At 42.4% G+C, this 56,816-nt stretch carries 67 protein-coding genes and 1 riboswitch (2 of these 68 cut by a window edge); of the genes, 56 read left to right on the forward strand and 11 right to left on the reverse strand.

All coding sequences use genetic code 11. From position 1 onward, the window contains the following. On the forward strand, positions 1 to 161 hold the 3' end of the coding sequence (locus PGH26_RS06275) for a metal ABC transporter permease (protein WP_323693139.1). It extends 703 nt beyond the left edge of the window; 161 of the gene's 864 nt are visible here — the last part of the coding sequence; its start codon lies beyond the left edge, outside the window; its stop codon occupies positions 159 to 161. Further along, positions 158 to 568 (forward strand): Fur family transcriptional regulator, encoded by a 411-nt coding sequence (locus tag PGH26_RS06280; protein ID WP_323693140.1) that lies wholly within the window; start codon positions 158 to 160, stop codon positions 566 to 568. The genes PGH26_RS06275 and PGH26_RS06280 overlap by 4 nt, the downstream gene beginning before the upstream one ends. Before the next feature lie 34 nt (positions 569 to 602). On the opposite strand, the gene PGH26_RS06285 is transcribed toward PGH26_RS06280, so the two are convergent. The 4 genes from PGH26_RS06285 to PGH26_RS06300 form a co-directional block, all read right to left on the reverse strand. Beyond that, positions 603 to 1,187 (reverse strand): 5' nucleotidase, NT5C type, encoded by a 585-nt coding sequence (locus tag PGH26_RS06285; RefSeq protein ID WP_323693141.1) that lies wholly within the window; start codon positions 1,185 to 1,187, stop codon positions 603 to 605. Further along, entirely contained in the window at positions 1,184 to 2,308 is a 1,125-nt protein-coding gene (gene ispG, locus PGH26_RS06290; protein ID WP_323693142.1) for a flavodoxin-dependent (E)-4-hydroxy-3-methylbut-2-enyl-diphosphate synthase, read from the reverse strand. Before ispG ends, PGH26_RS06285 begins: the two co-directional genes overlap by 4 nt. Before the next feature lie 102 nt (positions 2,309 to 2,410). Beyond that, positions 2,411 to 2,746 (reverse strand): hypothetical protein, encoded by a 336-nt coding sequence (locus PGH26_RS06295; protein WP_323693143.1) that lies wholly within the window; start codon positions 2,744 to 2,746, stop codon positions 2,411 to 2,413. Between the two features lie 43 nt (positions 2,747 to 2,789). After that, positions 2,790 to 3,317, reverse strand: coding sequence for a DUF1189 family protein (locus tag PGH26_RS06300; RefSeq protein WP_323693144.1), 528 nt, complete (start codon positions 3,315 to 3,317; stop codon positions 2,790 to 2,792). Positions 3,318 to 3,513: 196 nt separating this feature from the next. Here PGH26_RS06300 and PGH26_RS06305 point away from each other — a divergent pair, with 196 nt between their 5' ends. The 4 genes from PGH26_RS06305 (at position 3,514) to PGH26_RS06320 (ending at position 8,633) form a co-directional block, all read left to right on the forward strand. Next, positions 3,514 to 5,145 (forward strand): Na/Pi cotransporter family protein, encoded by a 1,632-nt coding sequence (locus PGH26_RS06305; RefSeq protein ID WP_323693145.1) that lies wholly within the window; start codon positions 3,514 to 3,516, stop codon positions 5,143 to 5,145. A gap of 16 nt (positions 5,146 to 5,161) precedes the next feature. Further along, positions 5,162 to 5,644, forward strand: a complete 483-nt coding sequence (locus PGH26_RS06310; protein ID WP_323693146.1) for a DUF456 domain-containing protein — start codon at positions 5,162 to 5,164, stop codon at positions 5,642 to 5,644. Between the two features lie 84 nt (positions 5,645 to 5,728). Then, complete coding sequence (sodA, locus tag PGH26_RS06315) at positions 5,729 to 6,337, forward strand: superoxide dismutase SodA (RefSeq protein WP_323693147.1); 609 nt, start codon at positions 5,729 to 5,731, stop codon at positions 6,335 to 6,337. Between the two features lie 106 nt (positions 6,338 to 6,443). Continuing rightward, entirely contained in the window at positions 6,444 to 8,633 is a 2,190-nt protein-coding gene (locus tag PGH26_RS06320) for a peptidoglycan D,D-transpeptidase FtsI family protein (protein ID WP_323693148.1), read from the forward strand. 39 nt (positions 8,634 to 8,672) lie between these two features. On the opposite strand, the gene PGH26_RS06325 is transcribed toward PGH26_RS06320, so the two are convergent. After that, on the reverse strand, positions 8,673 to 9,146 hold the full coding sequence (locus tag PGH26_RS06325; protein WP_323693149.1) for a hypothetical protein: 474 nt from the start codon (positions 9,144 to 9,146) through the stop codon (positions 8,673 to 8,675). Then, entirely contained in the window at positions 9,143 to 9,502 is a 360-nt protein-coding gene (locus tag PGH26_RS06330) for a hypothetical protein (RefSeq protein ID WP_323693150.1), read from the reverse strand. The genes PGH26_RS06325 and PGH26_RS06330 overlap by 4 nt, the downstream gene beginning before the upstream one ends. Positions 9,503 to 9,671: 169 nt before the next feature. On the opposite strand from PGH26_RS06330, the gene rpmG reads away from it, so the two are divergent. The 4 genes from rpmG (at position 9,672) to PGH26_RS06350 (ending at position 12,664) form a co-directional block, all read left to right on the forward strand. Beyond that, on the forward strand, positions 9,672 to 9,821 hold the full coding sequence (rpmG, locus tag PGH26_RS06335; RefSeq protein WP_025784754.1) for a 50S ribosomal protein L33: 150 nt from the start codon (positions 9,672 to 9,674) through the stop codon (positions 9,819 to 9,821). 62 nt (positions 9,822 to 9,883) lie between these two features. Further along, a complete protein-coding gene (locus PGH26_RS06340; RefSeq protein WP_323693151.1) occupies positions 9,884 to 10,456 on the forward strand; it encodes a 5-formyltetrahydrofolate cyclo-ligase in 573 nt (190 codons plus the stop codon). Beyond that, a complete protein-coding gene (locus PGH26_RS06345; protein ID WP_323693152.1) occupies positions 10,438 to 10,659 on the forward strand; it encodes a YqgQ family protein in 222 nt (73 codons plus the stop codon). Before PGH26_RS06340 ends, PGH26_RS06345 begins: the two co-directional genes overlap by 19 nt. 103 nt (positions 10,660 to 10,762) lie before the next feature. After that, the gene (locus PGH26_RS06350) at positions 10,763 to 12,664 is read left to right on the forward strand and encodes an LTA synthase family protein (RefSeq protein WP_323693153.1); all 1,902 of its coding nucleotides are present in this window, start codon (positions 10,763 to 10,765) and stop codon (positions 12,662 to 12,664) included. 103 nt (positions 12,665 to 12,767) lie between these two features. On the opposite strand, the gene PGH26_RS06355 is transcribed toward PGH26_RS06350, so the two are convergent. Continuing rightward, a complete protein-coding gene (locus tag PGH26_RS06355) occupies positions 12,768 to 12,947 on the reverse strand; it encodes a DUF2759 domain-containing protein (protein ID WP_025784750.1) in 180 nt (59 codons plus the stop codon). A 161-nt stretch (positions 12,948 to 13,108) separates the two neighbouring features. On the opposite strand from PGH26_RS06355, the gene PGH26_RS06360 reads away from it, so the two are divergent. After that, a complete protein-coding gene (locus PGH26_RS06360) occupies positions 13,109 to 13,744 on the forward strand; it encodes an MBL fold metallo-hydrolase (RefSeq protein WP_323693154.1) in 636 nt (211 codons plus the stop codon). Positions 13,745 to 13,775: 31 nt separating this feature from the next. Here PGH26_RS06360 and PGH26_RS06365 read toward each other — a convergent pair whose 3' ends face one another. Then, entirely contained in the window at positions 13,776 to 14,018 is a 243-nt protein-coding gene (locus tag PGH26_RS06365; protein ID WP_025784748.1) for a DUF2626 domain-containing protein, read from the reverse strand. 261 nt (positions 14,019 to 14,279) lie between these two features. Between PGH26_RS06365 and comGA the strand changes: the two genes are divergently transcribed. The 11 genes from comGA (at position 14,280) to gcvPB (ending at position 22,856) form a co-directional block, all read left to right on the forward strand. Then, positions 14,280 to 15,281 carry a competence type IV pilus ATPase ComGA gene (gene comGA, locus PGH26_RS06370; protein ID WP_323693155.1) on the forward strand — a complete coding sequence of 334 codons (1,002 nt, stop codon included), beginning with the start codon at positions 14,280 to 14,282 and terminating at the stop codon, positions 15,279 to 15,281. Then, on the forward strand, positions 15,244 to 16,329 hold the full coding sequence (gene comGB / locus PGH26_RS06375; protein ID WP_323693156.1) for a competence type IV pilus assembly protein ComGB: 1,086 nt from the start codon (positions 15,244 to 15,246) through the stop codon (positions 16,327 to 16,329). The genes comGA and comGB overlap by 38 nt, the downstream gene beginning before the upstream one ends. 13 nt (positions 16,330 to 16,342) lie before the next feature. Next, entirely contained in the window at positions 16,343 to 16,672 is a 330-nt protein-coding gene (gene comGC, locus PGH26_RS06380) for a competence type IV pilus major pilin ComGC (RefSeq protein ID WP_323693157.1), read from the forward strand. Beyond that, entirely contained in the window at positions 16,669 to 17,106 is a 438-nt protein-coding gene (locus PGH26_RS06385) for a hypothetical protein (RefSeq protein ID WP_323693158.1), read from the forward strand. Before comGC ends, PGH26_RS06385 begins: the two co-directional genes overlap by 4 nt. Continuing rightward, positions 17,099 to 17,395: a hypothetical protein gene (locus tag PGH26_RS06390; protein ID WP_323693159.1), complete on the forward strand. Its 297-nt coding sequence runs from the start codon at positions 17,099 to 17,101 to the stop codon at positions 17,393 to 17,395. Before PGH26_RS06385 ends, PGH26_RS06390 begins: the two co-directional genes overlap by 8 nt. Next, positions 17,392 to 17,838 (forward strand): competence type IV pilus minor pilin ComGF, encoded by a 447-nt coding sequence (gene comGF, locus PGH26_RS06395; RefSeq protein WP_323693160.1) that lies wholly within the window; start codon positions 17,392 to 17,394, stop codon positions 17,836 to 17,838. Before PGH26_RS06390 ends, comGF begins: the two co-directional genes overlap by 4 nt. Beyond that, a complete protein-coding gene (locus PGH26_RS06400) occupies positions 17,819 to 17,995 on the forward strand; it encodes a hypothetical protein (RefSeq protein WP_323693161.1) in 177 nt (58 codons plus the stop codon). The genes comGF and PGH26_RS06400 overlap by 20 nt, the downstream gene beginning before the upstream one ends. A gap of 4 nt (positions 17,996 to 17,999) precedes the next feature. After that, on the forward strand, positions 18,000 to 18,560 hold the full coding sequence (locus tag PGH26_RS06405) for a shikimate kinase (RefSeq protein ID WP_323693162.1): 561 nt from the start codon (positions 18,000 to 18,002) through the stop codon (positions 18,558 to 18,560). Positions 18,561 to 18,650: 90 nt separating this feature from the next. Then, positions 18,651 to 18,744, forward strand: a riboswitch (glycine riboswitch). A gap of 139 nt (positions 18,745 to 18,883) precedes the next feature. Then, entirely contained in the window at positions 18,884 to 19,984 is a 1,101-nt protein-coding gene (gene gcvT / locus PGH26_RS06410; protein WP_431312519.1) for a glycine cleavage system aminomethyltransferase GcvT, read from the forward strand. A 48-nt stretch (positions 19,985 to 20,032) separates the two neighbouring features. Then, complete coding sequence (gcvPA, locus tag PGH26_RS06415; protein ID WP_323693164.1) at positions 20,033 to 21,379, forward strand: aminomethyl-transferring glycine dehydrogenase subunit GcvPA; 1,347 nt, start codon at positions 20,033 to 20,035, stop codon at positions 21,377 to 21,379. Continuing rightward, positions 21,372 to 22,856 (forward strand): aminomethyl-transferring glycine dehydrogenase subunit GcvPB, encoded by a 1,485-nt coding sequence (gene gcvPB, locus PGH26_RS06420; RefSeq protein WP_323693165.1) that lies wholly within the window; start codon positions 21,372 to 21,374, stop codon positions 22,854 to 22,856. Before gcvPA ends, gcvPB begins: the two co-directional genes overlap by 8 nt. A 42-nt stretch (positions 22,857 to 22,898) precedes the next feature. On the opposite strand, the gene PGH26_RS06425 is transcribed toward gcvPB, so the two are convergent. Next, complete coding sequence (locus PGH26_RS06425; RefSeq protein WP_323693478.1) at positions 22,899 to 23,243, reverse strand: rhodanese-like domain-containing protein; 345 nt, start codon at positions 23,241 to 23,243, stop codon at positions 22,899 to 22,901. 148 nt (positions 23,244 to 23,391) lie between these two features. On the opposite strand from PGH26_RS06425, the gene PGH26_RS06430 reads away from it, so the two are divergent. After that, positions 23,392 to 24,225 carry a lipoate--protein ligase family protein gene (locus tag PGH26_RS06430; protein WP_323693166.1) on the forward strand — a complete coding sequence of 278 codons (834 nt, stop codon included), beginning with the start codon at positions 23,392 to 23,394 and terminating at the stop codon, positions 24,223 to 24,225. A 40-nt stretch (positions 24,226 to 24,265) separates the two neighbouring features. Here the strand turns inward: PGH26_RS06430 and PGH26_RS06435 are convergent, their stop codons facing one another. After that, complete coding sequence (locus PGH26_RS06435) at positions 24,266 to 25,246, reverse strand: DUF1385 domain-containing protein (protein WP_323693167.1); 981 nt, start codon at positions 25,244 to 25,246, stop codon at positions 24,266 to 24,268. A gap of 134 nt (positions 25,247 to 25,380) precedes the next feature. Between PGH26_RS06435 and PGH26_RS06440 the strand changes: the two genes are divergently transcribed. The 25 genes from PGH26_RS06440 (at position 25,381) to PGH26_RS06560 (ending at position 47,003) form a co-directional block, all read left to right on the forward strand. After that, the gene (locus PGH26_RS06440) at positions 25,381 to 25,809 is read left to right on the forward strand and encodes a hypothetical protein (protein ID WP_323693168.1); all 429 of its coding nucleotides are present in this window, start codon (positions 25,381 to 25,383) and stop codon (positions 25,807 to 25,809) included. 60 nt (positions 25,810 to 25,869) lie between these two features. After that, positions 25,870 to 26,310, forward strand: coding sequence for a type II 3-dehydroquinate dehydratase (gene aroQ / locus PGH26_RS06445; RefSeq protein ID WP_323693169.1), 441 nt, complete (start codon positions 25,870 to 25,872; stop codon positions 26,308 to 26,310). Beyond that, positions 26,307 to 27,374 carry a M24 family metallopeptidase gene (locus PGH26_RS06450; RefSeq protein ID WP_323693170.1) on the forward strand — a complete coding sequence of 356 codons (1,068 nt, stop codon included), beginning with the start codon at positions 26,307 to 26,309 and terminating at the stop codon, positions 27,372 to 27,374. Before aroQ ends, PGH26_RS06450 begins: the two co-directional genes overlap by 4 nt. A 20-nt stretch (positions 27,375 to 27,394) precedes the next feature. Further along, on the forward strand, positions 27,395 to 27,952 hold the full coding sequence (gene efp / locus PGH26_RS06455) for an elongation factor P (RefSeq protein ID WP_323693171.1): 558 nt from the start codon (positions 27,395 to 27,397) through the stop codon (positions 27,950 to 27,952). Positions 27,953 to 28,077: 125 nt separating this feature from the next. Further along, positions 28,078 to 28,287, forward strand: coding sequence for a SpoIIIAC/SpoIIIAD family protein (locus PGH26_RS06460; RefSeq protein ID WP_025784730.1), 210 nt, complete (start codon positions 28,078 to 28,080; stop codon positions 28,285 to 28,287). Beyond that, on the forward strand, positions 28,266 to 28,664 hold the full coding sequence (locus PGH26_RS06465) for a SpoIIIAC/SpoIIIAD family protein (RefSeq protein ID WP_323693172.1): 399 nt from the start codon (positions 28,266 to 28,268) through the stop codon (positions 28,662 to 28,664). The genes PGH26_RS06460 and PGH26_RS06465 overlap by 22 nt, the downstream gene beginning before the upstream one ends. A 49-nt stretch (positions 28,665 to 28,713) precedes the next feature. Further along, a complete protein-coding gene (locus tag PGH26_RS06470; protein WP_323693173.1) occupies positions 28,714 to 29,574 on the forward strand; it encodes a stage III sporulation protein AE in 861 nt (286 codons plus the stop codon). A gap of 258 nt (positions 29,575 to 29,832) precedes the next feature. Continuing rightward, entirely contained in the window at positions 29,833 to 30,264 is a 432-nt protein-coding gene (locus PGH26_RS06475) for a hypothetical protein (protein ID WP_323693174.1), read from the forward strand. Then, positions 30,251 to 30,796: a SpoIIIAH-like family protein gene (locus PGH26_RS06480; protein ID WP_323693175.1), complete on the forward strand. Its 546-nt coding sequence runs from the start codon at positions 30,251 to 30,253 to the stop codon at positions 30,794 to 30,796. Before PGH26_RS06475 ends, PGH26_RS06480 begins: the two co-directional genes overlap by 14 nt. Positions 30,797 to 30,947: 151 nt before the next feature. Continuing rightward, positions 30,948 to 31,472, forward strand: a complete 525-nt coding sequence (accB, locus tag PGH26_RS06485) for an acetyl-CoA carboxylase biotin carboxyl carrier protein (protein WP_323693176.1) — start codon at positions 30,948 to 30,950, stop codon at positions 31,470 to 31,472. A gap of 14 nt (positions 31,473 to 31,486) precedes the next feature. Further along, on the forward strand, positions 31,487 to 32,839 hold the full coding sequence (accC, locus tag PGH26_RS06490) for an acetyl-CoA carboxylase biotin carboxylase subunit (RefSeq protein WP_323693177.1): 1,353 nt from the start codon (positions 31,487 to 31,489) through the stop codon (positions 32,837 to 32,839). Positions 32,840 to 32,856: 17 nt separating this feature from the next. After that, positions 32,857 to 33,255, forward strand: coding sequence for an Asp23/Gls24 family envelope stress response protein (locus tag PGH26_RS06495; RefSeq protein ID WP_323693178.1), 399 nt, complete (start codon positions 32,857 to 32,859; stop codon positions 33,253 to 33,255). Between the two features lie 110 nt (positions 33,256 to 33,365). Next, positions 33,366 to 33,752 (forward strand): transcription antitermination factor NusB, encoded by a 387-nt coding sequence (gene nusB, locus PGH26_RS06500; RefSeq protein ID WP_323693179.1) that lies wholly within the window; start codon positions 33,366 to 33,368, stop codon positions 33,750 to 33,752. Positions 33,753 to 33,757: 5 nt separating this feature from the next. Beyond that, on the forward strand, positions 33,758 to 34,618 hold the full coding sequence (gene folD, locus PGH26_RS06505) for a bifunctional methylenetetrahydrofolate dehydrogenase/methenyltetrahydrofolate cyclohydrolase FolD (protein ID WP_323693180.1): 861 nt from the start codon (positions 33,758 to 33,760) through the stop codon (positions 34,616 to 34,618). Between the two features lie 86 nt (positions 34,619 to 34,704). Next, on the forward strand, positions 34,705 to 36,057 hold the full coding sequence (gene xseA / locus PGH26_RS06510) for an exodeoxyribonuclease VII large subunit (RefSeq protein WP_323693181.1): 1,353 nt from the start codon (positions 34,705 to 34,707) through the stop codon (positions 36,055 to 36,057). Next, complete coding sequence (locus PGH26_RS06515) at positions 36,057 to 36,299, forward strand: exodeoxyribonuclease VII small subunit (protein WP_323693182.1); 243 nt, start codon at positions 36,057 to 36,059, stop codon at positions 36,297 to 36,299. Before xseA ends, PGH26_RS06515 begins: the two co-directional genes overlap by 1 nt. Then, entirely contained in the window at positions 36,292 to 37,176 is an 885-nt protein-coding gene (locus PGH26_RS06520) for a polyprenyl synthetase family protein (protein WP_323693183.1), read from the forward strand. The genes PGH26_RS06515 and PGH26_RS06520 overlap by 8 nt, the downstream gene beginning before the upstream one ends. A 97-nt stretch (positions 37,177 to 37,273) precedes the next feature. Next, a complete protein-coding gene (gene dxs, locus PGH26_RS06525; protein ID WP_323693184.1) occupies positions 37,274 to 39,172 on the forward strand; it encodes a 1-deoxy-D-xylulose-5-phosphate synthase in 1,899 nt (632 codons plus the stop codon). After that, positions 39,169 to 39,990, forward strand: coding sequence for a TlyA family RNA methyltransferase (locus PGH26_RS06530; protein WP_323693185.1), 822 nt, complete (start codon positions 39,169 to 39,171; stop codon positions 39,988 to 39,990). Before dxs ends, PGH26_RS06530 begins: the two co-directional genes overlap by 4 nt. Positions 39,991 to 40,069: 79 nt before the next feature. Continuing rightward, the gene (ahrC, locus tag PGH26_RS06535) at positions 40,070 to 40,519 is read left to right on the forward strand and encodes a transcriptional regulator AhrC/ArgR (protein WP_323693186.1); all 450 of its coding nucleotides are present in this window, start codon (positions 40,070 to 40,072) and stop codon (positions 40,517 to 40,519) included. Positions 40,520 to 40,536: 17 nt separating this feature from the next. Further along, positions 40,537 to 42,231 carry a DNA repair protein RecN gene (gene recN / locus PGH26_RS06540; protein WP_323693187.1) on the forward strand — a complete coding sequence of 565 codons (1,695 nt, stop codon included), beginning with the start codon at positions 40,537 to 40,539 and terminating at the stop codon, positions 42,229 to 42,231. Positions 42,232 to 42,364: 133 nt separating this feature from the next. Next, a complete protein-coding gene (locus PGH26_RS06545) occupies positions 42,365 to 43,339 on the forward strand; it encodes a SpoIVB peptidase S55 domain-containing protein (protein ID WP_323693188.1) in 975 nt (324 codons plus the stop codon). 220 nt (positions 43,340 to 43,559) lie between these two features. Next, positions 43,560 to 44,357, forward strand: coding sequence for a sporulation transcription factor Spo0A (gene spo0A, locus PGH26_RS06550; protein WP_323693189.1), 798 nt, complete (start codon positions 43,560 to 43,562; stop codon positions 44,355 to 44,357). Positions 44,358 to 44,673: 316 nt separating this feature from the next. Continuing rightward, entirely contained in the window at positions 44,674 to 46,236 is a 1,563-nt protein-coding gene (locus tag PGH26_RS06555) for a flagellar assembly protein A (RefSeq protein WP_323693190.1), read from the forward strand. Between the two features lie 29 nt (positions 46,237 to 46,265). Continuing rightward, a complete protein-coding gene (locus PGH26_RS06560) occupies positions 46,266 to 47,003 on the forward strand; it encodes a glycerophosphodiester phosphodiesterase (protein ID WP_323693191.1) in 738 nt (245 codons plus the stop codon). Between the two features lie 69 nt (positions 47,004 to 47,072). Here PGH26_RS06560 and PGH26_RS06565 read toward each other — a convergent pair whose 3' ends face one another. Further along, positions 47,073 to 47,303 (reverse strand): DUF2627 domain-containing protein, encoded by a 231-nt coding sequence (locus PGH26_RS06565; protein WP_323693192.1) that lies wholly within the window; start codon positions 47,301 to 47,303, stop codon positions 47,073 to 47,075. 125 nt (positions 47,304 to 47,428) lie between these two features. Here PGH26_RS06565 and PGH26_RS06570 point away from each other — a divergent pair, with 125 nt between their 5' ends. The 8 genes in view from PGH26_RS06570 to PGH26_RS06605 are tightly spaced (at most 37 nt apart) and all read left to right on the forward strand, a layout consistent with a single transcriptional unit that may run on beyond the window. Then, the gene (locus PGH26_RS06570) at positions 47,429 to 49,417 is read left to right on the forward strand and encodes a sigma 54-interacting transcriptional regulator (protein WP_323693193.1); all 1,989 of its coding nucleotides are present in this window, start codon (positions 47,429 to 47,431) and stop codon (positions 49,415 to 49,417) included. Positions 49,418 to 49,435: 18 nt separating this feature from the next. Further along, the gene (locus PGH26_RS06575) at positions 49,436 to 50,347 is read left to right on the forward strand and encodes a bifunctional enoyl-CoA hydratase/phosphate acetyltransferase (protein ID WP_323693194.1); all 912 of its coding nucleotides are present in this window, start codon (positions 49,436 to 49,438) and stop codon (positions 50,345 to 50,347) included. A gap of 23 nt (positions 50,348 to 50,370) precedes the next feature. Further along, positions 50,371 to 51,468 (forward strand): Leu/Phe/Val dehydrogenase, encoded by a 1,098-nt coding sequence (locus tag PGH26_RS06580; RefSeq protein ID WP_323693195.1) that lies wholly within the window; start codon positions 50,371 to 50,373, stop codon positions 51,466 to 51,468. 37 nt (positions 51,469 to 51,505) lie between these two features. Then, the gene (gene buk, locus PGH26_RS06585) at positions 51,506 to 52,636 is read left to right on the forward strand and encodes a butyrate kinase (RefSeq protein WP_323693196.1); all 1,131 of its coding nucleotides are present in this window, start codon (positions 51,506 to 51,508) and stop codon (positions 52,634 to 52,636) included. Then, positions 52,620 to 54,047 carry a dihydrolipoyl dehydrogenase gene (gene lpdA, locus PGH26_RS06590; protein WP_323693197.1) on the forward strand — a complete coding sequence of 476 codons (1,428 nt, stop codon included), beginning with the start codon at positions 52,620 to 52,622 and terminating at the stop codon, positions 54,045 to 54,047. The genes buk and lpdA overlap by 17 nt, the downstream gene beginning before the upstream one ends. Positions 54,048 to 54,063: 16 nt before the next feature. After that, positions 54,064 to 55,071, forward strand: a complete 1,008-nt coding sequence (locus tag PGH26_RS06595; RefSeq protein WP_323693198.1) for a thiamine pyrophosphate-dependent dehydrogenase E1 component subunit alpha — start codon at positions 54,064 to 54,066, stop codon at positions 55,069 to 55,071. After that, positions 55,071 to 56,054, forward strand: a complete 984-nt coding sequence (locus PGH26_RS06600) for an alpha-ketoacid dehydrogenase subunit beta (RefSeq protein ID WP_323693199.1) — start codon at positions 55,071 to 55,073, stop codon at positions 56,052 to 56,054. The genes PGH26_RS06595 and PGH26_RS06600 overlap by 1 nt, the downstream gene beginning before the upstream one ends. Before the next feature lie 21 nt (positions 56,055 to 56,075). Beyond that, positions 56,076 to 56,816, forward strand: the 5' portion of a protein-coding gene (locus PGH26_RS06605; RefSeq protein ID WP_323693200.1) for a dihydrolipoamide acetyltransferase family protein. 573 nt of this gene lie beyond the right edge of the window; the window shows 741 of its 1,314 coding nt (coding positions 1-741); it begins with the start codon at positions 56,076 to 56,078; its stop codon lies beyond the right edge, outside the window.

The following is a 56,816-nucleotide window of genomic DNA, read 5'->3' on the forward strand; positions in this document are numbered from 1 at the left end:
GAGAAGTATCCGTCATTGCAGGATTATTTGCCGCGTATCATTTGGACATTGCACCTGGAGGAACGATTGTAGTTACCGCCATCCTTATCTTACTTTTTGTATTAGGCAGTAAACGGCTTACAGGAAAAAGTACTGTGAGAAGAAAGGGGGAAGTACTGTGAATGTAGAAAAAGCATGGGAGACGTTGAAGCAGCATTCATTCAAACGGACGAAAAATAGAGAAGCGATTTTAGAGTTTCTTGCAGAGCGTGATGGATATACTGCAGCAATGGATGTAGGTGAATACTTGAAGAAAGATAATCCTGGAGTCAGCTTTGATACAATTTACAGAAACTTGGCCACGTTTGCAGAACTTGAAATTCTGGAGGAAACGGATCTTAATGGCGAACGCCAATATCGGATGCACTGTGATCCGGGAGTGCATCACCATCACTTTATATGCACAGTATGTGGAAAGACGAAACATATACCTTCTTGCCCAATGGATCACATCGCGGTTAATTTACCGGGAGTGGAGATACAAGGGCACAAGTTCGAAGTGTACGGGAAATGTCCGCAATGCCAATAAAAAAGGAAAGGCTCCATTTGAGCCTTTCCTTTTTTTATTTCACTGAAGTTGTAAAAAAGTTGTGCTGTATCCATTCATTAGCTTCGTTCCAATTAGTTACTCGGATGACGCCATCCGGAATAGGATTCCGATTATATGGAGTGTCAAAGAGGATCACAGGAATGTCTAGCTCTTCGTGCAAGTCGACAGCATTATCGTGCTTGTCTTCAAAAAATACATCTGTACCAAATTTGCGGGCAGTTTCAATTTTACGATGACTGCCGATTAGTTCTACATGGTCAAAAGGAAGCTGCTCACGCTGGAACCATTCCATTGTGACATCCATTACTTCAGATCCGCGAGCAGAGATGTAATACAGCTCTGCCTGCTGTTTCTGCCACTCCGTTAAAAATTGTTTAGCCTGCTCCTGTGGAGAAGACGTTAAACAAATTTCAGGTTCAGCCTTTTTGTACCAGTTGTAAAACTCTGTCGGATCGACTTCGAATGCAGTGGTCAAATCATACTCTTTAATATCATCTAAAACGAGCTCGCATCCAAACTTCTTATTGATATGCGGAAGAAGGGAAGAAGGAGTTGTTACGGTTCCATCAATATCGATGCCGAATCGATAGTTTTTCACTTAGTTGCTCCGCTCTCTTCAAGCAGTTCTTCTTGTCTCTTCTTTTCGAAATACTCTTCCGCAAGTTTATCGATTTCAATCTTCAATTCCTCGACCATTGTTTCTTCAGGCACTTTACGTACGGTTTTACCGTGCATGAAGAGAAGGCCTTCACCACGAGCACCCGCAATTCCGATATCTGCTTCTCGTGCTTCCCCCGGGCCGTTAACTGCACAGCCAAGAACCGCGACTTTAAGCGGAGCTTTGATGTTTGAGATATACTCTTCCACTTCGTTAGCAATAGAAATTAAGTCAATTTCAATACGTCCGCAAGTCGGACAAGAAATAAGAGTAGCTGCGTTGGATGAAAGGCCGAATACTTTCAATAACTCCCGGGCAACTTTTACTTCTTGAACCGGGTCAGCACTCAGAGATACACGCATCGTGTTCCCGATACCTGCTGAAAGTAACGCCCCAAGCCCTGCGGAACTCTTAATGGAACCGGTAAATAATGTACCGGATTCTGTAATGCCGAGGTGAAGGGGGTAGTCAAATGCAGCTGCCGCTTTTTTATAAGCTTCAATTGCCAAGTTCACATCAGACGCTTTCAACGATACGATGATGTCATGGAAATCGAGATCTTCGAGAATTTTAATATGATGCAGTGCGCTTTCAACCATACCGTCAGCTGTTGGATAGCCATATTTCTCAAGGATTTTCTTTTCAAGAGATCCGGCGTTTACTCCGATACGAATAGGAATTCCTTTTGCTTTAGCTGCATTAACAACAGCCTCCACTTTTGCTTGCTTGCCGATGTTACCTGGGTTAATACGAATCTTATCCGCACCTTGTTCAATCGCAATCAGTGCCAGTTTATAGTTAAAGTGAATATCGACAACGAGTGGAATGTTAATCTGTGCTTTAATCGCGCCGATTGAGTAAGCTGCGCGCTCATCTGGACAAGCAACGCGGACAATCTGAACACCTGCTTCTTCTAAACGCTTGATTTCTGCAACAGTTGCTTCCACGTCATGTGTTTTAGTCGTCGTCATACTTTGGATGAATAGTTCATTGCTTCCTCCGATTGTAAGATTCCCGACTTTGACAGGACGCGTGTTGGATCGATGTATCATTTCAGTCATTAATCTCTCTCCTTACTTCAAATTACTGCGGTTTACTATGGATTACTAATGTACATTTTATCAATCATTGTGCTAAAAAGACAAGGAACTGCCCTCCGCAGCCTATTGTTTTGAGCAAAATGTGACGGTTTCACTGCTAAGTGGAATTTCAATCTGCTCCCCGCCAACAATGTCTTGAAGTTGCAAATGCGGGTTGAGTTGATAGAAATTTGTCAATCGATCAATGAACGGCATAGTCGGATCCGGATAGAGAGCAAACAATGTCTCAATCGTATCGCCTTGAACGGTTGTGACGACTATTGACACAGGCTTGTCCACTTCTTGACACTCAGGTTCATCAGAAGCGAATGCAGCAAGTTGGATTGTACCTTCTGTCAAATCACTTTTAAGCATATGGATAATCGCAAATACAGCGAGTGCGGTAAGTAGCAGTCTCATAGAAAAGCCTCCCTTCTCACACGATATGCGACAAGGGAGACATTTATGCGCGACTGACTTTAACTTTGGCTTTTGGTTGTTTTGGGTAATAGTTTGCTGCCATTGCTAAATACGCCATATGTATCACAGCGGTTATTATGAAATTGTAGTCATTTGCCAGATGGGCACTGTCAAGAACTAAAGAAACTAAAATAGGGACGGTAATTGAAACAGCGGAGGTGCGCCACATATGCCTGTATTCTCCCCGGCGTTTAAACAATTTAAGAAGCCCAAGCCCAACGAGACCGAAGAAACTTACTCGGATGAATAAATAAAACGTGCTGATGACAAGCTGAAGGACAAAGGCCATTGGATAGAGCAGCCCGCCAACCGTTTTCGCGTATTCAATCAATTCTGGGGAGGAACCGAACAAATCAATATCCCCCGTGAGGAATCGTATAAAGGACACCAATGTCGAAAGGATGACAAATAGAAATACGTATTGAATTACTTTTCCTATAGGAAGTAACCGGAAAGCTGCCAGCTTTTTCGGCTCATAAAAGGAAGCAAGAAACAATTGATAGTTCTTCAAAAAGGTAACTCCTTTCTAGATATAGTGTTAGTTTAGCATTGGCAGCATGTAAGTGGGTAGGAATTGTCACAAATCATTCGGGATAGCATGTCAATTGTTAAGGGATTGTAAAGATTGACCGTTGTCTATTTACATATGCGAACACGGCGACAATAATAGGAGGGTATACATATCGTTATTGGAGGTTGCACATTACATGGATATTAACTGGCAGGAAGTAGCATTTCAGTTTCTTGGCGGACTTGGTATTTTTCTTTTCGCCATTAAATACATGGGGGACGGTCTTCAGAAAGTAGCAGGAGATAGATTGCGTTCTATCCTGGACCGTTTTACAACGAACCCGTTCATGGGTGTGCTAGTCGGTATTATTGTGACAGTTCTGATTCAGTCAAGTTCAGGTACGACCGTTATTACCGTTGGACTCGTTAGTGCGGGGTTCATGAAATTGAGACAAGCAATTGGTGTTATTATGGGTGCAAACATAGGTACAACAGTTACCGCATTCATTATCGGATTGGACGTAGGTGCTTATGCACTGCCGATTATGGCAATTGGTGCGTTCATGATTTTCTTCATCCCGAAACTGACGGTTAAACATTTTGGTGAGGTGGTATTCGGGTTTGGAGGCCTGTTCCTAGGGCTTGAACTAATGAGTGAAGGAATGGTGCCTTTACGATCTCTGGAGTCGTTTACTGATTTGACCGTTTCGATGGCAGACCACCCGATGCTTGGAGTGGTAGCAGGTACGGTGTTTACGTTAATCGTTCAGAGTTCCAGTGCGACTGTAGGGATTTTGCAAGGATTATATGCGGAAAATCTTATCGATTTGAAAGCTGCTCTGCCCGTTTTGTTTGGTGACAACATCGGAACAACGATAACTGCAATTTTAGCAGCAATTGGCGCGTCTGTAGCTGCACGTCGTGCGGCAGCGACCCACGTTTTGTTCAATATTCTAGGAGCTGCTATATTCATGATTCTCCTCGTTCCTTTTACTGCTTACGTGGAATGGATGACGAGTACGTTTGGCATTGATAAGAAAATGCAAATTGCGTTCGCACACGGTTCGTTTAACGTGGTGAACACAGCAATCCAGTTTCCGTTCATCGGTGCTTGGGCATATTTTGTAACAAAACTAATTCCTGGTGAAGATGTGACAATTGAATATAAACCGAAACATTTGGATCCGCATTTTATTAGTCAGTCTCCAGCTGTTGCGATTGGACAAGCAAAAGAAGAAATCATACGTATGGGTTCGTTTGCTGTCCAAGGATTAGAAGAAACATTCGAATACTTGAAGAGCAGCAAGAAAAGTCATGCAGAAACTGCGTATCAAATTGAAGATGCCATTAATAATTTGGACCGTAAAATCACGGACTATTTAGTTGAAATTTCTGCTGTCAATATCTCGCCGGTTGAATCTGTCCGACATGTTATGCTAATGGATACGGTACGCGACATTGAGCGAATCGGTGATCACTTTGAGAATATTATTGAACTGATCGACTTCAGAGAAGTGAATAAAGTGAAGCTGTCTGAAGATGCAATGGAAGAATTATCGGAAATGTTTGCTCTTACGATAGGAACTGTACAAAAAGCAGTGGATTCCCTGGATACAAATGACTGGGAACTTGCACGTACTGTTGCGAAGCAAGAAGAATTGATTGATAAAATGGAACGGAAATGTCGAAAGAGCCATATTATTCGTTTGAATGAAGGCGGCTGTTCTGCACAAGCTGGTATCGTTTTTGTGGATATCGTATCGAACTTAGAGCGAATCGGTGATCATGCTGTCAATATTGCAGAAGCGGTTTTAGGAAAACGAGCATAAGTGAGGGGGATGCCGGATGGAGTGGATTGCATGGATTGTAGCAAGTTTGTTTTTTGCTGTTGCATTTCTGGGGCTGATTTATCCGGTCATACCTTCAGTTCTTTTTGTTATCGGCGGCTTTTTGCTTTATGGGTTAATCGATACATTCAGTTCAATGGGATGGCTGTTCTGGACCATTCAAATTCTCTTCACCATCTTATTGTTCGGAGCAGACACACTCGCCAACCTATTCGGCATTAAACGGTTCGGCGGATCGGACGCCGGCGGGTGGGGAAGTACTATTGGCCTTCTTATTGGACCTTTCGTCATACCTGTAGCAGGTATCTTGGTCGGCCCTTTCCTGGGTGCTGTTATAGCGGAGTTAGTCATAACGCGTTCGGGGTTTAAACAAGCGCTTCGTTCCGGGATAGGCTCGTTAGTCGGCTTTTTGACTTCTGTCATTGTCAAAGCGGCGGTCATGATTGTTATGATCGGAATTTTCATCTTCTTCGTCACCTAAAAGACAAGATAATTGAATGCCTGTGGGAAGTTTGATACCCTTGAAGAGTAGGAAAGAAATCAATCATTCAAGGAGGAATTGGAAATGGCTTACAAATTACCTGAATTGCCTTATGCATATGATGCACTAGAACCGCACATCGACAAAGAAACGATGGAGATTCACCATACGAAGCATCATAATACGTACGTTACCAATGTAAATAATGCATTGGAAGGACATGCTGATCTTGCTGCGAAATCTGTTGAAGAACTTATCTCAGATTTGAATGCAGTTCCTGAAGATATCCGTACTGCAGTTCGCAATAATGGCGGAGGTCATGCGAACCACTCCTTATTCTGGACACTTCTTTCACCGAACGGTGGCGGAGCGCCGACTGGTACTCTAGCTGAAGCGATTGACAAGAAGTTCGGAAGCTTAGACAAATTCAAAGAAGAGTTTGCAAACGCTGCAAAAACTCGCTTTGGTTCTGGATGGGCTTGGCTCGTTCTTGATAACGGCGAACTTTCAATCATGTCTACACCAAACCAGGACAATCCATTAATGGAAGGCAAGACTCCACTTCTTGGCTTGGACGTTTGGGAGCATGCATACTACTTAAACTATCAAAACCGCCGTCCTGATTACATTACAGCATTCTGGAATGTAGTAAATTGGGATGAAGTACAAAAGCTTTACACAGAAAATAAGTAAGCGATTGATGCAACCAAGCACACATCTTGTTCGTCAAGATGTGTGCTTTTTCATTTTTTAATGCTATAATTCATTTGATGTGCACCTAACGAAGGAGGAGGAAAACGTGAGGAAAAATCAGCGTAAAGTCGATCAGGCTAAAGTACGCCAGCGCAAATTGACTTCCTTCAGAATGAACTTTTTATTCTTTTCTATATTTGTTTTGTTTTCATTGCTAATTTTTCGTTTAGGATATTTGCAAATTGTAAAAGGCGAAGAATATAAGCGTGAACTGGAGCGGACAGAAGAAATTGCAGTAAACACGAGTGTACCAAGGGGACGAATTTTTGACCGAAGCGGACATTTACTTGTAGATAACGAACCGCGTAATGCGATTACATATACGAAGACAACATCTACAACATCTGAAGAAATGTTGAAAACGGCAAAAAAACTTGCGAAGTTGATTGAAAAACCGACTAATCGAATCACTCTTGGAGATAAAAAAGATTATTGGATTCTTTTACATCCTAACGAAGCGATGGATAAAGTAACAAAAAAAGAGCTGCTGGCAATTCAAAAGGACGAATCCATCACAAAAAAAGAAGCTCAGCGTAAAATCACGAAAATGACACGGGACCGCATAACAGACGAAGAATTGGAGTCTTTCACGGAAAATCAGTTAGAAGTTCTTGCGATTTATCGGGAAATGATGTCTGGTTATGCGTATACACCGCAAATTGTTAAAAGTGAAGACGTGACAGATACTGAATTTGCGACTGTTTCCGAACAGCTGAGTTCACTTCCGGGTGTCAATACAACGACAGACTGGGAACGTGTCAAAATGTCTGACAGTGCAATCCTGGGTACGACAACCAGTCCCCTTGAAGGAATCCCTAAATCGGATCTCGATTACTTCCTAGCACGCGGTTATTCACGTAATGACCGAGTAGGGAAGAGTTACATCGAACGGTATTACGAAGATTTGCTAAAGGGTCAGAAGACTGTGGTAAAGAATATTAAAGACCGTACAGGCAGAGTAGTTGAGACAAAAACTGTACGGGAAGGCGAGCCTGGAAAAGATCTAATGCTGACATTAGATACGGAACTGCAATCTCATTTAGAAAAAATTGTCGAGGACAATTTGTTAAAAGCAAAACGGATGGGCGGTTCACAATTTTTAGATCGTGCCTTCTTAGTAATGATGGATCCGAATACAGGTGAAGTGTTATCTATGGTAGGTAAAAGAATCGTAAAAGACAAAGAAACCGGTAAATTGTCTGTTCAGGATTACACATTCGGAGCATTCAGTACATCATACGAAGTAGGATCGACAGTGAAATTAGCAACGATGCTGACTGGTTACAAATACAATGCGCTGCGTTTAGGAGAAACAAAAATTGATGAACCTATTTATGTAGGTAAACAACGTAAAGCCTCACTTTTTAACCAGAACTCTCGTGTTGCGGTTAATGATATTGAAGCGTTAGGACGATCTTCCAACGTCTATATGTTTAAGATTGCAATGGAAATAGCTAATTACAATTATGTAAAAGGCGGAAGTTTGAAAATCGACTTTGATGCGTTCAACAAAATGCGAGACGGCTACGCATCATTCGGCCTAGGAGCTAAAACAGGGATCGATTTGCCTGGTGAAGTATCAGGTTCATCTCCTGAGCCAAACCGTAAAGAACCCGGTAAATTACTTGACTTAGCAATTGGCCAGTACGATACGTACACACCGCTTCAACTTGCACAGTATGTATCTACCGTAGCTAACGGAGGATACAGAATTGCCCCGCGCGTATTGAAAGCTGTCTATGAACCTTCAAAGGACGGTAAAGAATTTGGGGCTCTTCTGAAGCAAAATGACCCATTGGTCTTAAATCGAATTGATAATAGTCCAGAAGAAATTGAACGGGTAAAAAAAGGAATGCACTATACGTACTACCAACCTCGCGGAACAGCTTATAACATCTTCCAAGGTGAAGATTTTGATGCGGCGGGGAAAACGGGTACTGCACAGGCGGGATATTATGAAGGTGATGATCGTTCGCTATGGGGCACTCAAACAGTTTCTGTAGCACACGTAGGGTTTGCACCTTATGAAAACCCGGAGATTGCGTATTCTGTTATCGTTCCGCACGTATCTACGTATACAAATGGCTATGCTCACCCGAACAATGATATCGCTCAAGCAGCTGTTAAAGAGTACTTTGCTCTTAAGAAAAAACGTGCTGGGTCTGAAATCTTTTCTACTGAAACACCTACTATTCAGCCGCCTATAGATGAAAAGGCTGAAAAAGAGAAAAAATAATAAAAAGCCAAGCTCAGCGAAATTGAGCTTGGCTTTTTATTATTGCTTAACAGTGGTCAGTTCTTTTGCAAGTGCTGCAAAATTCATGGAAGAGTCAACCTCGTGCTGTCCGATTTGCATTTTCCCGGACAGTTCTTGTTTTGTTAAATAAGCTTCAAATTCGGATGCACTTTTGATAATCCCCGACTTTTCAAGAGTATCGGAAGCATCTCTGGAAGTATCTCCAGGTGAAAGAGTGAGAATCGTCTTGATCACTGGATCTTGTTTTTCGGATTCGGGTTTCTCTGCAGCAGCTCCGTCAGTTTTTCCGGATTCGTTTTTTTGTTCGGAAGATTGTTGTGCATCTGCTAAAGCCATTTTCACTTCAGCTAATTGTTGTTTTAGCTCTGAAATTTCCGTGTCTTTACTTGCATTTGCTTTGTCTTCAGATGAAAAAGGATGTTGAGTGAAATACAAAACAGCTCCTGCTGTTAGAAAAGCAATCCCGAAAATTTGTAAAAGACGGCGTATCATATGTGCACACCTTTCGAGCGCAGCACAGAACGGACCTGATCCATTTCAAGTGATGACCGTTTAGAAATTTCTTCAATTGAATAACCTTGACTGTGAAGCGCCGCAATTTGGCTGACGATAATTGAATGAACTGGTTTTTCAGTTCTTGCGCTACGAACGGATTGTGTAATCGGCACTGGATCCACCATCAGTTCTTCCTCAAGAGCCTTTAATCGTTTTTTCAGATTATTGGTTTCTTGATGTAAACTGATCGAAATTTTTTCGATTTCGTCAGTGCTTTTTTGTTTGGTTCCAACAAATATCGAAATGATTAATGCTGCAACCCCGATAATCATAAGAGTAATAGGCAGTGGCAAAATTGCCCCCTCCTTAGTTAGTAAGTTTACTTAATCGTACCATATCAAAAACCAATTAGGGAATTTAGATTTACTGCTAGACAATCATTGAATTTATGATACAATAGAACAGTCGTATAAATCATGCTCATAAATACTCTACTATCGCTGATGAGTGGGAGGGACAACAATGCGCGTAAATATTACACTTGCTTGCACAGAATGTGGTGAGCGTAACTATATCACAAAGAAAAACAAGCGTAACAATCCAGAACGTCTTGAAATGAAAAAATATTGCTCACGTGAAATGAAGCAAACGCTTCACCGTGAAACGAAATAATTGCTCATGCCAAAACCTTTCATGGTTTTGGTTTTTTCTTTGAAAAGAAGGGAAGAGAGTATATGATGAAAAGTTTACATAGAAAAAGTTGTTTATTGAAATTGAAAAATTTGTCTGCGGACGAATATTTAGAAAAGTCGGATCGGATACGCTTGCGTTTTCTTGAAACTAAAGAATTCAAGGAAGCTAAGACGATAGCTATCACTATGTCGCGTTCGACAGAAGTTGAAACAAGAAGGATAATAGAAGCATGCTGGGCAATAGGAAAAAATGTAGTCGTCCCGAAATGCTACCCTGAAGAAAAAACAATGGATTTCAGACGAATTACTTCTTTTAACCAACTGGAGACTGTCTATTTGGACATAGAAGAACCTAATCCATTATTGACGGCGTCAGCAGAGAATACAGAAATCGATTTAGTTGTAGTACCCGGGGTAGTGTTCTCATTAGAGGGGTATCGCATAGGCTATGGAGGCGGATATTACGATCGTTATCTGGAAAGCTTTTCTGGAGCGACTCTTTCCGTTGCTTTTGAATTACAGCTGGTTGACCACGTGCCAAAAGAAAGTCATGACTTGCCAGTAGGGAAAATAATTACAGAAGAGCGTGAAATTAAATGCAGCACTCAGGATTAAAAGAGTATTGGGATGTCATAAGACTGATGAAGCGTTTCGGTGCATATATCTATACTGGTGACAGAAGAGCAGATATACTGTTAATGCAGTCTGAACTGAAGGATTTACATAATGACGGACTTATTATGAAAGAAGACTATATCAGTGCATCATTACTCATACGGAATGAGTTGTCAAAATTCGAAGAAACTACTGAAAAGTAGACAATCCACTCCGATGAATTTGTGTTGTAGTGAAACTTTTTTGTGTCTTGAAACGTTATTATAAGTTAGAGGTACTTTTTCGTTTTAGAAAGGAAGAGATAAAATGAGCAGATTTAACTGGCCGAAACATTCGGTACTGGTGATTGCAGTTCTTGCAACCTGGCTAACGACATACTTCGGCTATCTGACAAGTTTTAATATGAGTATCGACAATATGGTTCAACAATTGATTCTCTTTATAAACCCGCTTAGTTTCTTACTGTTAGTTTATGGAGCAGCGCTGTTCATTAAGACATCGAAGCGCCGGAATGCATATTTGATCACAATCAGTGCTATAACATCTATCATTATGTTTGCAAACGCGGTATTTTATCGTTTCTTCAGTGATTTCATTACGATTCCATTGCTCTTCCAAACTAATAACTTTGGAGACTTGTCTTCATCGGTCATGGCGAATATTCACGGCACCGATATTTTCTTCTTCACAGATGTAATTATTGTGGCACTTGCTGTGAAATTTATCCCCCAGCCAACGGAGACGGTACGACAGTTTAAAATGGGGCGTCGTATTTATTTCATCGCAACAGCAGCATTGTTCATGGTGAACTTAGGTCTTGCTGAAGCGGAACGCCCGCAACTATTGACGCGCAGTTTCGATCGTGAATTACTTGTAAAAAATATCGGAACGTACAATTACCATATCTACGACCTGATTATCCAGTCAAAATCACATGCGCAGCGTGTCCTAGCTGACGGCAGTGAACTTTCAGAGGTTGAAAACTATGTACATGCGAATCACAAGGAACCGAGTGTAGATATGTTCGAAGATGCGAAAGGCCGTAACATTATTACGATTTCACTTGAGTCGCTTCAAAGCTTTGTTATTAATCAGGAAATGGATGGTCACGTAATTACTCCATTCCTTAACGAATTGACAAAAGATAAAGACACATTCTACTTTGATAATTTCTATCATCAGACTGGACTGGGCAAAACGTCAGATGCTGAATTCATTGTAGAGAACTCCATTTATCCCCGTAACGGAAGTGCGGTTTTCTTCACACACAGCGGGAATACGTTCGATTCAATGTCAGAGAAATTAGCTGACAACGGTTATTTCACGAACGTTATGCATGCGAATAACCGAAGTTTCTGGAACCGTGATATCATGTATAAAGCACTCGGTATCGAAAAGTTCTACGATGTTGAAAGCTATAACATTGGAGAAGGCCAGGCTGTAAACTGGGGAATGAAAGACATTCCGTATTTTGAACAATCTGTCCAGATGATGAAAGATATGCCGCAGCCTTTCTCTTCTCGCATGCTGACTTTAACAAATCACCATCCATTTGACTTAGATGATGAGGATATGCTGATTCCTCCATATACTTCAAATTCAAAAACGTTGAATAAATACTTTCAAACATCTCGCTACTTGGATGAATCGATCAAAGTATTTTTCGATGAGTTAAAAGAGAACGGTCTATACGATAATTCCATCATTGTGATGTATGGAGACCATTACGGTATTTCTGAAAATCACAATAAAGCGATGGGGATGTATTTAGACAAAGAAATCACACCGTTTGATAATGCTGAGCTTCAAAAAGTACCGTTCTTCATTCACATTCCTGGCAATGGCAAAGGGAAAGTGATGCATGAACTTGCTGGCCAAATGGATATTCGTCCAACTGTGCTAAACTTGGCTGGTATTGATGCGAAAGACGACTTACAGTTTGGTTCTGACTTGTTCTCGAAAGAGCATGAAGACTTTGTCATCTTTAGAGATGGCAGATTTGTAACGGACAAATACGTGTATGCACACGAGGTTTGTTATGATGCTGAAACTGGTGAACCGACAGATGGAGAGCTCTGTGCGCCATATGTCGAGCGGGCAACTAAAGAACTTGAGTTCTCTGATACCATTATCAATGGTGACTTGCTGCGCTTTAAAGACGGGCAGGGAGATCAGCAGCCTCAAACAGAAATTAAAGGCAAGGAATAACAGAAACCCGATTGTGGAATGTACACAATCGGGTTTTTACTTATTAAATCTGGAAACAAAAAACGCCTTTTGCAATTAAGCAAAAGACGTTTTTTGTTTGTGATTAATGCAGGGATGGTGGATAGCCTTGAAATACAATTGTAGCAATTGTAAAGCCACCAAAAATTACGGCTGCCAATAGGTTGAAGACAATACTGAGCAAGTTACGCTCTTTGAATCCTTGCACGGTACCAACTACAGCTAAAATTGCAATAAGACCAAAAATAACCATTAAAAGATTCATAAATGATGACACTCCTTTCAAAAAAGAACAGATGAATGCCTAGTTAGCAATACTCACCTTCTATTGTACTGTTTCAATTCATGTTTGTCGAGCTGTAATCGTGACGATTGTTTGAAATCTTAGTAAAGATTCCGTACTATGAAGAAGAGGAGGCGATTCCCATGAAAATTAAAACATTACCGCTCGGTCCTATACAAGCGAATTGTTATCTGATTAGTGATAACGACGGTAATTGCCTAATAATCGATCCAGGAGAACAGCCCGAAAAGATTGTAGAAGCTGTTGAAGCGGCTAATTTGAAGCCGCTGGCAATTTTACTGACACACGCGCACTTTGACCATATCGGAGCGCTTGAACCGATTCGTAACCGTTATGACATACCGGTTTACATCCACAAAGATGAAAATCTATGGCTGCGCAATCCTGAGTTAAATGGTTCTGCGAAATACCCGATGCTCCCGCCTGTCGTTTGCGCGCTCGCTGATAAAACCATAGAACGCGAAGGTACGATGCAAGTTGGTCCTTTTGAATTTGAAGTCCTTCACACGCCAGGACACTCACCAGGAAGCGTAAGTTACGTATTCCATGAAAACCGGTTTGTCATTGTTGGAGATACCTTGTTCCGTCAAGGTGTGGGCCGTACAGACCTTCCAGGAGGCAACACGCATCAATTACTAACAGCAATCGAACAAAAGCTGCTTTCTCTGGATGAAGACTATAAAGTCTATCCTGGTCACGGACCTAAAACAACACCTAAGGATGAAATGGACTCAAATCCATTTTTAAATGGATTTTAAAAAAACAGCCGAGAATCGGCTGTTTTTACTTTTAGTGTCCTGCCCCAGGTACATGAATGAATGTTGCATAGTACGTGAACCCAACTGTAAATAACATTAAGTACGCGCCAAACATGTACAAGTACATTCTTTCAGTAAGTTTCATGTAGCCAAGCAGCATGAAGAAAATAGTACTAGCGACAAATAAAAGTGCGACTTGGTCCATATGACCAACAAAAAACATAACTGCGAAAATTCCTGTCCAGAAACCACACAGCTTGAACATATTATCCATAAGTGCGTCCCTCCTTACAACAATACAATAAACTCCTCTCTATTATATAGGATAGTGCTGACAAAAGTAAACTCAAAGTAAAAGACTCGATGTGACAGATCAGTGATAATTGGCGGGGATTCATTGTGTTGAATTTAAATTTACATACTGCTAGGGGTATCCAAAATGCTACTTTCACACAAAGCATTCCATTTTTACGAAAGGAAGATTATACTAGGGACAAGACATAAAGCGGTCTTATGTTTAGAGAGAGGGTGTGCATTGGAGACTCAAGAAAATGTAATTGAACTAAAATGTTTTCAACTATTGCAGAAAGCGATAGACGTGGATGCAACAGATATTCATCTTGTCCCAACAGAAGATGGCTATGGACTATTTCACAAAAAAAGTACAAAGCTGGAACGGATCGGCAAACTCCCCCCACAGTTGGCGACCCGAATGATTTCATTTTATAAATTCTTATCTTCCCTCGATATCAGCGACCGCCGAAAACCTCAAAGCGGTTCTTTCCACAAACAATTCAGCAATAAAAATTATTCATTTCGTATTTCGACCATTCCTTCCATTCATCTTTATGAGAGTGCGGTAATCCGTATTCAGCAACATGATCGAATTGTGTCACTTGATCAGTTGTGTCTGGAATCCTCCTGGGCAGACATGTTGAAGCACTCCATTACTCAGCAGCAAGGACTCTTCATGATCACGGGTCCAACCGGATCAGGGAAAACCACAACAATCTATTCGTTGACTGCACACTGCGTCAATGAGCTGAACCGCCACGTGATTACATTAGAAGATCCTGTTGAAAATCCGCACAGTCATTTATTGCAAATTCAAGTGAATGAACGGGCAGGCATGTCATATGCAGCTGGACTTAAAGCGATATTACGCCATTCTCCCGATGTCATTATGATAGGGGAAATTCGCGATGCGGAAACAGCTAAAATTGCTGTCCAGGCATCTTTGACAGGACATCTGGTGCTGACGACGGTTCACGCTAAAGATCCGCTGGGCTGCTTTTACAGGATGATGGATTTCGGGATTTCCGCAGAAGAACTGAGACAAACAGCCGTTTGTATATCAGCACAGCGCCTCATTCGTAAATCGGATGGAGAGCTGGCAGCTGTTTTTGAAATTTTTCAAGACGAAGAATTAGAACGGCTTAAGAACACTCTTAATACGAACGAACCGATCTTCCTTTCTGAAGAAGGGAGAGTGGAGACACTTGCAAGAAAGTACAGTAACTCCAATTACTCTCCGTAAACGGCGTTTTTCACTGAAACGGGACTCATTATTTGAGTTGAATGACAAACCTATGTTTTTAATGCGAGCATCAGAATTACTCAAAGAAGGATATACCATTCATGACTGTTTTTCGCTATTGCTTCCACATCACAGTTCAAATAGTCACAATTTACTCTCGAGAGTAGAAGACATTTTCAGAGAAGGAGCAAATGTCTCAGAAGTATTGAGGGCACTTGGGTTTCCAGATCGGATATTATTGTCCATCGAACTGTCAGAGAGTGATGGGAGACTAGCGGAAGCGCTTGAAGGAGCGTCTGTTCGTCTTAATGCTGCTCAAGTCAGGAAGCAGAAATTCCTCCAAGCTGCAACTTATCCAGTCGTGCTGATGTTTGCTATGGCATTATTGCTCATTGCATTTAAAATCTATTTTTTACCCAACTTTGAAACACTTGCTGCTTCACGTGGTTCAGCCACTCAAGGTATTGAAAAGTATTTACCGCGAATTGTAGCAAAAGCTCCTGATTTGCTATTATTCACAATCGCAATAGGCGGTTGTTTAATTGTGATAGTCAGAATCTATTTAAGGCGATTAAGCCCAGCTGGAAAAATAAAAAGACTGCTGACGATTCCTTTCCTTGGTGAAATGTATAGTACTGTCTGGACTCGGCTTTTCGCTTCTGAAACTGGAAATTTACTGGCGGCAGGTAATTCCATACAGGAAGCAATGCTCATTTTGATGAAACAAAAAACAGATCCCGTTCTAGCACAATTTGCAAAATCGATTCATGAAGAAGCGGGGAAAGGCGAACCTTTTCATTTGGCAATCGAGTTTGCGGATGGACTTACGAGAGACCTGTCCTATTTCGCTAAACATGGATCAGACAGCGGACATCTTGCCAAGGAGTTATTGTTATATAGTGAGCAGCTTGCGAGTGTAATCGATCGCAAAGTGAACCGTATGATGGCTTTGCTGCAGCCTATTTTATTTGTCATTCTTGCGGTTTGTATAATAGCAGCCTATTTAGCGCTTCTCTTACCCGTCTATGGAATGATTAAAAACATGTAAAGGAGCAACTCCAATGAGATTTCTACGGAATGAAAAAGCTTTTACGTTAATAGAAATGATGATTGTCTTATTGATTATATCCGTGCTGATCCTAGTAGCGATTCCGAACGTGACGAAACATTCAAAGTCTATCGATACCAAGGGATGTGCAGCTTACTTGAAAATGGTGGAAGGCCAAGTTCAGGCATATAAAATGGATACCAATAAAATTCCAACTAGCTTGGCTGATCTTACTGCTAAAGACTATTTGCCGGAAGGTGCAAAGTGTCCGGACGGAACAGAATTGACAATAGATGCAGATGGGAAAGTGATTAATCCGAAGGCAGCATCAGGAAATCCGTGAATAAACACTCTGAAACAGGTATGACATTTTTAGAGCTGCTTCTTGTCCTCACAATTTTAGGCGTACTGACAATAATCGTGATTCCTGTCAGCAGCGGCTGGACAATGGAACAATCTGAAAGGGATGCACTTGAGGCCTTTAAAGCAACAGTGCAGCGAATGCAAGCACATTCCATGGCGAATGAGACTACTACTTGGCTTGGTTTTTCGAACGAAGGGAAAACGTACACAGTGACTTACTATGATACAAATGAAATAACTGTCACACACTTCCCGCCAACTATTAAATACGACAATACAAGTACGTTAAGAAATGTAGCTTTTCAAGGAAATGGCAACATGTTCAATACTGGAACGATGACGTTCTTGACATCTAGTGGATCGAAAAAAATTAAATTTCAGTTTCAAAGGGGGAGAATGCTCCTGTATGAATGAGTCTGGTTACTCTTGGCCGGAAGCCATTTTAACATTGTCAATAATGATGATCATTTTTAGTACACTGTTGCCATTGTCGTTCCGAATGCTAGTTGGATTGGATGACAAAAAACGTGAAATGTTGGCAAATGAGACGATGTACCAGGGTGCAGTGCTTTTTACGACCTATGGAATCAGAGACGGGGTTCGTATAGAAGACGGAACGCAGTATGTTTGGGCTGAAGAAAACGGACGACTTTGCGTTACTTATCCATCTTCTGCAAAAACGGAGAAGGCGTGTACACCTTGAAAACTGTACATGATGAGTCAGGTTACACATTGCTTGAAAGTTTGTTTCAACTTGTTATTGCAGCGGCATTTCTTCATCTCATCGTTCTGTTTTTGATGTATAAAGAGTCTGCCCAGCATCAATTGACAGATAGTCAAACCACTGAATGGGAATTATTTATGGTGGACTTGCAAATGGACTTATCTGCTGTACAACTAATTGATGTCAATGAGAATGGAACGATATTAACCGTTTATATGAAGGTTGCAGAAGATAACAAAGAATACAGCAGTGTAGGCGGGGTAGTTCGCAGACGTGTCGGAAACCAGGGACATGTTCCGTTGCTGACGCAGGTGCAGTCCCTTCGATTTACAGATGAAGGCCATTTGATAGCCGTTTCTGTCACGCTCCAAGATGGTACGGAACGGATAAGGAGGGTTGCGGTTGGTCTCAGTGACGGATGAACGGGGAGTGGTCCTTGTAATGGCACTTGCATTATTATTTTTCGTCTCCCTCTTTCTTTTTACATTCGTTTCATGGCATAGTAGTTTATATGGAACTTATGATTCGCTGGGAACGGTGTATGAGAAAGCAGCGATAACAAAAATGCAGGGCGGATGATTTTATGAACAAAGTATACCTAGTTGGATTCATGGGATGCGGAAAAAGCGCAATCGGCAAACGGCTGAGTTTTTTTACCAAGCTTCCCTTTTATGACATGGATCATGAAATCGTACAGAAAACAGGTATGACAATCCCTCAAATATTTGCAACCTACGGGGAAGAACGATTTCGTGAGATGGAGACTGAATTTCTTCAAACGTTTCGAGACGAAATGTGCATTATAGCTACAGGCGGCGGTGTTGCCATGCGTAAGGAAAATCGTAAACTTATGCGGGAAAGCGGTCTGGTCTTTTTCTTGGATGCCCCATTTCGTGATATCTGGCGAAGAATTGCAACCGATAAAAACAGACCTATCGTTCACCGGTCAACTCGCAGCGAAATTGAAAAGCTTTATCACAAACGGTACGAGGCGTATAAAGAATCTGCACATTTTATTGTACAGACACGCCAGCGTTCACTTAGTAAAGTCACGGAATATATAGCGTTTCAAATGGAACGCTTATCCAGCAAACCAACTATCATTGCAAGTCATCAAGACACAGCAGGCAGCCCTCAAAAGTAATTGCACTTCAATCAGCAAACTGGTAAGATAGGGTCGATAGATGATAGTTTTCCGAATCTTAAACTTTTTGTAACGAATTGAATAGTGCGGATGAATACATGGGGAGAGCGCGCAATCAATGCGCCGCCGAAGGAGCAAGTGACTGGGTCATGAATCTCTCAGGCAAAAAGACTCATGTTGGACGCATCTCTGAACAGTGCTGGCTAAAGCCAGCTTCTGAAGTCAGCTTCCGAAATGAGGAGCGTTCAGTAGAATGGACAGGGGCTCTCTTTTAAAAAAAGGGGGTCTCTTTCCTTTTTTGAAGATGAATGGGGGAGATTGTGTTGTCAGTAACTTTGAAGCGAACACCACTTTTTGAAAGCTATGTGCCGTATAACGGAAAAACAATCGATTTTGGCGGTTGGGAGTTACCAGTTCAATTTTCAAGTATAAAAGCAGAGCATGAAGCTGTCCGAACGGCTGCTGGATTGTTTGATGTTTCCCATATGGGAGAGGTCGTTGTCAGCGGAGAAGGTGCACTTTCTTTCTTGCAGAAACTAGTTACAAATGATGTCGCAAAATTAGTCGACGGTCAAGCTCAATATACGGCTATGTGCTATGAAGATGGCGGCACGATCGATGATTTGTTAATCTATAAAAGGAGCGATAATGACTACCTGTTAGTAGTAAACGCATCCAATATTGAAAAAGACGTCAGCTGGATGAAACAACAAGCTGGTGATGATGTCGAAATTGACAACCAGTCCGATAACTGGGCACTTTTAGCATTGCAAGGACCTAAAGCAGAAATGATTTTGCAGCGTTTGACAGATGAATCACTTGCTGAAATCCGATTTTTCCGTTTTAAAGATCATGTAAATGTGGCGGGTGAAACGACTCTGCTATCCAGAACTGGTTATACAGGCGAGAATGGATTTGAAATCTACTGTACTCCTGAGTCAGCAGTTAAGCTGTGGGATGCGATTCTGACTGAAGGGAAAGAAGACGGTCTCGTACCTTCAGGCTTAGGTGCTCGCGATACGCTGCGTTTTGAAGCGGGACTTCCACTGTATGGACAGGAATTGTCGAAAGATATCTCCCCATTAGAAGCAGGACTTGGTTTTGTTGTGAAATTGAAAAAAGAAGAAGACTTCCTGGGGAAATCCGCGTTAGCTGCACAAAAATCAGATGGCGTTCCGCGGAAATTGGTAGGAATTGAGATGATTGATAAGGGGATTCCACGAACTGGATATTCTGTTTATCATAATGATGAAGTAGTTGGTGAAGTAACGACTGGTACACAATCTCCAACTTTGAAAAAGAATATCGGATTTGCTTTAGTGAACCAAAATCTTTCGGAGCTTGGAACGGAACTCGAAGTCGAAGTTCGCAATAAAAGATTGAAAGCTAGAATTATTGAAACACCGTTCTATAAACGTTCATGAAGTGAAGCGGATACAATTTCCGTACAAAAGGAAAGAGGGGAAATAATTATGATGCATCGTTATATGCCAATGACAGAAGCCGACCGCGCGGAAATGCTGAAAGTGATCGGAATTTCATCTGTGGATGAACTTTTCGCTGATATACCTGAGAGTGTTCGTTTCACAAGAGATCTAGCAATCAAAGAAGCTAAATCCGAATCTGCTTTAATTAAAGAGCTTTCAAGAGCAGCTGCAAAAAATGCAGATTCTAAACAGTATGCATCCTTCCTTGGAGCAGGCGTTTATGATCACTATAAGCCGATAATTGTCGACCACGTGATTTCCAGATCTGAATTTTATACAGCATATACACCGTATCAGCCGGAAATTTCTCAGGGGGAGCTTCAGGCAATCTTTGAATTCCAAACGATGATTTGTGAATTGACAGGAATGGATCTTGCAAACTCTTCTATGTATGACGGCGGTACTGCACTTGCAGAAGCGGGAACTCTGGCAGCAGGGCATACCAAACGCAAAAAACTGCTTGTTTCTGAAACGGTTCATCCTGAATCCCGCGATGTAGTTCGCTCTTATGCCGATGGTCAGCAGATTGAAGTTATCACAATCCCGCAAAAAGATGGTGTGACAGACGTTGAAGAATTAAAGAAATTGCTGGCTGATGATACGGCTGCTGTTCTGGTGCAATATCCGAACTTCTTCGGTCAGGTTGAAGAATTGCAGGCAATCGGGGAGCTGGCACACGACAATGGTGCATTGTTTGTCGTATCATCCAACCCGCTGGCACTTGGAATACTCACACCTCCAGGCGAGCTTGGAGCAGACATCACAGTTGGAGATGCACAGCCTTTCGGCATCCCTGAACAGTTCGGCGGACCGCATTGCGGCTATTTCGCAGTAACTAAGAAATTGATGCGTAAAGTTCCGGGACGTCTTGTAGGTGAAACAACAGACGATCAAGGCCGGCGAGGCTATGTGCTTACATTACAAGCGCGTGAACAGCATATTCGACGTGATAAAGCCACTTCCAATATTTGCTCAAACCAAGCTTTGAACGCACTTGCTGCTTCTGTTGCAATGACAGCTCTGGGTAAAACGGGCGCTCGTGAAATTGCCTACCAAAACTATGCAAAAACTCATTATGCTAAGCAAGCATTCGAAAAAGCTGGTTTTACAGTCCTTGGTGGAAATTCGCACTTTAACGAGATCGTAGTAGATTGCAAACGTTCAGTGAAGGAGTTGAACCGCCAATTGCTGGAGCAAGGGATTATCGGCGGATACGACCTTAGTTTGACATATGCAGGAATGGAAAATCACGCATTATTCGCAGTGACTGAGCAACGGACAAAAGAAGAGATTGATGCACTTGTGCAGGAAATGGAGGCCGTTCATGCATAACGAAAACCAACCACTCATTTTTGAAGTCTCAAAACCAGGGCGTATCGGATACAGCTTGACTGATTTGGATGTTCCTGAAGTAGATTTGTCAGCACTTTTGCCTGATTCGTTAGTGCGTAAAGAAGATGCTGCACTTCCAGAAGTTTCTGAATTGGACATCATGCGTCACTATACTGCTCTATCGAACCGGAATCATGGCGTTGACACAGGATTTTACCCGCTTGGATCATGTACGATGAAATACAATCCGAAAATTAACGAAGCGGTTGCACGTATACCAGGTTTTGCTAATATTCATCCATTGCAAGATGAGTCAACTGTACAAGGAGCAATGGAAGTTGCCTACGATTTGCAAGAACATCTTTGTGAAATTACAGGGATGGATGAAGTTACGCTTCAGCCGGCAGCTGGAGCACATGGTGAGTGGACTGCATTGATGATGATTCGTGCATTCCACGAAGCCAATGGAGATACAGGGCGTACTAAAGTGCTTGTTCCAGACTCTGCACACGGAACAAATCCAGCATCTGCAACAGTTGCAGGATTTGATACAGTTACCGTTAACTCCGATGAAAACGGTCTTGTAGATATCGAAGACTTAAAGGCTAAGGTAGGAGAAGATACTGCGGCTCTAATGTTAACGAACCCGAATACTCTTGGTCTTTTTGAAGAACACATTATGGAAATGGCGAAAATCGTCCATGGTGCTGGCGGGAAGTTATATTATGATGGCGCCAACTTGAATGCTGTTATGTCAAAGGCGAGACCTGGAGACATGGGCTTTGACGCAGTACACTTGAACTTGCATAAGACATTCACAGGACCGCATGGCGGCGGCGGTCCGGGATCGGGTCCGGTAGGTGTGAAGGAAGATCTTGCAGCTTTCTTGCCAAAACCGATATTGGAAAAGAACGATGGCGTATACACGTTCAACTATGATGTTCCACAATCTATTGGCCGTGTGAAGCCTTTCTATGGAAATTTCGGAATTTATTTGCGTGCGTATACGTATATTCGCTCGATGGGACCAGACGGTTTGAAGGCAGTTACTGAAAATGCTGTGCTGAATGCGAACTACATGATGCGTCGCTTGGAACCGTATTTCGATCTTCCATACCCGCAGCACTGTAAGCATGAGTTTGTATTATCAGGCCGTCGCCAGAAGAAACTTGGTGTACGTACACTTGATATGGCAAAACGGCTGCTCGATTTTGGATTCCACCCGCCAACAGTTTATTTCCCGCTTAATGTTGAAGAAGGCATGATGATTGAGCCAACTGAAACAGAGTCGAAAGAAACGCTGGATTCTTTCATCGATGCAATGATACAAATTGCGAAAGAAGTGGAAGAAAACCCGGAGATTGTTCAAGAAGCACCTCATACAACCGTTATTAGTCGTTTGGATGAAACGAAAGCAGCGCGGAAGCCTGTGCTTCGTTACACCCCCCAGACAGAAGAAGAATTAGTGAAAGCATAACAAAAGGACCGAAGCCCTCAGGCTTCGGTCCTTTTCATCTCATTATTTTTTACTTTTTACTTTACCTGACCATGTACGGAAGCCGCCTTGTAAATGGTAGAGCTGCGTGTAATCTTTCTTTTTCAAGAAAAGAGCTGTCCGCGCGCTTTTACCTCCATTTTGATCATACAAGTAAACGGGTTTGTCAGGACGAATTTCTTTATACCGCTGTCGCAATTGTGTGTACGGAATGTTGCGGGCACCAAGTATGTGGCCAGCATCAAAATCTTTTGGTTCACGTACATCGATCAGCTGCGCTTTTCGGTAACCTTCAATGAATTCCTCTTGCGTCAAATTCGTAACCGCTTTTCGAAGCCGAAGCGCCGTAATGATGAAATAAGCAATCATTACAACCAAAAGTCCTATTAAAATATAAAGATTAGCATTCAAAGCATTTTTCCCCTTTCTATCTCATTCTTCATTATAAAGATTAAGTGGCACATGTTCAATTGCAATGATAAAATTGAATTCGTTATGAAGGGAAAGGCGGGGGGAAATGGGTAAAATTCAATGGAATTATATACAGTCAGGCAAGTGTTCTCCATCTTTTAATATGGCGTTAGACGAAGCGCTCCTTGACTGGCACAGCAAAGGGGAGATTGGACCAGTTCTCCGTTTTTACGAATGGGATCCTGCGACGCTCTCAATCGGTTACTTTCAAAGTGTATCCAAAGAAATCGATATGGAAGCCGTGAAGCAAAATGGATTAGGGTTTGTACGCAGGCCTACGGGGGGCAGAGGGGTTCTGCATGAACACGAACTTACATACAGTGTGATTGTTTCAGAAGACTATCCAGACATGCCTGAAACCGTGACAGAAGCATATCGGGTCATTTCAGGCGGATTATTAGAAGGGTTCCTCAATCTGGGGCTGAATGCTTCTTTTTCAGTTCCTTCAGAACTTGTCTCGGAACAGTTGAAACGCCCGAAGAGTGGAGTTTGTTTTGACACTTCCAGTTGGTACGAACTCGTTGTAGAGGGGAAAAAAGTGGCAGGAAGTGCACAAACTCGTCAAAAAGGCGTGATTTTGCAGCACGGAGCAATTTTACTTAGTTTGAATGAGGACAAACTTGTTTCCTTGTTTAAATTTGAATCAGAAGAAATAAGAGAGCAAGTACGAAAAGGACTTCCTGAAAAAGCAGTCGCAATCGACCGATTAACAGACCGGACCATAACTGTTTCAGAATGTTTGTCAGCTTTTTCGCAAGGCTTTGAAAAAGCGCTTGATATAGAACTCGTACCTTATAAACTCACGAGTGACCAGTTAAGGGTCGTCGAAGAAATTGAAAATCGAAAATATGCAAATGATGCATGGACTTATCGAAAATGAAAAAAGGAAGGCTCCGTTTACGGGATGCCTTCCTTTTTCATTATAAATTCACTGTACTCATTTCACTCTCAGGAGATAAAGGGGACGGGTCAGTTAAAACTTCCTCGCCGTGTATTTCAATCTCAAGTAATTTGTTGAACGAGGCAATCGCAACTTCTACTTGATCATCTTCTGGCTCTTTTGTAGTTAACAGCTGAAGCCATAACCCGGGGTATCCTAAGAATCGCAGCACTGGAATATTTCGCACGGCATTCGTAATTTGAAGCACTTCAAACGATACTCCAAGGACAACAGGGATGAGAAGAATACGATTTACAATTCGTAACCAGAACGGATCTGTTGGAACTAAGAAATAGATGAACATCCCGACAATAACTGTGAAAAGCAAAAAACTGCTGCCGCATCGATAATGCAATCGTGATTGAGCCTGGACATTTTCAACAGTTAAGGGAAGGTTGTTTTCATAGGCATTGATGACTTTATGCTCTGCACCGTGGTATTTGAAAACCCTTTTAATTAAAGGGGTCATGGATATTAGTGACACATAACTTAATAAGAGAGTTAGTTTGAATAATGTTTCTAACAGAATTTGAGCAGTTTTCCCCGGGAAGATCGGGTGGAAAAGTCCTGCAAGGAATACTGGGAATAGTGTGAAGACGAATTTCCCAAATAGAAAGGAAAGTACGCCAACTGCTGCTACTCCTAAAATCATTGTCAGCTTTGATGATTCTTCATCCGATTTGTCAACTTCTTCACCAGGCATTACATCATAATGATCACTTGCGAAGGTCAGGTGTTTCGAGCCGAGTCCTGCTGACTCGATTAGTGCGACAATTCCTCTGACTAGAGGAATCTTTTTTAACTTTTGACGAACCGGGCTGCTCTCTTTCAGTACGTGAAAATAATCAATCGTGCCATCTTTACGACGTATAGCGGTTACTGTATGTTGTTTCCCTCCAAACATGACGCCCTCTATAAGAGCCTGACCGCCATAGGCAGGTGATTTCTGATTCTCTTCCATGTACAGCCCACACTTTCTTTTTAAAGTCTCAATTTTGTATCAATGTTGTTATTGTACAGGAAAGTAAGAGATTGCTCCACCATCACGTTTAAAATCAGGAGAACCGGCGACACTTGGAGCAGGAGGGAACAGCTATGCATATACCTACACTTTTGTGGACCTCGTTGTTTGCTGCGTTACTAACAGCATTGAGTCTAAAGTTCTTGAAAGTCTTTCACTTTGTTAAATGGTCACCAATTGGATGGTTCCGCAAATGGAACATCCTTGCTACAGACTCTCCAATTGTAAAATGGGTTGTATTAATTATTGTTTTAAGCCTGCTATTCATGGTCCTTTACAGTGTTCTGCATTTCACTGCAGGAATTCCGCCATCCATCACTTCGATATTGCTAGCCATTATCATTGTTTGTGCAGTGGAATGGACGATTTCACGACCTGCTTCTTTCGGATCTGCGTTCAAGTCGGTTTCAATCCCCTTTCTTTGCCTTGCGGCTATTATATCCAGGTTTGTTGCAGGTACTGCAATTTTTATGAAAAATGAACTGCCTAAGAATGCGAAATAGGTTACCTCGTCAAAATGTTGTGATAAAATAGAAAGGAAAATGGCTGGGGGTTGATAGGCAGTGGATTTGTTGCTATTAAATGGACCTAATTTAAACAGATTAGGAAAACGGGAACCCGATGTTTATGGTCATGAAACACTCGAGGATATTGAAAGTCGTATTCGCGCGCTGTGCATGGATCATAATATCGGGTTGTCGTGTTTTCAATCGAACCATGAAGGTGCTTTGATCGACCGTATTCATCAAGCGGCAGACGATGGCACATACGGAATCGTATTTAACCCTGGTGCATACACGCATACTAGTATTGCTATTCGGGATGCTGTTGCATCTGTAAACTTACCAGTCGTGGAAGTACACATTTCGAATATACATAATCGAGAATCATTCAGGCAAAACTCTATGCTCGCTCCTGTATGTGCGGGACAAATTTCAGGATTAGGTACCGATGGCTATCTGTTGGGTGCGCTTGCATTAATTCGCAAAATGGAAAGGGAATGATTAATTTGAAACTTGCTAAACTTAGAGAATTGCTTGCAGAAAAAGAATTGGATGCATTATTCATTACAAGCGGATATAACCGCCGCTATATGACTGGATTTACCGGGACTGCCGGTGCAGCAATCATTTCTAAAGATGATGCGGTATTCATTACCGACTTTAGATATATGGAGCAGGCAGCAGCACAAATCAAAGACTTCCGTATTGTACAACATGAAAAAACAATTATAGAAGAAGTTGCTAAGCAAGTTGAGCAGATGAAAGTAAAGCGTTTAGGATTTGAGAAAGAAGACTTAACATTTGGGATGTACGAGCTGTATAAAAGTAAAGTGTCGGCTGAGCTCATTCCGACTGCAGGTCTTGTGGAAAAACTGCGGATCATTAAAACGCCTGAGGAATTAGAAGTTTTAAAGCAGGCTGCAAAAATTGCAGATGATGCATTTACACATATTTGCGGATTCATCAAAGCTGGGATGACAGAACTAGAGGTATCAAACGAATTAGAGTTCTTTATGCGTAAACAAGGAGCGACATCATCATCATTTGATACAATAGTCGCTTCAGGCGTGCGGGGAGCACTTCCTCATGGTGTTGCGACTGACAAAAAAATTCAATCCGGAGAACTCGTGACATTGGATTATGGTGCGTTGTATAATGGATACATCTCTGACATAACGCGAACAGTGGCTGTCGGTGAACCATCGGGAAAAATGCGGGAAGTCTATGAGATAACCCTTGCTGCACAGAAATTAGCAGTTGAAGGCATTAAACCGGGGATGACCGGCATCCAGGCAGATGCGATTGCACGGGATTACATTGCTTCAAAAGGGTATGGTGAGGCGTTTGGTCATTCTACGGGTCACGGTATTGGTCTGGAAGTTCATGAAGCCCCTGGACTGTCCTTCCGCTCTGAAACAGTGCTGGAGCCTAATATGACGGTTACTGCTGAACCTGGAATCTACTTGCCGGGTATCGGAGGCGTAAGGATTGAAGACGATCTCGTAATCACAGAAAATGGTTGTGAACGGTTAACTCACTGTACAAAAGAACTGCAAATTTTATAAGAGCTATTGGAGGAAACAAGATGATTTCAGTAAACGATTTTAAAACAGGTTTGACAATCGAAGTAGACGGCGATATTTGGCGCGTAATGGAATTCCAACACGTTAAACCAGGTAAAGGTGCTGCTTTTGTACGTTCAAAATTACGTAACTTGCGTTCAGGAAACGTGAACGAGAAAACGTTCCGTGCTGGAGAGAAAGTTGCGAAAGCACAAATTGACAATAAGCGTATGCAATATCTTTATGCGAATGGTGACGATCACGTCTTCATGGATAACGAAAGTTTCGAGCAAATTGAATTGCCTGCAAAGCAAATTAAAGAAGAGTTGAACTATTTGAAGGAAAACATGGAAGTGCACGTTATTCAATACAAAGAAGAAGTTCTTGGTGTTGAAGTACCTTCTACAGTGGTACTTGAAGTAGCTGAAACTGAACCCGGTATTAAAGGCGACACTGCAAGCGGCGGTTCAAAACCAGCGAAACTTGAAACAGGCCTTACTGTACAAGTTCCATTCTTCGTAAATATCGGTGACAAACTTATCATCAACACAGAAGAAGGCGAATATGTTTCCCGCGCATAATCACATTGCTTTCTGAATTACTACAACTACTCTATAAAAAGCTTGCCCATTCAAATTGAATGGGCAAGCTTTTTTCATATTGTTTAATGCACGTGCGTATAGTGAAACAGGAGGAGGATCGCCGGATGGAATTGAATGACCTGCTGCGAATTGCCGGCATCGGACTGGTTATCGGTTGTTTGCACATCTTTTTCGAACAGACAGGTAAGAAAGAGTTCTCTTTTTTCTTGTTTTTCATTGCTTATTTGTACATCGCAGTTGAAATGATCCGCTTTTTGAAGATTTTCTTTACCGAAATCTCCGAGTTCTTCCAATGGCTTTCTTTGGCAATGTAATGGCACTCCTTTTTCAATTACTCGCCGTTTTTTTGTTGCTGCTCATTATCCGTTTTGCAGTCCCGCAGTTGCATCCAATCTTGTATAGTGCCTTATATCTTTTCGTTTTTGCTTATATCATGATGGAAGTTTTGATTCCGTTCATTAAAAAGTTAAGTGATATTTTTCACGGTGTTCCTGAGCCGTATGGGCAACTGTTATTAATGAGTGCATTCTTGTTTTTCATTTCAGAGTCGATTACACAGCATTTGTCTGAATCCGGATATTCATCGTTTGCAAACTTAGCTCAATTTGTAGTCAAAATTACCATCCTGTCCTTCTGGCTGCCTGAGCTCGTCAATCTCATACAGACACTCACTGCGCTCATAACGCCGTGAATGGGGGAGGATAACCATACTCGATTTCCTGCAATCACTGCTTAGTGGATTGGTTTATAGCTTCATCGTCGTACTGATCATTGCTCTGATGGCAACGGTTTTGAATTATTTGTTCCCTTCGTTCTCGGAGTGGACGAAGCAGCTGCTCTATATCGTGATTATTCTAGTAGTACTCCGTCCCGCGTTTGAACAGCTCCTGCTTATTCAGCAACTCATGAAGTCCATCGCCATGTTATTCGTTACGAGTTATCCGGTATTGACTGCAGGCATGGCAATTTCGGGAAATGCACTTAGCCTGCTGAACTTTCAGCCTGCGCTGCTGTTGTTTGCAAATGGAGCTGTGTTTTTTGCAGATAGATTGTTATTGCCTTTGGTCACGGCTGCGTTGCTGTTTGATATTGTTACACGGCTGAATCCCCTTATTTCGTATGCAAAGCTTTCGGACATGCTGCGGACAACTTTATTAGCTGCAGTTTCTTCCATTGTTGCAGCCTATTCAATTTTCATTACTGCAGGAGGGGCGGTTTCTTGGGGGATTTCAGAAGCCGCAAGCGAACCGTTGAAAGAATTGATTCGACAGAACATCCCTTTCGTCGGTTCATTTGTGACGGACAGCATGGGAACCCTTGGACGCTACTCGTCTGGGGCTGGATTCATGGTAGGAGGATGGCTGTTAGTTACATTATGGGGGATTGCCATATTACCTGTGGTGCAGACGCTGCTTCTGGCGTTTTTATATCGATGGTGTGCAGCTCTAATTGAACCGTTTACATCGATGGAACTATCGGATGTTTTGGATGATATCGGCCGATCTCTATTTGTTCTATGTGCCATTACATTCCTAATGATTTTTGCATTTGTCTATACGGTTCTGTTTTTTATCGTTTACGTGAAACTTTCAATTACTTAACGGACTTAGGGGGAGATTTGGTATGACAAATTTCTGATAGGTGTTGTTCTAATCTCAGTTCTCTCGGGGGTGTTGTCTATGATGCTGCCTGAATCCAGGAAAGAGGAATTTGGACATTTGGCTAAACTGGCTGCTGGTATGTGGCTGTTACTGAATATCTTTTCATTTCTCAGGTTATAGGGACCAGAATTTGTGCATACATTGTTTCATAGATGAACAGGCCCCCGGTCCTAAACAGACAGATGGAATGGTGATGTCATGCAAAAACCGACTGGGAAAATGCAAGTGATCCTATTTATAGGAATCACGGTTCTCGTATTCATCTTACTCAATCCACCCTGGAATTCAGATGGAGCGACGTCCGGGAAGTCCAATGAAAAGGAGGGGAACATCGAAACGACAGCACTCGAATCAGCACTGGAAAAGATTGATGGAGTGGGGGAGGTTTCTATTTACCTTCATCCTCCAAAAGGAGCGAAAGAACAATCACCGCTTACGGATTATTTTACGAAGTCAGCGGACTCTATCACAGACGAAGTGACGGGCGTACTTGTGGTGGCGGAAGGAGCTGGTAATCCAGGCCTTAAATCTGAACTCACAAGGATATTGGCTGCTGTCCTTCAACTACCAGAACATCGAATTGTTATCGTTGAAATGACCAAAAGGGGGAACTATGATGAGAACAAATAAACGTACTGTATGGTTTTTAACACTAATGAGCCTTGTTGCTGTTATCTCGATTTACTATATTAAAGAGAAAGCACCCATGCCGTTCGACGGAATCTCCATTTTTTCAAGTGATATGACTGAAACGGCTGAAGTTCCGAAAAAGGGCTCATCCGATAAGCAAACTCCGGTGTTTGCAACGTCATATCTATTCGAAGAAATGCGGATGGAAGTCCGTGATGAGCGCAGTAAAAAGTCAGAACAACTGAATGCGAAGATGACATCCCCTGATTATACTGCTGAAGAGAAGAACGAAGCATTCGAGGAAATGTCTGAGCTTAATAAACGAGATTCCGCGGAAGCGTTATTAGAATTGCAGATCAAGGCGCTCGGATATCCTGAAGCCTTTGTCCGAACAGAAGATGGTGATGTGAAAGTAACTGTGCTTTCAACTGAAGGACATTCTAAACAATTAGCAGATGAAATCACACAATATGTTCTTGCAAGCTGGGACGATGCTAAAAAAGTACAAGTCGATTTCACAGGTAATCAGTAATCCGTTAAAGGCCCAAAATCCGGGTCTTTTTTTCTGTTTACAGATTTTTAGAGGAGAAATGGGGGTTAACTATTTCAAAATCCTTAAAAAACGTCTACTATAGAAGATGAGGGTGTAAAAACAAAACTTTATGGAGTCAGGAGAATCGTTCATGTTAAAGATTCAGGAAATTAGAGAAATCATTAAACTTATCGATCAGTCTTCAATCGACAAATTTACGTATGAAGCAGATGGAGCTAAAATTAAAATTGTCAAGAGTAATACAAGCGCAACAGCTATTGCACCGGTTCAAGTCCAAGCACCAGTACCAGATGTTCAAGATTCCACTTCAGGAGCACAGTCTGTTCAGCAAGCTGTACCTGAAACTGCGGAGGCACCTAAACAAGCAGCACCGGTTGCAGAACCTGCAGCTGAGGCGAAAGCTTCTGATGCATCACTAAAGAGCATCGTATCTCCAATGGTTGGTACGTTTTATAAGTCATCATCTCCAGAAGCAGCAGCTTTCGTTCAAGTTGGACAGAAAGTTGGAGCTGAAGATGTTGTCTGTATCGTAGAAGCTATGAAACTATTCAACGAAATTGAAGCAGAAGTATCTGGTGAAATTGTTGAAATTCTTGTTAAAGATGGACAGCTCGTTGAGTATGGGCAGCCTCTTTTCCTTGTAAAAGAAAATTGAAGGGGGAATGGACGATGAAGAAAATTCTAATCGCAAATCGAGGCGAAATTGCCGTTCGTATTATCCGTGCATGTAAAGAGCTCGGTCTTGAGACAGTTGCAGTATACTCTGAAGCCGATCGTGATGCACTGCATGTCAAAATTGCCGATGAAGCATTTTGCATCGGACCCAAACTCTCAAAAGACAGTTACTTGAACTTTTCAAATATCATAAGTGTCGCAAAAATGACCGATTGTGATGGAATCCATCCAGGGTATGGTTTCCTTGCTGAAAACGCAAGCTTTGCTGAAATGTGTGAAGAAGTGAATATCGAGTTTGTCGGCCCTACTTCTGATGCGATTGCTCGTATGGGAACGAAAGACGTGGCACGTGAAACGATGCGTCTGGCAGGTGTTCCGATTGTGCCCGGATCTGACGGTCTAGTAGCTGATGAAGAGGAAGCGCTTACGGTCGCTGAGGAAATCGGTTTCCCAGTTATAATTAAAGCAACAGCCGGCGGCGGCGGGAAAGGAATCCGTGTAGCGCGTGATCCTGAAGAACTTAAAAAAGGTATTAAGATTACACAAAAAGAAGCGGCAGCTGCATTTGGTAATCCAGGAGTGTATCTTGAAAAGTTCATTGAAATTTTCCGCCACGTTGAAATTCAAGTATTGGCCGATAAGCACGGCAACACAGTCTATCTGGGGGAGCGTGATTGTTCCATTCAACGCCGTATGCAAAAGTTAGTGGAAGAGGCTCCATCTCCTGCACTAACTCCTGAGATGCGCAAGGAAATGGGACAGGCAGCTGTGAAAGCAGCAGAAGCGGTCGATTACAGAGGTGCTGGTACGGTTGAATTCATCTTCGATCACATCAATCAGAAGTTCTACTTCATGGAAATGAATACAAGAATCCAGGTAGAACATCCTGTAACTGAAATGATTACGGGGATTGACCTCATTCAACAGCAGTTGAAAGTTGCAGCAGGTGAGAAGCTTCCTTTCAAACAAAAAGACATTAAAATTAATGGCTGGTCCATTGAGTGTCGCATCAACGCGGAAAATCCAGAGAAAAACTTTATGCCATCTCCCGGTACGGTTGAAATGTATCTTCCGCCAGGCGGAAACGGAGTCCGTGTAGATTCTGCAGTTTATCCAGGATACAAAATCCCGCCATTTTATGACTCGATGGTTGCGAAACTGATTGTTCATGCAGATACTCGAGAAGAAGCAGTAGCCCGTATGAAACGTGCATTAGATGAGTTTGTGGTAGAAGGGGTTAAGACAACGATCCCGTTCCACTATAATCTTATGAATCACGATGTGTTTAAATCAGGAGACTTTGATACGAAGTTTCTTGAAAAATATGATGTCATGCAGTCAAACTAAGGAAGGAGGCGTGCAATATGGCTGAAAAAGCGAATTCATTTATTGAAGCAAACTCCTCTGCTGCCGAGAGTCTTGGGCGGATTGAGCTCGCTCCTGAAGTTTTGGAGGTTATTATTGGAATCGCAACTTCTGAAGTACAAGGTATTGCGATGACCTCAGGGAATTTTGCATCAGGTGTTGCAGAGAAACTTGGAAAAGTTATGCATGGAAAAGGCGTGAAAACAGACTGGGTGGATAACAAACTCACAATCGATGTTTTTTGCATTGCAGAAGATGGACAACTAATCCCGCAAGTTGCTGCAAACGTTCAGAAAAAGATTAAGGAAGCAGTGTATCATATGACTTCGATTGAAACTGGTGAAGTTAATGTTCATGTAACTGGAATCCGTTCTGAAGTGAATTCAGTGACAGAATGACGAAAAGCATCATCTCCGGATGATGCTTTTGTCTATTGTGACTGTATCTTCACACAGCATTTGTGCTATGATAAAGCCTAAACGAACCAGTGATGAAGGAGACAAATTGTATGAAACGTAGAGAAGCGAGAGAAAAAGCGGTTCAGACCCTTTTCCAGCTTGATGGAACGACACTGCCTGTAGAAGAGGCAATCAGCTATATTGCAGAAGAACCCGTTGATTCTTTTTATGAAATGCTCGTAAAAGGTACACGAGAAAAGCAAGAATCAATTGATGAAGTACTGACTGGAAAATTGGAAAATTGGTCATTAGACAGACTTCCTAAAATTGAACGGACGGTACTTCGACTTGCTGCATATGAGTTGTTGTATAACGAAGAAGTTCCACACAAAGTAGCAGTGAACGAAGCAATCGAACTTTGTAAAACATTTGGAGACGAAAAATCAGGCCGCTTTGTTAATGGTGTGCTGTCGAAATTTGAACAACAGAGGATGTGACACTTTTGTCAAGTGTACTAATTGATGGAAAAGCAATCGGCGCAAAAATTAGAGAAGAGATTAAAATAGACGTGGAACGGCTCATTGAAAGAGGATGTCGTCCAGGTCTTGCTGTTGTTCTGGTTGGTGACGACCAAGCATCTCGTACATACGTGAAAAACAAAGAGAAATCCAGTACTGCGGCGGGTATGAAATCTGAAATGATTCAGTTGCCGATTACTGTGAGTCAGAAAGACTTGCTGGATACTGTGGACCGTCTAAATAACGATCCAACCATTCACGGAATTCTTGTCCAATTGCCTTTACCCCCTCATATCGATGAGAACAAAGTGATCCGCTCCATTTCTCCCAAAAAAGATGTGGATGGTTTTCATCCGGAGAACGTAGGGAAAATGATTATTGGCCAAACTTCATATGTATCATGCACACCTGCAGGTATTTTAGAATTACTGAAGCATACGGGTACTGATATATCTGGTAAACATGCAGTCATAGTTGGTCGAAGTAATATCGTCGGCAAGCCTATGGGACAATTGCTTCTTCAAAAAGATGCGACTGTGACCTATTGTCATTCTAAGACAGAAAACTTAGAGTCATTCACTCGACAAGCGGATATATTGATTGTCGCGATTGGGCAGGCAAAATACATTACAGCTGATCATATCAAAGCAGGCGCTACCGTGATTGACGTTGGTATGAATCGGGACGAAAATGGGAAACTCTGCGGCGATGTCGATTTCGAGAGCGTCAAAGAAAAAGCAGGTGCGCTAACGCCTGTACCTGGCGGTGTCGGCCCGATGACTGTAACTATGCTGCTGAAAAACACATTGAAGAGTGCACAATTAGCATGCAGTAATTACATTTAAGAAAACGGCTATAGCCGTTACATAGAATACACAGCGCTGTTTCTTGTTAGAGAGAGACAGCTTTTTATACGCAGGAGGGGAATTCGTTGTCAGGTAATCCATACTTAACCGTACAAGCTGTCACCAAATACATTAAGAGGAAATTTGATGCTGATCCACACCTGCGAAATGTCTATATTAAAGGCGAATTATCCAATGTGAAAATTCACCCGACCGGACACATATACTTCACGTTAAAAGATGACAAAAGCAGAATCCAAGCAGCTATGTTTCGTGGAAATGCCTCTAGTTTGAAGTTCAAACCAGAAAGCGGCATGAATGTCCTGATAACAGGGGATATTAATATATATGAAAGCAGTGGACAGTATCAGCTTTACGTTCAATCCATGGAACCGGACGGAATTGGTGCTCTATTCCTCGCCTTTGAGCAGTTGAAAGAACAGCTGGGCAAGGAAGGCTTGTTTGATGTCCGTTGGAAACAGCAATTACCATGGATTCCTAAGAAAGTCGGTGTCATCACTGCTAAATCAGGAGCTGCGTTCCAAGATATCTGCTCAACGATAGGTCGCAGATTTCCTATGGCAGAAATAGTCCTGTTCCCTGCAGCTGTCCAAGGTAAACAAGCAGTGCCTTCAATTGTTGAAGCAATCGGACAAGCTGATCGACAAGGTGATATAGATGTTCTGATAGTTGGAAGAGGCGGCGGCTCAATAGAAGATTTATGGGCATTTAACGAAGAAGCGGTTGCCCGTGCGATTTTCTCATGCCGAATTCCCACAATCAGTGCAGTAGGTCATGAAACCGATACGACAATTGCGGATTTTGTTGCAGATCACCGGGCTCCTACCCCCACTGCAGCAGCTGAACTTGCTGTCCCGGCGAAGGAAGAACTGGCAGGCCGGATCTTGGAAAGAAAGCGAGTGATTTACCGTTTTCTCGCGACTCGTCTAACGCAAGAACAAAAACGGTTGGACCGTTTGAAAAATTCTTATCCGTTTCTTTATCCGGATCGCTTGTATCGGCCATTTATTGAAAAGCAAGTATCTTTTGAAGAGAGACTTTCACGCAGTCACAATGAGTTGCTCTATCGAAAATCGACTCAATTTACACAAATAAATTCTCGCCTGCAGCTTGTATCGCCAGCTGTTCAGCTGCAACAGCGTTCAAAAGAGGCTGTTGCAGTTGAAGAAAGACTTCTTCGGGCAATGCGTCAATCCTTAGGTGGAAAACAAGACCGATTTTTAACAGGTATTCGAATGTTGCAAGCACTTAACCCGCTGAGCGTTATGGATAGAGGATTTACAATCGTTTACAAAGAGGGCGAACTCGTTAAACGTGCTGAATTACTGGCGCCCGGAGATTCAGTCAAGATCAATATGCAGGATGGTATTGCAATTGCGGAAATTCAATCAATAGAATCCATTAAGGAGGAATCATGATGGAAACTGATTCAATGAAATTTGAAGAAGCGATGCTGGAATTGGAAAAAATCGTTCAACAACTTGAAACAGGAGATGTTCAACTCGAAGATTCCATCACTTTATATAAAAAAGGGATGGAGCTTTCTGCATTTTGTCAACAAAAACTGCAACATGCTGAGAAGCAGCTCGTCACAATTGTAGACAAAAATGGAGAAGCCGCGGCGATGGATTCTTCGAAGGGAGAGGACACAAGTGAGTGAGCAGCTGAAAATGTTTATGGATGAGCAGTTACCACTTTTACATACACACTTCACAGAACTCTTTAAAGGGAAGAATTATCCTGAAACTTTGAATGAGGCGATGTCGTACTCTGTACATGCAGGAGGAAAAAGAATCCGTCCTCTCCTGGTTCTGGCAGTGCTTCATGATTTGAAATCTACATCTGATGATGCAGTGCGAGTGGCTGGTGCGATTGAATTGATTCACACATATTCTTTAATCCATGATGACCTTCCTTGTATGGATGATGATGATTTCAGAAGAGGAAATCCAACGAATCATGTTGTTTTTGGAGAAGCAGCAGCCGTGTTAGCGGCAGATGCATTGCAAACACTTGCATTCGAAGAACTTGCATCACTCCAGCACACAGATGCAGCAACAACGCTTGCCATTTTAAGAGCTGTAAGTATCGCATCTGGACCAGCCGGAATGGTAGGAGGACAGATTCTTGATATGCAAGGGGAAGGAAAACAACTTACCTTGACAGAGCTTGAAGAAATCCATGTCCATAAAACCGGGGCATTGCTTGCATGCTGTGTTGAATCGGGTGCGCTTTTAGCGAATGCAACAGATACTGAAATGCAACAACTTCGTACTTTTTCAAAAAATATTGGATTAGCTTTTCAAATTAAAGATGACATCCTGGACGTCACTGCTTCTACAGAGCAACTGGGTAAGACAGCAAACAAAGATACAGCTAGTGATAAGAGTACATACCCCGCGCTTCTGGGGCTCGAAGGTGCTCATGCAAAACTTGCTGACCATCACAAAAGGGCACTTGATGCATTAGAACAAATTAGTCTGGGAAGTTCTTTGCTCGCACAAATTGCAGACTATATTATTGATCGAAACGCTTAAAATAAGGCGTCTAAATGGTACTGATTGTTTGATTGTTGATATAATGAGGAAAATGAACGGAAACAGTAGTATTAACTTATGAAGGTGTGTGATAGAGATGGATCTTACAAAGATCAGCAGTCCATCGGATATTAAAAACTTGAACCTAGAAGAGATGAAAGAACTCGCTGCAGACATTCGGAAGTTTCTTATTAACAAATGTTCTGTAACAGGCGGACATATCGGACCAAATCTAGGAGTGGTGGAGCTGACAATAGCGCTTCACAAATTTTTTAATAGTCCACAGGACAAATTTATTTGGGACGTAGGACACCAAGCGTATGTGCATAAGATTTTAACCGGCCGAGCTGGTGATTTTGATACGCTTCGTAAATACAAAGGATTAAGCGGTTTCCCTAAAATGGCAGAAAGTGAACACGATGTCTGGGAAACAGGGCATAGTTCCACTTCTTTATCTGCAGCAATGGGAATGGCGGCGGCTCGGGATATAAAAGGCGATGACAACTATGTCATTCCTATTATTGGTGATGGTGCGTTAACAGGCGGTATGGCCCTGGAAGCACTGAATCATATAGGCAGTCAGCAGACAAATATGATTGTCATTTTAAACGATAATGAAATGTCGATTGCCCCGAACGTCGGTGCTCTTCATTCCATACTAGGAAAGTTACGCACCGCGGGTAAGTATAACAGCGTTAAAGATGACGTTGAAGAACTTATCAAACGAATTCCTGCAGTTGGCGGCAAAATGGCGTCCATAGTAGAACGGCTTAAAGATAGTTTAAAATACTTAGTGGTTTCAGGTGTCTTTTTCGAAGAGCTAGGATTTACGTATTTAGGACCAATCGATGGACATGATTTCAATGAATTGGAACGCAATCTTCTCTATGCAAAAAAGATGGAAGGCCCAGTTCTTCTTCATGTTGTCACGAAAAAAGGAAAAGGGTACCATCCAGCTGAAAACGATAAAGTGGGTACATGGCATGGAACCGGACCTTATAAAATCGAGACAGGGGACTTTGTAAAATCACCTGCAAAAGGTCCATCTTGGAGTGGCTTAGTTGCGGCTACAGTTGCAAGAATTGCTCGCGAGGACCAACGTGTTGCGACGATTACACCTGCAATGCCTGTAGGTTCGAAATTGGAAGCTATTTCAGCTGAATTCCCTGAACGTTTTTACGATGTAGGGATTGCGGAACAACATGCAGCGACAATGGCTGCAGGGATGGCGACTCAAGGGATGAAACCGTTCTTGTCCATCTACTCGACATTCCTTCAGCGTGCATATGATCAGTTAGTTCATGATATTGCCCGCCAAAAGTTGAATGTATTTATTGGGATTGACCGGGCAGGACTCGTTGGCGCGGATGGAGAAACTCACCAAGGCGTCTTTGACATCGCATTCCTTCGTCACTTGCCAAATATGGTCATCATGATGCCAAAAGATGAAAATGAAGGCCAGCATATGGTTAAAACAGCGTTAGCTTATAATGACGGACCGATTGCTATGCGTTATCCTCGTGGAAATGGTTTCGGAATTCCGATGGATGAAGAATTGAAAGTACTGCCAATCGGTAAATGGGAGAAGTTGACCGAGGGACAAGATGCAACGATCTTAACGTTTGGAACGACAATCCCGATGGCGTACGAAGCAGCAGAACTCTTGAAAGAGCGTGGAATTTCAGTAAGCATCGTCAATGCTCGGTTCATCAAACCTCTTGACGAAGCGATGCTAGACGAACTCTTTGCAGTTGGAAAACCGATTATTACTGTTGAAGAAGCGGTTCTTGCAGGAGGATTCGGCAGTGCTGTTTTAGAATATGCACATGATTCCGGTGTCAATGCTCCGATTCATAGAATGGGAATTCCTGATCAATTTATTGAACACGGTGACGTTGAAGCATTGCTCGCAGAAATTGGAATGACTCCTGGAGCACTAGCTGATCTAACAGCAGATGCTATTTCTGTTCTGGAACGTAAGAAGGAACTGCAATGACAAATACGGATCCCAAAGAACGGGTCGACGTTTTGCTAGTTCAGCGAGGTCTCGTTGAGACAAGAGAGCAGGCGAAACGATCGATCATGGCGGGTATTGTTTATTCAAATGAAATTAGAATGGACAAGCCCGGTGAAAAAATAAAAATCTCATTACCGTTACAAGTAAAAGGATCTTCGTTAAAATATGTTAGCCGCGGCGGATTGAAATTAGAAAAAGCATTAGAGGAATTTGATGTCACGGTAGGGGAACGAATCATGTTAGACATAGGTTCTTCGACAGGCGGTTTTACAGATTGTGCTCTTCAAAATGGTGCAAAACATTGCTATGCTCTCGACGTTGGCACAAACCAGCTTGCTTGGAAGATTCGCTCTGATGCCCGGGTTACCGTCATGGAGAAATGCAATTTCCGATATGCAACCCCAGATATGTTTACAGAAGGGCTGCCTGATTTTGCGACGATTGATGTATCTTTTATTTCCTTAGGTTTGATATTACCTCCTTTAAAACAAATTCTGATCCCTGGTGGAGATGTTTTGGCATTAGTTAAACCGCAATTTGAAGCAGGTAAAGAGAACGTGGGGAAAAAAGGAATTGTTCGTGATGTTGCGGTGCATAAAGAAGTACTGCGAAAAGTAGCAGATTTTGCTGCGAAAGAAGGATTTAGTTTGAGAGAAATGACGTACTCTCCAGTTACAGGCGGAGAAGGAAATATTGAATTCCTATTCCATTTAGTTGCTGAAGAACAGCCTATATCAGAGTTTACGGACAAAGATTTCTCGGAATTAGTGAAGCAGGCTCATTCGGAATTAGCGTAAAAGGAAACGGGATTCATCTAGATTCATTGATGAAATCCCGTTCTGTTTTCATACAAATGATGTGCAAGGAGTGATTGATATGAACAAAGGGCAGCGACATCTGCGCATCCGGGAAATTATTACATCGCAAGCGATTGAAACACAAGATCAGCTTGTAGATACGTTGAAAAGCTCGGGTGTAGATGTGACGCAAGCAACCGTTTCCCGGGATATTAAAGAACTGCATTTATTCAAAACACCGATGCCTGACGGCCGTTACAAATATAGTTTACCTGCAAATCCGCAATTCAATATTGAGGATAAACTGCACCGGATGTTGACGGATGCTTTCATAAGTATTGATGGAGCAAGTCATTTTCTTATATTGAAAACGCTGCCAGGAAATGCACATGCAGTCGGATCACTGATTGATCATTTGGAATGGGTTGAAATGCTTGGCACAATCTGCGGAGATGACACGTGCATGATTATTTGCCGTGATGAAGCAGGTGCAGGTTCAGTTCGGGATCGCTTGCTTGCCATGCTTTAAGGAAGGGGGAGAATCCCTTGTTAAGTGAATTATCCATTAAGAATTTTGCAATTATTGAAGACCTTGATGTTTCATTTGAAGAGGGACTTACCGTTCTGACAGGAGAAACTGGAGCAGGAAAGTCCATTATTATTGACGCCGTACAGCTTGTAGCGGGGGGAAGAGGTTCTGTCGAATTCATTCGCCATGGTACTAAAAAGGCTGAGCTTGAAGCAATGTTTACAATTGTTGACCTCAATCATCCTGTTTTTCGGAAAATGGAGGAGTTCGGTATAGAATCGGAAGAAGGAACCATCATTTTGCGGAGGGAATTAAATCTTAATGGGAAAACGACGTGCCGCGTAAATGGGAAATTGGTTACGATTGCGATTCTTCGTGAACTGGGAAGCCAATTAATTGATATTCATGGTCAGCATGAGAATCAGGAATTAATGCATCAGAAGAGTCACATCCATTTACTGGATTCGTTTGCCGGCTCGCCTTTTAAGATGGCAATGAAGAGTTATACTGATTTGTACGAGGATTATGTTAAATTGCACAAAAAGCTAAGTCTCGCCTCAGAAAATGAACAGCAGATAGCTCAACGAATTGATCTATACACGTTTCAGTTAAGCGAGATCGATGAAGCAGCCCTGCAAATCGGTGAAGAGGAGAAACTTGAATCGGAACGAATGAAACTTCAGCATTATCATCGACTTTTTGACAGGTTAAATAATGCGTATGAAGCCATACAAGGCGATTCACATGCACTTGATTACCTGGGAACAGCAATGAGTGATCTTGAAGATGCTGCGTCGGTGGACAGTGACTTGAAAACACTTGCAGAAACCGCTGGTGAAAGTTTTTATTCACTGCAAGATGTTGCACACGACATTAAGGGCATGATCGATGAAATGGAATATGATCCGAATCGATTGGAAATTGTAGAAGATCGTTTAGCTTTATTTACAATACTTAAGCGGAAGTATGGTACATCCATTGAAGATATCTTACTGTATCGGGACAAAATAGCAGATCGGCTCGATGAATTAATAAATCGGGATGACCGTCTTGAAAAAGAACAAGAAAAATTAAAGCATTTACGGGCTGACTTAGAAATAGAAGCAGGAGAGCTTTCTGCTATTCGTAAAGAATCAGCATCAATGTTGGAAAAGGCCATTATGGAGCAACTTCATCAACTACATATGGGAAAAGCTGAATTCCAAGTGAAAATCGAGCGTAAAGATACCGGTGTATTCGATTATAATGGATTCGATGATGTTGCATTTTATATATCGACCAATGTCGGTGAGCCGATGAAACCTTTAGTTAAAGTCGCTTCAGGCGGTGAGCTTTCACGGGTTATGCTCGCTTTGAAAACCATTTTTTCAAAACACCAGGGAATTACATCAATTATCTTTGACGAAGTCGATACAGGTGTTAGCGGTCGTGTGGCGCAAGCGATTGCAGAAAAAATTGCAATGGTCGCCATGAATTCACAAGTTTTATGTATTTCCCATCTGCCTCAAGTTGCTGCAATGGCTGATCATCATTACCTTATCCATAAAGAGGTAACGGATGAACGCACGCGAACATCGATTCAAGATGTGCTGGATGGAGATCGTACACGAGAATTATCAAGAATGTTATCGGGCGCTGAAGTAACACCGCTAACATTGCGTCATGCTGACGAATTGTTACAGCTTGCTGAGGCGCGTAAAAGTACACTTTAAAAAAAAGAATGTCGGATGTTCTATGCCGATATTCTTTTTTATTTTTGAATTCCACCTTTGCATGTTTTACCCTTTCATAACAACCTCCAGAACGCACACTCTATAGGTAATCTAAAAACGAAGGAGGTGACTTATGGAATGGAGTAGACAGCTGAAATTTTTCATGGCGTCTGTTGTGATGATTGTTGTCATGTCCGGCAGTTCTATCGCTGCGTTCGCTAAAAGCGGCTCATTAATCCCAATGGGGAATTCGATTGGGATTCAGCTGGAGCTAGCGGGTGTCTTTGTCACAAGTGATGTACCGCTTAGCAAAAAAAACGATTCCCTTAAAGCGGGTGATCAGTTAGTTAGCATAGACGGCACATCTGTGAATTCCCTGCAGAACCTTCATGAGCAAGTGACTGCGATGAAAGATGAGGCAGTGATAAAACTTGTTCTCCAGCGCGAAGCAAGTGATGTGAAGATCGAGTCGGATGGGCTGTCGTTTAAGAGAGCCTTACCTTTCTTGAAGGACACAACAGAAGGTACCGGGACGCTGACATATGTCGATCTCGATGATGGGACATATGGTGCGCTTGGACATCAAATCATCGATAGTTCTTTGAACAGTGCACCCGATTTCGATAGTGGCTCCATTTACTTGTCTGAAATCGAACAAATTAAGAAAAGTTCCCCAGGAAACCCAGGTTATAAGATCTCTTCAATCATCGATCAGGAAGAGACACTCGGTTCAATTTTGACCAATAGTGTTTATGGAATCTTTGGCGATTGGAATACTTCTTATAAGGAAGTCTTGACGGAACCATTGGAAGTTATGCAGCCATCAGAGTTAACAGTTGGAAAAGCAGAAATATTAACGACGATTCAAGGGACAAAAGTTGAATCGTTTGAGATTGAAATATCAAAGCTGTCGAATGATTCATTTCAATTTATACTGACGGATCAGCGTCTTCTGGAAAAAACAGGAGGAATTTTACAGGGGATGAGTGGAAGCCCTGTAATTCAAAAAGGGAAATTTGTAGGTGCGGTAACTCATATGTTTGTGGATGAGCCTGAAAAAGGAGCCGGTCTATTCCTGGGAAAAATGACAGAAGTAGGCGCCAAGTAAATGTGAAACAGCCAACTCATTATCTGAGTTGGCTGTTTCTTTTTCATCTGTTAAAAATTCAAGAATTCTGTCGAAATAAAGAGAAACCGTACGCCAATGGATTCATTTTAACTTTCATTAAAGGAAATTCAGAACCTATGTCGAAATTTTTACCAAGCAAGGAATCGACAGGGAGTTGCAGCAAGAGACGGCTGCGTGTCAATCAAGGGGGAATTTGAGAATGGGTAAAATTAAAATTGCAATTGCTGATGATAACAAAGAGCTTGTGAAAACAATGACAGCTTATTTTGAGAAGCATCCTGAAATAGACGTACTTTGGACCGCTCAAAATGGAAAACAATGCTTAGCCAATTTAGAACAAGGCGTTCCTGATGTGTTACTGCTGGATATTATTATGCCCTACTTGGACGGGATTGCCGTATTGGAGCAAATCCGTAATAATGATGAGAATGCAAATTTGAAAATCATTATGCTCACTGCCTTTGGACAAGAAGATGTGATGACACAGGCCGCTGGATTAGGCGCGTCATACTTTATGTTGAAGCCGTTTGAGTTTGAACAGCTTGTTAACCAAATTTTCCAAGCCGCGAGTGTACATAAACCTTCACGCGCGCAGCAACAACATTCACAGGAACCTGTAAAAGCAGAAGAAGGCGTTTCGCTAAAAGTGCTGGATACCGCGATTACAACGACTATTAAAGAAATTGGTGTTCCCGCCCATATTAAAGGCTACTCATATCTTAGGGAAGCGATTCAAATGGTCTATAATGATAATGATCTGCTTGGTGCGGTAACTAAAATTTTGTATCCGGAAATTGCAGAAAAGTACAAGACAACGCCCTCCCGTGTAGAACGTGCTATTCGCCATGCGATTGAAGTAGCATGGAATCGGGGGAATTACGAAGTTATTTCGAAAACGTTTGGCTATACAGTTCATCATTTAAAAAGCAAACCGACAAATTCTGAATTCATCGCAATGATCGCTGATAAGATCCGTCTTGAGCATATGGCCAGCTGAAATGTTGATTTGAAATACGATCAACAAATACTAGACGCAACTATTAAAAAGCAGGAGAATTTGTCCCTGCTTTTTTGTGTGTCTATAATACCTGGAATTATTTTGAAGCATTTGATAGCAATTTTACCTATATTAAAAGAATGTTTTAATAGTCATCCCGAATTCCTTATTTTTCAAGTAGGTAGATCACAACAAACTGAGTGAAAAGATGCAAATGCTAAGGTCTTCCTGAAATCGATTTGTCTAAGTATAGACGAAATTCCTATTTCTTATATATGTCAAAGACTTATAATGAGTTTAAGGAGAGGTGAAGGTCATGTTATTTGAAAACGATTACATTACACTTACCAGAAGTGAAAATATAATTTTAATGCATACTAAAAAGAGTGGATTTCCAATTAAGTCTTTTGATAAAATTACACAAGAATTACCCAGATTGAAAATCACGTCCTTTCCTGAATTGCGCCGGGCTCTTTCAACGGAAGGAAACGAAGGAGAAATCGCTAGTTACGCATCTGAAATTGAGATAAGCATTTCTCTTGATAAAATGAAAGCCGAAGCAGAGATTTATTTAACATCGGAGGAGATTGAAGAACAAAGGCAAGAATTGCCTATGCTAATTGCAGAAGCATTGAAAAGTAAGGGAATTCGGCCGGGGCAGACTGAAATTAACTGGAACGCCATAAAAACGAAGCAATCGATCGTTGTAGCTGAAGGTATAGCGCCCGTAAAAGGTGACGATGCGGTTATTACATACATAGAAGTACCAGAAAGACGTCCTGTGATTAGAGAAGACGGCTCCGCAGACTATTATGAGATGAATTTTGTAACTCCTATTAAAAAGGGAGACTGGTTAGGTGAGAAAATTCCCCCTCAAGAAGGTATAAATGGTTTTGACATCTTTGGAAATGAAATACCAAGTAAAAAAGGATTGGACAATAAGCTTTATTACGATAGGAAGTCCGTTGAGGAAGTCGAAGAAGACGGGAAGATTGTCCTTAGAGCGGTCCATGGCGGCGTGTTGGAATTTGAAAACGGAGTCGTAGGTATCGGTCAGCAGCTTCTCATCAACGGAGACGTGGGACCTGAAACCGGATCAATAACTTTTGACGGGACAGTCGTCATCTCAGGAACAGTACTTGCCGGATACAGTGTCAATGCTACTGGCGATATTTCTGTAGGTGCTAAAGAAGGGGTGACCAATGCAAAAGAGGTAAGATCTGAGCAAGCGGATGTTTACATTAAAGGCGGCGTCTTTGGGGGCGGTACAACTGTCATTGAAGCGAAAGGAAGTATTTTCATTAAACACGCGAACGAGTGCAGTCTTTTTGCTCAAACGGTTCAGGTTGGCTCGTATTTGCTGGGGTCCCAGGTAATTGCTGACTTTGTTTATGTTGACCGGCACAAAGGACGAATTATTGGCGGGAATATTGAAGGAAAATACCGGATAGAATGTGCTGTTGCCGGTAATCGTCATGAACGGGTAACAGAGCTATGCGCAAAAGGTATCGATAAGGAAGCACTTCATATCGATGTTCAGAAAATGGCACAATCTATTAAAAACCTGCAAAAACAGATTACTCAATTAGAAAATCATGTTGAGCCATTAGAAAAAGTTGTGACTTCATTAGTAGGAGCCCAAAGAGAAGCATACGATAAAATACAAGATACCCTTAAAACAAGCCGTGAAGAAGTATTTGTACTTGACCAGGCAATTCAAGCTAATTTGCACACAATGAAAACCGCAGTTCCACCACAAATTGAAATTACGCATGTAGCAAATCCGGGTGTATGTATTCAAATTGGTTCAAAAACTTCTACTATTGATTCTTCTACAAAAGGTGTTTTTGAGATGATTGATGGGGTATTGAATATTTAAGAAAAATCAAATATCCAGGAGGCTGCTGAATGTCTGTAGAGAACAAAGACAATCACCGCAAGGAAATATATGCACATAGAGGCTCTTCTGGAAAATACTTTGAAAATACGATGAAAGCTTTCTACGGAGCTGTAGAAGACCAAGCAGACGGTATTGAATTGGATGTTCAATTGTCTAAAGATGGAGTCTTTTTTGTAATACATGACTCAGAACTTTCCCGATTATCTGGAGTCCGGAAAAACATTTCAGAAATGGATGCAGCCGAGATCCAGCAAATCCGTATTGGAAAACGTTTTTTTAGAGGTGTAAAAGGCCATTCTATCCCGACCTTGTCATCCGTTATTTCATTTGCTGAGATGGAATCAATAGGGTTAAATATTGAGCTTAAAGAGACAATTTCTGCGAATCCAGAGTCATTGGCGAGCTTGCTTGATCAGGTTTCTGTGCTTGAAAAAGTATACGTTTCCTCATTTGATTATGAGTTAATCAAGAAAGTTAAGGAATTGAACCCTGCTATGGAAGCGGGATTGCTTTTGAAAAAGTCTATGCTGACAGATCACAAGCTCTTAGATTATCCAGCTGCAGATGCATTTCACTTTCATAAAAGAATGATGAAAGAGCCATATCTAAGTCAATGGAAAGATACAGATAAAACAATTCGCGTCTATGGGGTGGAAGGAGACGAACCGTTCGTCAAAAATCCGCCTGAGTTTATACATGGATGGATTACAGATTACCCAGCAAAATTTATCAGTAAAAGGCAATAAACTGCAGTTTAAGCATTAATAACTTCAAAAAAGCAGAAGACCTGGTGTGTTTGCCAAGTCTTCTGCTTTTTATTTCTTCTTCTTTTGTATTCTGCCTGTTCGCTGATCCCGTCGAAATAAAAATCCAGCGAAAAAACCGATGCTTACTGCAAGTAGAAGAAACCCTGCAACAAATTGCATCCATATGTATGGGAAAGGGCTAAATAGGATACCGAACAATGCATCACGCATCAATTTTATACCCAGAGCTGCGGCAATACCTGGTATAACGAGCACTATGAACGCTGCTAAACGAGCCATACGAACTCCTCCAATCCTTTTTAATTTTACCCGCTGTCGAAAGATTGTCAAGAAGGGAAGTATGTTGTATGATTAACTTAGAAATGCAAAAGATTGCACAAAGGTGAGAGGGGGATTGAACATCTTTGCAAAACTTACTAATTATTGATGCTGACCAAAACAGCCTCCGTGTTTTACAACAACTGGAACAACTTGAACATGTTCGAATTATCGGTATTGTGGACACTAACGCTAACGATAGTGTCAGTAAGTTTGCGAGGCAGAAGGGAATCCCTCACGGACCTGATCCAGAAAGTTTTCTTTCAGGTAATGTGCAGCTCGTTCTAGACTTTTCTGGTAACTTTCCATTCACTTACAATCCGAAATATCCACAGATAACTGTTCTCTCTAAATCCAGCAGTCAACTCATAGTCAAATTATTAGCATGTCAGGGAACAGAATTGGAATTATTGCAATCAGACATCCTGATATATAAATCGATTTTTAACTCAGTCGGTGAAGGTATGATAGGAATTGACGGAATGGGTACCATTAATCTTTTTAATGACAGCGCTTCCAAAATGCTTGGTTTTTCATTTGATGAAGTACTTGGTAAACCGATTTTATCTGTTATACCTGAATCGGGTTTACCTGATGTTCTGAAAAAAGGTCAGATTGACTCCAATGTGGAACTTCAACTAACGAACGGGTTGGACATTTTAAGTTCCAGATATCCCCTCGTTATGCCAGACGGCACAATCACCGGAGCGTTTGCTGTTTTTAAAGATATAACCGGTGTCATACGCACTGCGGAAGAGATTACTGACTTGAAACGTGTAAAGACTATGCTTGAAGCTATCATCCATTCGAGCGATGATGCGATTTCGGTTGTGGATTCTGAGGGATTGGGAATTTTGGTCAATCCGGCCTACACTCGTCTAACAGGGTTAACGGACAAAGAAGTGATTGGTCAGCCTGCAACTGTTGATATCAGCTCGGGTGAAAGTATTCACATGAGGGTTCTGGAAACAAAGCGTCCTGTCCGTGGTGTCAATATGCAGCTTGGTGAAAATAATCGGGATGTCATTGTCAATGTTGCTCCGATCATTGTTGACCAGGAAGTAAAGGGCAGTGTGGGTGTCATTCATGATATTACAGAAATGCGAAGTCTTATGAAACAGCTCGATCATGCAAAAGCTATGATCCGCGAATTGGAATCAACCTATACGTTTGATGACATTCTCGGGAACAATGAAGACCTTTTGATTGCCGTCAGCCAGGCTAAAATTGCAGCAGGTTCTGAAATTCCTGTCATGCTTCGCGGTGAACCTGGAAGCGGGAAAGAACTTTTCGCTCATGCCATTCATACAGGAAGCAAGAGGAAAGAAAGCGAATTCATTCGGGTTTCATGTTCATCATTAGATGTAGACGCAATCGAAGCAGCAATAAAGCATACTGAAATCCAACATGAAAAAAGATCTGGAACGCTATTTTTAGACGAGATTACAGAATTAAAACCAGATGTACAGAAAAAACTTCTAGAATACATAGGTTCGGGAAGTATAACAGCAGCGGGGAAACCTATACAATTGTCTGTTAGAATTATTACTTCTTCTGCAGCGAATTTAGAGCGCGCTGTGCATGAAGGAGTACTCTGCGAAGAGCTGTATTATCAACTAACCCGAATGTCCATAAGGATTCCTCCATTGCGGATGAGGACAGATGATATTGGAATATTGACAGATGCACTTCTTGCGATGCTGAACCAGGAGTTCGGTATGGCCATTCAACAAGTGACGCCTGAAGCTATGCTGCGGCTTCAATCTTATGAATGGCCGGGGAATGTAAGAGAATTGGAAAATGTGCTGAGCAGAGCGATGATTTTAACGGAGTCAGGTTCTGCAAAGCTTAATGAAGAGGATATCGTACGGGCACTTTCCTCTCGCAGTGTCCAACAGCCAGATTCTGCACTCCCTGACAAGCGGACACTCGCTTCCCTTATGGAAGATCATGAAAAGTTATTACTCGAAACTTCGTTGAGAGAGAATAACGGTCAAAAAGTTTTGACTGCGGATCGGCTTGGCATCTCACTCCGATCTTTGTACTACAAATTGGAAAAATACAAATTGATTTAACGAAAGTGCGGTGATGAGATGAATACTCTATCAGAACTTGTACAACAGGCAGCCGCATTATCTGACAGGCCGTGCACAGCTGTTGCTTGTGCTGCAGATGCGGATGTTTTGGAATCTGTTGAACTTGCAGTTTCCAGGGGACTTGCGACGTTCAAGCTTTACGATAATAAACACCAGCTGCTCGAAACAATAAAAGGGAAGTACCCGCAGCTCGCCGATCATCCGGATATCGAGCTCGTCGATTGTAATGGAACTCAGCATGCAGCACAATTAGCGGTAGATGCAGTTTCTTCTGGAGAAGCCCAAGTGCTAATGAAAGGAAATCTCCCTACGGCAGCATTGATGAAAGTTGCACTGCGTAAAGATGCAGGTTTGAGAACTGGAAACGTGCTCTCTCACGTAGCAGCATTTGAAATTCCAAGTTTTGAAAAACTTTACTTCGTTACTGATTCAGCCATGAGTATTTTACCGGATCTGCAGGTTAAAGCTCAAATCATTCAGAACGCGGTAACTGTTGCCAGGGCATGCGGGGTGGAAATGCCGGTTGTTGTCCCGCTGGCTGCAGTCGAATCAGTAAATCCCGCAATGCAAGCGACATTGGATGCAGCTTCCTTGACGATGATGAATCAGCGAGGACAGTTGAAAAATTGTATTGTAGAAGGTCCAATGGCATTGGATAATGCGATTTCACCTGAAGCCGCGCAACATAAAGGACTTTCAGGTCCGGCAGCAGGAAAAGCGGATATTTTAGTGGCCCCCAACTTGGAAGCTGGTAACATTCTCTACAAATCATTAACCTATTTCGCTCGTGCGAAAGTTGGTGGAATCATTCAAGGGGCATCCGCTCCAATTGTTGTTACGTCACGGGCGGACAATGCTGAAACGAAACTACATTCACTAGCACTTGCATTATTAGTAAGCAAAAACTGATTGAATAATTGGAGGAATTACAAATGGAAATTATCAAATACATGGAAACTTACGACTACGAGCAATTGGTGATCTGCCAAGATAAAACAACTGGGCTTAAAGCATTCATCGCAATTCACGATACAACACTTGGACCTGCACTAGGCGGAACTCGCATGTGGACATATAACAGCGAAGAAGAAGCAATCGAAGATGCACTTCGGCTTGCACGCGGAATGACTTACAAAAATGCAGCTGCCGGTCTTAACCTTGGCGGAGGTAAAGCAGTTATCATGGGTAACCCTAAAACAGACAAGAACGATGAATTGTTCCGTGCATTCGGCCGCTTCATCGAAGGACTGAATGGTCGCTACATTACTGCTGAAGACGTAGGTACAACTGAAGAAGATATGGATCTTATCCACCTTGAAACAGATTACGTAACAGGTGTATCTGCTGAATTTGGTTCTTCAGGCAACCCATCACCTGTCACTGCACTTGGTGTTTATGTAGGAATGAAAGCAGCAGCTAAAGAAGCTTTTGGCGACGATTCCCTTAAAGGTAAAACAATCGCAGTACAAGGTGTCGGAAATGTCGCCTATACAATGTGCGAATACCTTCATGAAGAAGGCGCTAAATTGATTGTTACAGATATTAACGAAGAAGCAGTTCAACGTGCAGTAGACAACTTTGGAGCAACAGCTGTTGGCATTAACGAAATCTATGGCGTAGAAGCAGACATCTTCTCCCCATGTGCACTTGGAGCAGTTATCAACGATGAAACAATTCCGCAATTGAAGGCAAAAGTCATTGCAGGATCTGCAAACAACCAATTGAAAAATCCTGAACATGGAGACAAGATCCATGAAATGGGACTTGTATATGCACCAGATTACGTTATCAATTCAGGCGGAGTTATTAACGTAGCAGACGAATTGGACGGATATAACCGCGAGCGTGCATTGAAAAAAGTTAACACAATTTACGATACAATCGAAAAGATCTTCGCGATTTCTAAGCGTGACAACATTCCTTCATATGTAGCAGCAGACCGTTTGGCTGAGGAGCGCATTGAACGAGTTTCAAAAGCACGCAACACATTCCTGCAAAAAGAAAAAAGCGTACTCTCAAATCGTCGATAAGGTGCGTTGAGCTGTGCCGTGAAAGGAGACGATACTTGTGCACCATGGAGTTGCTAGAATTTTGACGATCAATCCTGGCTCTACCTCTACAAAAATTGGCGTGTTCGATAATGATCAACTCGTCATGGAAGAGACATTGCGTCATTCCACCGAACAACTTGCCCAGTTTACTTCTATCACCGCGCAGTACGAATTTCGTAAGTCGATGATTGTGGAAGAGTTAAAACATCATAAAATTGATCTATCCTCACTATCTGCAGTTTGCGGGCGCGGCGGTTTGCTGCGTCCGATTGCAGGAGGCACGTACCCTGTGAACGACGCTATGCTTGAAGACTTGCGGAAAGGATATGCAGGTCAGCATGCATCCAACTTAGGCGGAATCCTTGCGAATGAAATTGCTGCAGAAGCGAATATTCCCGCCTATATTGTAGATCCGGTCGTAGTAGATGAACTGCAGCCTTTAGCAAGAGTTTCAGGATTCAACTTATTGGAGCGGCATTCAATTTTTCATGCATTGAACCAAAAAGCAGTCGCTAGAAGATATGCGCAGCATACTGGGAAAAAGTATGAGGAACTTAAACTGATTGTGACTCACATGGGTGGCGGAATTACTGTTGGCGCCCATCATCATGGAGAAGTCATTGACGTGAATAACGGACTTCATGGTGACGGTCCCTTTAGCCCGGAACGTGCAGGTACAGTTCCTGCAGGTGATTTAGTCGATATCTGTTTCTCGGGAAAGTATTATCGTCAAGAGATTATGGAGATGCTCGTCGGCAAAGGCGGTATGACAGGGTACCTAGGTACGAATGATGCCGTTCAAGTCGAAAAACGAATTGCAGCCGGGGACGAACGTGCAAAAGAAGTTTACAGCGCTATGGCTTATCAAGTCGCGAAGGAAATCGGCAGTGCAGCGTCAGTCTTGAAAGGCAATGTAGATGCAATAATTTTAACGGGTGGACTTGCATACGGTAAAGAGTTTACTGAAGAGATCCGAAGATATGTGAACTGGATAGCAGAAGTAGTTGTCTATCCGGGGGAAGACGAATTGCAAGCCCTTGCGGAAGGGGCAATCCGTGTTCTTACCGGTGAAGAAGAAGCAAAAGAATATCCATTAGGACAGACAAACATGGAAATGGAGGCTGATCACATTGGCACAAGAGTATGATGTAGTAATTCTTGGCGGTGGAACAGGCGGATATGTCGCTGCCATTCGTTCTGCACAATTAGGTCTGAAAACAGCGCTCGTTGAAAAAGGGAAATTAGGCGGTACGTGCTTACATAAAGGGTGTATTCCTAGTAAAGCGTTGTTGAAAAGCGCAGAAGTTTATCAGCTGACGAAAGAAAAAGCTCAAAGCTTCGGTGTTGAAACAGAAGGAGTTACTCTTAATTTCTCAGCTGTCCAAGAAAGAAAGAAGTCCATTGTCGACCAGCTTTATAAAGGCGTTCAAGGGCTAATGAAAAAGGGCAAGATCGATGTCTATGAAGGAACAGGCAGAATGCTCGGACCATCCATCTTCTCCCCGATGCCTGGAACGATATCAGTTGAAATGAACAACGGTGAAGAGAATGAAATGCTCATCTTGAAAAACCTTGTCCTTGCAACTGGTTCACGCCCTAGAACATTGCCGGGTCTAGAGTTGGATGAACAGCAAATTCTATCTTCAGACGGCGCACTTGCTCTTGAATCATTGCCCTCTTCTATGTTAATCATCGGAGGCGGCGTAATTGGAATCGAATGGGCTTCAATGCTGAACGATTTCGGTGTTGACATTACTGTTGTGGAGTATGCAGATCGTATTCTGCCAACTGAAGACGAAGACATTTCCAAAGAAATGAAGAAACTTCTTGAGAAAAAAGGCATCAAGTTCGTCACAGGCGCAAAAGTTCTTCCTGAAACAGTTGAAAAAACTTCAGAGAATGTAACCATAACAGCAGAAATTGGTGATGCTGCTCAAAGCTTCACTGCAGAAAAAGTTCTAGTTTCAGTTGGCCGTCAAGCAAATACAGAAGGTATCGGCATCGACAATACGGAAATTGAAATTGAAAAGGGTTACATTAAAACACGCCCGACGTTCCAAACAAAAGAAAGTCATATCTATGCGATTGGAGATTGTATCGGCGGACTTCAACTGGCGCACGTTGCCTCTCACGAAGGAATCGCTGCAATTGAACATATTGCAAACCAGACTCCAGAGCCGATGGACTATGAAAAAATTTCACGCTGTATCTATTCAAGCCCTGAAGCTGCGAGCGTGGGAATCACCGAAAAACAGGCGAAAGAACGCGGATTCACTGTAAAAGTCGGCAAGTTCCCATTCCAAGCAGTTGGAAAAGCGCTGGTGAATGGAAAAGCTGATGGTTTTGTGAAAATAGTTGCGGATGAAAAAACAGATGATATTCTCGGTGTGCACATGATTGGTGCGGGTGTTACAGATATGATCTCTGAAGCAGGCCTAGCTATGGTATTAGACGCAACACCTTGGGAAGTCGCGGACACAATTCATCCGCATCCATCACTCTCTGAAGTGATTGGTGAAGCAGCACTTGCTGTAGATGGTAAAGCAATCCACATGTAAAAAGGGGGAAACACTGATGGCAACAAATCGCCACGAAGAGCTTGGGCTCACGAATGATGATGTTTTACAAATCTACGAAACAATGTTAATGGCACGAAAAATAGATGAGCGCATGTGGCTCCTTAACCGTGCAGGTAAGGTTCCATTCGTTATTTCTTGTCAAGGACAAGAAGCAGCTCAAGTCGGAGCCGCTTATGCACTCGATAAAGAAAAAGATTGGACTGCACCTTATTACCGTGATATGGGAGTAGTCTTGCATTTCGGAATGACACCTAGAGATTTGATGCTTTCAGCATTTGCAAAAGCTGAAGATCCGAACTCAGGCGGACGCCAGATGCCAGGTCACTTCGGACAGCGTAAGAATCGTATTTTGACAGGTTCTTCACCTGTAACGACACAGCTGCCGCACGCGGTGGGAGTTGCACTTGCAGCGAAGATTAAAGGCGAAGACTTCATTACATTTACGACACTTGGGGAAGGTTCTTCTAACCAAGGAGATTTCCATGAAGGCATGAACTTTGCAGGCGTACACAAATTGCCTACTGTTGTCATGGTAGAAAACAATAAATACGCAATTTCAGTTCCTGTTGAGAAGCAGCTCGCGTGCGAACATGTTGCCGATCGCGCAGCTGGTTATGGTATGCCGGGTACAACAGTCGACGGAACTGATCCGCTTGAAGTTTATAAAGTCGTAAAGGAAGCGGCTGACAGAGCCCGTCGCGGAGACGGACCAAGCCTTGTCGAAGCAGTATGTTATCGCTTGACGGCTCACTCATCTGATGATGATCACCGTTTATATCGTGATGCTGAAGAGCTGGAAACAGAGCGCAAACTCGATCCAATCCCTAAGTTTGCTAATTATTTGAAAGAAGCTGGTGTGCTTACAGATGAGCTGAATAGCGAAATCGAAGAGCGAATCATGAAGCAAGTGAACGAAGCGACAGATTATGCAGAGGCAGCTCCATACGCAGATGCAGAGTATGCACTTCGTCACGTATATGCGGAACAAGGAGGGAACGACTGATGGCGGTCATTTCATATATCGATGCAATTACAAGTGCTATGGCAGAAGAAATGGAACGTGACGAAAACGTCTTCGTACTAGGAGAAGACGTAGGCCGTAAAGGCGGCGTTTTCAAAGCGACAACAGGTTTATACGATAAATACGGTGAGTACCGTGCGCTCGATACACCACTTGCTGAATCGGCAATTGCAGGTGTCGCAATTGGTGCAGCAATGTACGGTATGCGTCCGATCGCTGAAATGCAGTTCGCAGATTTCATTATGCCGGCAGTGAACCAGATTGTTTCGGAAGCAGCTAAAATACGCTATCGTTCAAACAATGACTGGTCTTGTCCTCTAGTTGTTCGCGCACCGTTCGGTGGTGGTGTTCACGGAGCCCTTTACCATTCACAATCTGTGGAATCGATGTTTGCAGGAACTCCTGGACTTAAAATTGTCATTCCATCCACTCCATATGATGCGAAAGGTCTTTTAAAAGCAGCAATCCGCGATGAAGATCCGGTTTTGTTCTTTGAGCATAAACGAGCATATCGTCTTATCAAAGGCGAAGTGCCTGAAGAAGAATATGTAATTGAAATCGGTAAAGCAGATGTGAAGCGTGAAGGCGAAGACATTACGATTATCACATATGGTCTTTGTGTCCACTTTGCGCTGCAAGCTGCAGAGCGTCTTGCTGAAGACGGGATTTCAGCACATATTCTTGACCTGAGAACGATTTATCCACTGGATAAAGAAGCGATCATTGAAGCGGCTAAAAAGACAGGAAAAGTTCTTCTTGTTACAGAAGATAACAAAGAAGGCAGCATCATAAGCGAAGTGGCAGCGATTATTTCAGAAAACTGCTTATTCGACTTGGACGCTCCGATTCAACGTCTTGCTGGACCAGATGTGCCTGCAATGCCGTACGCGCCGACAATGGAGAAGTTCTTTATGGTAAATCCCGATAAAGTAGAAAAAGCAGCACGCGATTTAGCTGAATTTTAATAATGAACGGAGGTAAATCCAGTGGCAATTGAATCCATTAAAATGCCCCAGCTCGGCGAGAGTGTTACAGAAGGTACGATTGAAAAATGGCTTGTAAAGCCTGGGGATCATGTAGAGAAGTATGACTCGCTTGCAGAAGTGAATACAGACAAAGTGACAGCTGAAGTACCTTCCTCATTCACAGGGACGATTAAAGAAATCCTTGTTCAAGAAGGCCAAACAGTGGCTGTAGGTGAAATCGTTTGTACCATCGAAACTGAAGGCGGAAGCAGTGATGCTGTCCAGCCTGAAGCCGCACCAGCAAAAAATGAGCCAGCGAACGAAATGCCGGCAGAAGGTTCACAAAAACCAAACAGTCCCGTGAAGAAAGAAAAGGGAGCTGCTGCGGGCCGTTACTCACCAGCTGTCCTTCGTCTTTCCCAGGAGCATGATATCAACCTGGCGGATGTGGATGGTTCTGGACGTGATGGACGGATTACACGTAAAGACATCCAAGCAATTATTGATAGTGGCGAAAAGCCGCAGCCTAAACCAGCCGTTGAGGCACCAGCTCCTGTTCAGCAATCTGCACCAGCAGCGGCACCGGCTTCGAGTGCACCTGCACAAAGTGCAACAAATGTACCTGTTGCAGCAGGTGATATTGAAATTCCTGTTACTGGAGTTCGCCGGGCAATCGCAAACAATATGCTGAAGTCTAAACACGAAGCACCGCATGCATGGACAATGATCGAGGTCGACGTAACGGAAATGGTGAAATACCGC

The organism is Sporosarcina jeotgali (genome assembly GCF_033304595.1).
In the GTDB taxonomy this organism is placed as follows: domain Bacteria; phylum Bacillota; class Bacilli; order Bacillales_A; family Planococcaceae; genus Sporosarcina; species Sporosarcina jeotgali.

Excerpts from the sequence above, each read along its gene's own strand:
- PGH26_RS06545 (WP_323693188.1), top strand. The coding sequence starts at position 42,365 with ATGGAATGGAGTAGACAGCTGAAATTTTTCATGGCGTCTGTTGTGATG.
- efp (WP_323693171.1), top strand. The coding sequence starts at position 27,395 with ATGATTTCAGTAAACGATTTTAAAACAGGTTTGACAATCGAAGTAGAC.
- gcvPA (WP_323693164.1), top strand. The coding sequence starts at position 20,033 with ATGATGCATCGTTATATGCCAATGACAGAAGCCGACCGCGCGGAAATG.
- PGH26_RS06350 (WP_323693153.1), top strand. The coding sequence starts at position 10,763 with ATGAGCAGATTTAACTGGCCGAAACATTCGGTACTGGTGATTGCAGTT.
- PGH26_RS06460 (WP_025784730.1), top strand. The coding sequence starts at position 28,078 with ATGGAATTGAATGACCTGCTGCGAATTGCCGGCATCGGACTGGTTATC.
- sodA (WP_323693147.1), top strand. The coding sequence starts at position 5,729 with ATGGCTTACAAATTACCTGAATTGCCTTATGCATATGATGCACTAGAA.
- PGH26_RS06495 (WP_323693178.1), top strand. The coding sequence starts at position 32,857 with ATGGCTGAAAAAGCGAATTCATTTATTGAAGCAAACTCCTCTGCTGCC.
- PGH26_RS06530 (WP_323693185.1), top strand. The coding sequence starts at position 39,169 with ATGACAAATACGGATCCCAAAGAACGGGTCGACGTTTTGCTAGTTCAG.
- ispG (WP_323693142.1), bottom strand. The coding sequence starts at position 2,308 with ATGACTGAAATGATACATCGATCCAACACGCGTCCTGTCAAAGTCGGG.
- PGH26_RS06325 (WP_323693149.1), bottom strand. The coding sequence starts at position 9,146 with ATGATACGCCGTCTTTTACAAATTTTCGGGATTGCTTTTCTAACAGCA.
- PGH26_RS06430 (WP_323693166.1), top strand. The coding sequence starts at position 23,392 with ATGGGTAAAATTCAATGGAATTATATACAGTCAGGCAAGTGTTCTCCA.
- PGH26_RS06565 (WP_323693192.1), bottom strand. The coding sequence starts at position 47,303 with ATGGCTCGTTTAGCAGCGTTCATAGTGCTCGTTATACCAGGTATTGCC.
- rpmG (WP_025784754.1), top strand. The coding sequence starts at position 9,672 with ATGCGCGTAAATATTACACTTGCTTGCACAGAATGTGGTGAGCGTAAC.
- PGH26_RS06355 (WP_025784750.1), bottom strand. The coding sequence starts at position 12,947 with ATGAATCTTTTAATGGTTATTTTTGGTCTTATTGCAATTTTAGCTGTA.
- PGH26_RS06450 (WP_323693170.1), top strand. The coding sequence starts at position 26,307 with ATGATTAATTTGAAACTTGCTAAACTTAGAGAATTGCTTGCAGAAAAA.
- PGH26_RS06555 (WP_323693190.1), top strand. The coding sequence starts at position 44,674 with ATGTTATTTGAAAACGATTACATTACACTTACCAGAAGTGAAAATATA.
- PGH26_RS06480 (WP_323693175.1), top strand. The coding sequence starts at position 30,251 with ATGAGAACAAATAAACGTACTGTATGGTTTTTAACACTAATGAGCCTT.
- gcvPB (WP_323693165.1), top strand. The coding sequence starts at position 21,372 with ATGCATAACGAAAACCAACCACTCATTTTTGAAGTCTCAAAACCAGGG.
- PGH26_RS06305 (WP_323693145.1), top strand. The coding sequence starts at position 3,514 with ATGGATATTAACTGGCAGGAAGTAGCATTTCAGTTTCTTGGCGGACTT.
- PGH26_RS06475 (WP_323693174.1), top strand. The coding sequence starts at position 29,833 with ATGCAAAAACCGACTGGGAAAATGCAAGTGATCCTATTTATAGGAATC.
- PGH26_RS06595 (WP_323693198.1), top strand. The coding sequence starts at position 54,064 with ATGGCAACAAATCGCCACGAAGAGCTTGGGCTCACGAATGATGATGTT.
- PGH26_RS06560 (WP_323693191.1), top strand. The coding sequence starts at position 46,266 with ATGTCTGTAGAGAACAAAGACAATCACCGCAAGGAAATATATGCACAT.
- PGH26_RS06435 (WP_323693167.1), bottom strand. The coding sequence starts at position 25,246 with ATGGAAGAGAATCAGAAATCACCTGCCTATGGCGGTCAGGCTCTTATA.
- accB (WP_323693176.1), top strand. The coding sequence starts at position 30,948 with ATGTTAAAGATTCAGGAAATTAGAGAAATCATTAAACTTATCGATCAG.
- PGH26_RS06405 (WP_323693162.1), top strand. The coding sequence starts at position 18,000 with ATGAACAAAGTATACCTAGTTGGATTCATGGGATGCGGAAAAAGCGCA.
- dxs (WP_323693184.1), top strand. The coding sequence starts at position 37,274 with ATGGATCTTACAAAGATCAGCAGTCCATCGGATATTAAAAACTTGAAC.
- PGH26_RS06295 (WP_323693143.1), bottom strand. The coding sequence starts at position 2,746 with ATGAGACTGCTACTTACCGCACTCGCTGTATTTGCGATTATCCATATG.
- PGH26_RS06340 (WP_323693151.1), top strand. The coding sequence starts at position 9,884 with ATGATGAAAAGTTTACATAGAAAAAGTTGTTTATTGAAATTGAAAAAT.
- PGH26_RS06600 (WP_323693199.1), top strand. The coding sequence starts at position 55,071 with ATGGCGGTCATTTCATATATCGATGCAATTACAAGTGCTATGGCAGAA.
- PGH26_RS06390 (WP_323693159.1), top strand. The coding sequence starts at position 17,099 with ATGAATGAGTCTGGTTACTCTTGGCCGGAAGCCATTTTAACATTGTCA.
- PGH26_RS06575 (WP_323693194.1), top strand. The coding sequence starts at position 49,436 with ATGAATACTCTATCAGAACTTGTACAACAGGCAGCCGCATTATCTGAC.
- PGH26_RS06580 (WP_323693195.1), top strand. The coding sequence starts at position 50,371 with ATGGAAATTATCAAATACATGGAAACTTACGACTACGAGCAATTGGTG.
- PGH26_RS06515 (WP_323693182.1), top strand. The coding sequence starts at position 36,057 with ATGGAAACTGATTCAATGAAATTTGAAGAAGCGATGCTGGAATTGGAA.
- PGH26_RS06425 (WP_323693478.1), bottom strand. The coding sequence starts at position 23,243 with ATGATTGCTTATTTCATCATTACGGCGCTTCGGCTTCGAAAAGCGGTT.
- PGH26_RS06365 (WP_025784748.1), bottom strand. The coding sequence starts at position 14,018 with ATGGATAATATGTTCAAGCTGTGTGGTTTCTGGACAGGAATTTTCGCA.
- spo0A (WP_323693189.1), top strand. The coding sequence starts at position 43,560 with ATGGGTAAAATTAAAATTGCAATTGCTGATGATAACAAAGAGCTTGTG.
- nusB (WP_323693179.1), top strand. The coding sequence starts at position 33,366 with ATGAAACGTAGAGAAGCGAGAGAAAAAGCGGTTCAGACCCTTTTCCAG.
- PGH26_RS06310 (WP_323693146.1), top strand. The coding sequence starts at position 5,162 with ATGGAGTGGATTGCATGGATTGTAGCAAGTTTGTTTTTTGCTGTTGCA.
- accC (WP_323693177.1), top strand. The coding sequence starts at position 31,487 with ATGAAGAAAATTCTAATCGCAAATCGAGGCGAAATTGCCGTTCGTATT.
- ahrC (WP_323693186.1), top strand. The coding sequence starts at position 40,070 with ATGAACAAAGGGCAGCGACATCTGCGCATCCGGGAAATTATTACATCG.
- PGH26_RS06360 (WP_323693154.1), top strand. The coding sequence starts at position 13,109 with ATGAAAATTAAAACATTACCGCTCGGTCCTATACAAGCGAATTGTTAT.
- PGH26_RS06465 (WP_323693172.1), top strand. The coding sequence starts at position 28,266 with ATGGCTTTCTTTGGCAATGTAATGGCACTCCTTTTTCAATTACTCGCC.
- comGC (WP_323693157.1), top strand. The coding sequence starts at position 16,343 with ATGAGATTTCTACGGAATGAAAAAGCTTTTACGTTAATAGAAATGATG.
- PGH26_RS06440 (WP_323693168.1), top strand. The coding sequence starts at position 25,381 with ATGCATATACCTACACTTTTGTGGACCTCGTTGTTTGCTGCGTTACTA.
- PGH26_RS06345 (WP_323693152.1), top strand. The coding sequence starts at position 10,438 with ATGCAGCACTCAGGATTAAAAGAGTATTGGGATGTCATAAGACTGATG.